Here is a 50,475-nt window from a genome sequence, read left to right as displayed (position 1 = left end):
TTCATTATTTTCTCCTTTATAACAAACCAAAGAATGAAGTGACCAAACTAACTAAGACAATCGTGCCGATAATGATACCGTAACGTGGACCTTTTTTTACCATGAAGAAATAAATAGCCAGGACTGCTGCTAAAGGAAGTAACCCTTTCATAATTTGATCTAGGATATCTTGTAAAACAATCGTGGCACCGCCAGTAACTTTAAACGTCATCGGGCTAGCAATTTTAACATAACTCGCACTTAAAGCGCCCATCATCATCATTCCTAAAACATTTGCTGAATAAATGACTTGCTTAATTTTGCCGTCTTTTAACAAACTTAAGATTGAATTACGCCCTAATGTATAGGACTTATTTACTAACGTCCAACTGATGTATAACGTAATGGCTGTGTACAGAACCAACGGACCGATACTTCCAATCACGTTACCTCCTTTAGCCATTGGAATAAAAATGGAAATGATTAACGGCATTAATGCTGCCCAAATAATCGAATCGCCAATCCCAGCCAGCGGACCCATCAGCCCAGTTTTAATCGATGTGATCGCCGTATCAGAGATCGCTGCGCCATTGGATTTTTCTTCCTCCATAGCAATTGCAATCCCTTGAATGGAAGCTCCTACTGTTCCTTCAGTATTAAAAAAATTCAAATGACGTTTCAGAGCTTCTCTTTGTTGTTCTTCATCGTCTGCGTAAAGTTTTTTAATTGTAGGAATCATCGATGCACAAAAAACTAAACTTTGAAGACGTTCATAAGAATTTGATAATTCACAGCCTAGTTGATAAATCCAAAAGGCTTTGGATAATTCTTTTTTAGTAATTTTTTTCTGTTCCAATTGTTGTTCATTTGCTTGTGTCATTTGTTCCATTATGCTGCCTCCTCACTCAATGCCTTGTTTCTAACTAAAAAGGCAATACAGATTCCTAAAATAGCGACGGCCATAACTTCTGCGCCAAAATATACTACTGCAACAAAACCGATTAAAAAATAAGGAATCAAATTTTTCTTGCCAATTACCATAATTGTTAAGGCGAAGCCTAACGCTGGTAAAATACCACCCATTACTTCAAAGCCGTGCATCAACCATGCTGGGATAACTTCTAAGACTTTATTCACCACAGATTGACCAAAAAAGTTCGCCGCAAAAACCAACGGAAAGCGAATTAAAAATCCCGCTAAAGCTGGATAAACAAACGCAGCTCGGTAAATCCCCCCATAATTTAACTCTTCTGCATATTTATCAGCCATATGCACCCACGTCGCATTGATGGTCCGCCGTAATTGATCCATAAAGACGCCTAACACACCAAAAGGAACAGCTAGTGCAACAGCCGCCTCGGCATTCATTCCCACACCTAAAGCAATTGGAATCGCAATTGCTGAAGCTAAAGCCGGATCACTAGGCACATTGCCACCCGGTGTGGAGGTGACTCCGAGATAAACAAGTTGAATCCCCGCCCCCACAACCATTGCTTCACTAAGTTTTCCTGTTGCTAAACCAGCCACCAACGCTGCACCTAATGGCTGAGACAGCATGCCTGAAAATGTATACCCAAAACGCAAACGTGCAAACCAATAATAAAGTCCCATAATAATTGAAACACCTAAAACGCCCATATGATTCTCTCCTTTTTCTCTGATTATAGTGATTGATATTTTTCAATTAATTTTTGAATTGGTAGGGGATTTTCTTCGGGAATCGCTTGGAAGAAAACATGAATGCCCTTCGTTAAAAGTTCAGTCAAAATTGCAACATCTTCTTCAGATAAATTGATATTTTTTAAAACATTTTTCCGATTTGGTCCGCCACCTAAGCCACCAACTTGAATCTCCTCTTTAATAATTTCTTGGTCCACCATCGCTTTTAAGGTCGTTAAATCTGGCACTAAAAATAACACCTTTTTCTCTTCCTTTTCTTGCGATTCCCAATATTCTTTGGCACTTTCAATCCCTTTAATTACTACAGAAACCCCTGGAGGCGCCGCCATTAAATAAATACTTTGTAAAAATTCATCTTGCTCTAGTTCATCACTCACTACCAAAATTTCATTTGCACCTGATTGTTGTAACCATTTAGTCACTACTTGTCCATGGATTAAACGACTATCGACTCTTGTTAATACGATTTTTGACATTCTGTTCACCTGTACTTTCTTATTTTGGAATTTCTAAAATTTGACAACTGTCTACTGCTGCTTGTTGAATCATCTCTGCATCTTGTAAACGAAATCCAGGACCACTTTGTTTCATGACGGATTCTAATAATAACGATGTGCATAATCCTGACACGATCAGGAGGTCATAATCTTTTGATAAACGCAATGCAACATTACTAGGTGTGCCCCCTTTAACATCTGTTAAAATTAGCAACTGGTTGTGCCACTTTAATTGGTCAATTTTTTCTGTGACTCGTTCTAAATAATCCCCCAGTGAATCCTCTGCTTGTAATGCTACTTCATGTACATTTGTGACTTCTCCAACGATCATCTGGACGCTTTTGACTAATTCCAAGCCCCAACCATTGTGTGTTAAAAGTAAAATTGGTTCATTTTCCATAAACAAACTCCTTTGCTAATTAATCATTTTATTAAAAGCAATAAGTGTGCCAACTTTCATTTCCGTTTGAATTAAGCCTTTTCAAAGAGCAATTCATAAATATAGCGCACTTCCAAAGGTGGAATCAACAGATTATAGGACACTTCAAGCGGTCGAAACGCCATTTTTATGACAGATACTGCTTCTGGCAACTCTCGATATGACACTTCATAAGCTGTCGGGTCATATTCTGGATTCAACAATTGCCGTTCTAACATACAGGCACAATGAATGATAAAACGAAGTAAAATCTTTTCGTCACTTTTTATTTTAGTTTGTAAGCAAATATCTGAATAAATCTTAGCTAATTCGATCGAAATGGTTGTAGGATTCAAAACCGTTAGTAAGTCTGTAATAGCTTCGATTGATAATCCTTGAATATATTTAGCTGAAACTTTTTTTAGTAACTCTTGGTTTTGTTTTTCTTCTAAATGATGGCCTAATAATTCGAAAACTAGCTGAATGCCCCGCTTCGATAGTAAATCTTGTAAAGAAATAAACGGAATATCTGGCACTTCTGTCTTTACGGTGCCAATGATGCCAACGATTTTCTCTTCTTTCCGAACAAAAGAATGCAAGCGATCAATGTCTTCCACTTCTCTTTTCTCTAAAGTAATGATGCGTACATTCGTTAGTAATTCATTGGGAAAAGTTTTTAGTAACAACTGTTCAATTTTAATAGCAGTCCCCATGCCAGTTAGACAGGAAATAATGAGAACTTTTGCCTCGTTGAAGCGACCTTTACTGCAAATCAAGGCGCGATGATTTTTTTCTTTTAAGACTGGTAATAGATACTCAAACGCCGTCGATTCATAAATGACTTCTCGGGCCACTTCTAGCAATGTTAAGAGATTGATATTGCTAATTAGCAGCACTTCCATTTGAAACGTTTGACTGATAGCATTACCAAAGTAAACCAAGGAACCGATGTCCACCATTAAAATAATTTTTTTATACTGATTTTGCTTCACAATTGTACGGACTTTTTCTAATGTTTCTTCCACTGATTGATTAATTGGCATATCAACTGCACGCATGACCGTTGTTGAGAACAGAAGGTTGGTGTACTCAACCATGCTGCTAGCCGTCGCGGCACCATGTGCAACGACGATAACGCCACAGTTTTCTTCAACTGAGTGCGCTCTTTTTTTAGCTGTGACTTTACGAATAAATAGATCAAAAAAGAGGATTTCCGTATCAGCAAAAGAAATCCCAAACAACGTTTGTAGAAAGTCCACCATGGTCTTAGCAGCTTGATACTGGGTTACTTTGCCAGAATAGATATTTTTGGTATCTGAATAAAATGTTTCATTCATTTGTGCAGAATAAAAAACAGCAGAATAAAGGTGGACAATTAAAATATTCTGGAAATCCTCTGTCAATTTTTCTTGGATTAATTGTTCAAAAAAGACAATGGCTTCTTGAATTTTTGGCTGCAATGTTTCGTCAATGGCCTCTATGGCTAGCGGTTCTTGAGCAAAAATATCCATATCATAAAGTTGCTCGACTTTGTTTTGCATGATTGCTAGCGCATCCTCTGTCGAAAGAGTTAATTTTTTCAAATCCGCATATTCTTTCAATAGAAAATTATAAAAACGATCATTTTTCAGACTTTCCGATTTGAGTAACTCTTGACTGCTTAAATAAAAATGGTTGTATTGAATCGTGAGGCCATCGTTAGGTATCCACTCATTAAAAGCCAGCAGACTTTCTACATCAGGTTGCTCTTTGACTGTTCCCTCGTTTGCTTCAATGCAAATAGTTTCCGTTAATTGATCGAACACTTCTAAATAGGCTTGTGCGCTCATAAATTGAATCGCCGCTTTCAATTCGCCAACGTTGGCTTCAAAATGAGTAAACGTTAATTGTTTCAACGCCTCATAACGAATATGGATATTCTTTTGAATCCGTTGACTTTCTTCTAAGAAAAAGGACAAAATCAATTGAATTTTTTCTTTCAAAGAGCGCTCGGCTAAAGCTGGAATGGCTAATGTCACAGGGATCCTTCTTAAAAACGTTTTCAAAAAATGTTGATTGACTGCTTCGGTTGTTGCAAAAATAAATTTTATCGATACATTTCTTTGTTTTTCGGCTTCGCCCATCCGTGTAAAATACCCTTTATCCAAAACTGTAAACAATTTTTCTTGGCCTTCGCTCGTTAATCGATGGACTTCATCTAAAAATAAAAAACCGCCATCTGCCAACTCCACTAAGCCTTTTTGGTCATTGACGGCACCAGTAAAACTGCCTTTTTTATAGCCAAACAGATGCGAAGTTAATAATTCTGGATTGTTGAAATATTCTGCACAATTAAAATAAATAAACGGAACTTCTTGGTTCATTTTAACTTGATAAAATTGGTGTAATTGTTCCGCAATTAAGGTTTTCCCCACCCCAGATTCTCCAGTAAGTAAAATATTCAAGCCATTAGGCGGATATAAAATAGCGGCTTTCAACTTCTTGATGGCGTCTGCTAAGCTCCCATCAAAACCAATTACGTTCGCAAATGGATTCATTTTCAGTAGCTGCTTTTTCTTATGTATCTGTTCTGTCTGTTGATAAATGTCCTCTTGCAGCGAAGCGAGGGAATCGTAGCACGTGCTACTTTTAAAAAAAGGAAACTGTTCCTCTAAGTAGTCTTTATCAAAAAATAACACTGGTCTAGATTTAACTTTAACGACTTGGTCTTTTCTCACTAATTCTGAAAGCTCTTCACTAACAGCGGTTCGGGTATAGCCAGAGGCCTGACTTAATTGCGAAGCCGTTGCGGGCAACAAGGTTGCTTTGCTACTTGGATTTTGTACGTGAAACTGTTTTAACGCTTGATGAATATTATCAATTCTCATAGTCTTTTCCCCATTTCTTTTTTGATCCAAAAGTTAATTTATTATACATTAAAACGGAAGCGGTTTCTTATTTACCATAAAAAAAATCAAGTCTTTAACCAAAAGATTAAAGACTTGATTTTTATTCTCCGTATTGTACAAGTTGTGTATTTTCACAATGAAAGTCCAAGAAATCTTGGATTTTTTTACCATTGAAGTAGTTATCAATGACTCGCATAACCGCATTGTGGCAAACAAATAAGTAAGTTTCCTCTGAAGCCAAGGCTTCCTCAATCAAGGGATAAATTCGACCCGCGACATCTAGGACTGATTCCCCTTCTGGAAACGGCAAGGAAATCTCAGAACGATTTTCTTGGAAAGCCGTTGTTTCAATCGGTTCACCATCATAAATGCCAAAATTCATCTCAATTAAACGAGGTTCTGTTTCAATCGTCAATTGATTTCGTTCCGCAATTTTACGTGCTGTTTCTTGCGCCCGTTTTAAAGGCGACGCCAGTAAACGGTCGATTTGAATTCCTTGTTTGGCAATTTTTTCAGCTACCAATTCCGCTTGTTGATAGCCTTTTTCGGTCAATTGCGCTTCCGCATGACCACAAATTCTACGGGCCACATTATAATCTGTTTCACCATGTCTCACTACGTACAGCATTTTTCCACCTCAGTTTTTTGTCTTGTGTCTATTTTATCTGAAATTTGGTCACAATAACACCCTATTTAGCGGTAACTTTCTGGTAATTTAAATTTTCCTTCTTGCTCAAACTGTTCGCCTACTTGGAATAAGAGATCTTCACGTCCACGAGCAGCCAGCAATTGAATACCTAAGGGTAACCCCGTTGCCGTAACATGTGTGGGCAAGCTGATGGCTGGTTGTCCTGTCAAGTTCGCTAGTTGAGTATATGGTGTTAGCTGTAAACTTTTATCAAAATAATCATAGATTAATTCAGCTAACTCTGCTTCTGTTAATTCTGCTGCTTGCGCCATTCGTTGACGAATGTGCTCACTTTGCAAATCTTCGTTAATTTTTGGTGCTGAAAAAGCCGTTGTTGGTGATAAAAACAGATCAAATTTTTGAAAAAGTTCTTCCATCGTTACTGCTGCTTGATCCCACAACTGTAATGAATGAACATAGGTGGCTGCTGGAATCTTTTGCCCAAATTGATGCATGGTCCATGAAAAAGGTTCGATTTCTTCTTTACGAATTGGGCGCCCGAGCCCCTGTTGAATGCTGTTCATCATCGCTGTAGTTTCTGCGCCGTTCATTTGATAATAGGAGCGAATCAGCGCTGCACCATCGACTGGATAAGAAATTTCAATGATTTCATGGCCAGCGGCTGCCAGAAAATCAGCCGCTTGTTTCGCCGCTTGTGTTGCTTCTGGCGAAATCATTGAGCCGATAGGCGAAGCGGTACACAGAGCAATTTTTAGCCGTTGTTTTTTAGTGTGTGTTTGCCATTCTGCCAAGGGCGCTTGGTATGGGGCGCCACTGTGGCTACCACGTAGGTCATAAAATAATGCTTTGGTGTCTCTCATAGAAATAGTCAACGCAAAGTCAATCGAGGCACCTTGCCAGCCTCGCCAGCCTTCTGGGCCGACAGGCATGGAGCCACGGCTAGGTTTTAAGCCAATTAAGCCACTAAAAGAGGCGGGAATTCGGATGGAGCCACCGCCATCGCTAGCGCCGGCGATAGGAACAATCCCGCTAGCGACAACTGCGGCAGCGCCGCCACTGGAACCGCCTGGCGAATGTTCCAGGTTCCAAGGATTGCGGGCTGGCCCGTAAAGCGCAGGATCCGTAATATTTTTAAAGCCAAACTCTGGGGCGTTGGTTTGTCCTAAGGGCATCAAACCAATCGTTTCTGCTTGTTTGACAAAGTTAGAGGTCGTTGTTGCAGTACTATTTTTAAAAAGTTGCGAGCCGGCCGTTGCCGACCACCCCGCTTTTTCTTGGCCTAACATTTTCAAAGGAAATGGCAAACCAGCAAATAGTGTGTCCTGCTGTTTATTTTTTTGGTAAGTTGCTTCTGCTTCTTGGCTGTCAAAGGTTACAAAGCCATTGATCTTTGGATTTAACTTTTGGACTTTTTTCTCAATATCCTTTAAGAGTTCTGTGTGACTTACTTTCTGTTCTTTTAATTGTTGTACCCAATATAGTCCGTCTTTCATACAGACCCACCTCCTATACTATTCAGTATTAGTATAGCATGGTTTTTAGGGGTCATCCTGTGATGGTGATTTTCATTCGTCAAGTGCTTCTCTATTTTAAGTAAATAATTCGCCAATGTAAGGAAGCAACTGCGGATGCAGTTTGTAGCCTTTATACCGTGTATTTTGGATACCTTGTTTTTTAAAGCCCCCTACTTGAATTTTTTTATTTAATTTTGTCAGCTGTTTGGTCATTTTTTTTCGATTATTGGCTGTTTCTTCTGTGTCATATATTAATTTACAAAGGCGTTCCATTGGTAAGTGTTCTTTTGGCGTACTATACAAGACAGCCAGTAGTGCACGTTCTGCGGCTGTTAGCTTTATCCCCTCTACATCTAACTTTTCATCTTCTCGTTGGATGGGTTTATTTAATTCTGCCAAAAGGAGATTTTCTCTTAATGTATCCAAAGTCGCATCCAATCGTAACCAATTGAGAATGCCATATTGATAGCTAATGCTCAATTCTTCCGAGGTAGGAATGTCTTCCGAGCGAAGAAACAACGGCGTTTTAACTCTGGCTAATTCCTTTAGATATAAATATTGTTCTTTGCGAGGAATCGTTTCGCTGAGAATGATGGCATCAAATTTTCGATAAAACAAATGACTTTCCTTAATTTCACCAATCAGACACGTCGTACAAAAAACTTGGTGATCTAAATGCTGTAAGCGGTTTTGAAAAGCAGTTTCTGATAAAATATTTTTTGTGATGACCATTATTTTCATTCTTGATTCCTCCTTAATTCTTTTTTGGTTCAAAATTTTCTCAATTCTCGTGTTTTGTTTTGATATATTTAGTATACTGGAATTTTTTCGAATTAAAATTTAGAAATTTACAATCAAATCAGTCATTAACAGTCATTCCTGTAATCCCCGATTTATAAAGGATTTCCAATAGTCTTATTTAAAAAATATTTGTTATTTAATCCTCAACATGCTATTTTTTTAATTTTTTCTTTTTTTATTTAGCTAACAAACATCAAAAGGTTGGTAGCTAATATCAACCTTTTGACGTTTGTTAGCTATTTTCTCTTGAAATCTTTGGATTTTTTTCTACTTTTACTAAAAAAAACAGCCAAAAGTGGCTGTTTCTTTGCTATTTATATTTATTTCATAATATCGATTAAGTCTTTTTTTGAAGCGGCCGAGGCAGGGAAATAGCTAAATACAACCCCGATAAAGACAGAAATCCCGATGGCTAATGTAACCGTCATTAAATCTGGACGAACAGAAAACGGTAGTGCCATTGAGGCTAAGTAGGCAATAATCATTCCTAAAAGATAACCAGTAATTCCGCCGATTAAGGTCAAGGCAATTCCTTCTGTTAAGAATTGCTTTTTAATATCACTGGCTGTCCCGCCCAATGCACGGCGGATACCAATTTCCTTAATCCGTTCTGAGACCGAAATGTACATCATATTCATAACGCCGACCCCAGCAATTACCAGTGAAATAGCCGCAATTGCGGAAATAAACAAGGTTAAATTATTTAATAAAGAGCCCATTTCTTTGATGGTATCTTTAACATTATATTCTTGATACGTCCCGCTGTTTTTCATGGTTCCTTGTTGAGAGAGAGTTTTTATTGTTTCTTTCAATACTTGATCTGGTTGGTAGCCAGGTGCTACTGTTAGCTTCAACGTAGATGTATCTTTTAGCTTGCCGAAATAATGTTCATAGGTCTTTTTGGGAAAATAAAGCAATGAGTCATCATTACCTGGACCAATGGCACCGCTGGTATTGGTTGTCACGCCAACAATGGTAAAAAGTTGATCTTTATATGGAAAAGTTCGATTAACTGCTGCAGTCGGGTCTTGGTAGAGTTCTTTGGCAACCAGTTCATCCACCACCACTGTTTTATCCAGTTTTGCATTGTCTCCATCATTCAGTTGGCGTCCCGCCAACAATTCTTTGGTGGTTTTGTCGGCAAGTTCATAGGTTACAGAAAGATTTTTCGGTCCTGCTTGAAAATTCAGTGTACCTTTTTGGGCGCCATCAACTTCTCTTTGATCAAAATCAATTTTTTCTACGCCAGGAACCATGCGCACGACCCCTAAATCATTGTCGGTAAACATCGCTTGGTCACTAAACATATCCGAAGTGTTGTAGGCCGAAAAAGAAATCTTTTTCACATTTTCTTTTTGTTTTTCAGCAGATAATTTATCGACCATGTCTTCTTTAAAGCCGTTACCGATAGCCACGATGGTAATCACCGAAGCGATCCCGATAACAATCCCTAGCATCGTTAACAAGCTGCGTCGCTTATTTTTCAAAATGGAACGGAAGGCGGTTTTCCAAATAATTGAACGTTTCATGTCAGCACCTCCTCTAAAATCTTTCCATCACGAACTTTAATCAAACGATTGCAGTATTCAATTGTTTCTTCATCATGTGTCACTAAAATAATGGTGACACCTTCATTGTTTAATTGCTGAAAGAGCGTTAAAATTTCTTCCGATGTTTTACTATCTAAAGCCCCAGTTGGTTCATCTGCAATAATAAAACTTGGCCGATTGACAATCGCACGCGCAATGGCCACACGTTGTTGTTGTCCGCCCGAAAGTTGTTTTGGATGCTTCTTGCCTTTATCTGGCAAGCCGACTTTTGTCAGAACTTCGTGGACACGATCTTTGGCTTCTTTTGGGGTTAACCCACTATATAAAAGAGGCAATTCAATGTTTTCTTCAACTGTTAGTGTTTCAATTAAACTAAAATTCTGAAAGACAAAGCCGACTGCTTCATTTCTAATTCGGGATAGTTCCTTATCAGAAAAGTCGCCAATTTCATGGTCTTCAAATAAATACGTTCCTTCAAACTTTTTATCAATAAAGCCTAGCAAATTAATCAAAGTCGATTTCCCAGAACCAGAAGGACCCATAATCGCTAAAAATTCTCCAGCGTCTACTTGGAGGTTAATATCATCTAACACATGCAGTGTTTCTTCTTCGGAATAATAATATTTATGAATATGGGCTAGCTTAATCATTGGCAGCTACCTGAACATCTTGATTATCTTTTAATTCTTTATTGGGATTGGCAATCACTTGGTCTTTCCAGTTCAAGCCACTTTTGACAACTTTACGACCTAAATTTGTTTCTGTTTCAATCGGTGTTTTTTTCGCTTTGCCCGCTTTGTAAACATAGACAAATTCTTTTTCGCCTTCTTTTTGGATTGCTGCTGTCGGTATAATCATTTGCTTTTGTGGCACAGCGATACTAGTAGACAAGCCTTCTGCCCAAGGAAAATCACCTTCTACTGTAAATTGATAACTCACTACTGGATTGCCTTCATTTTTAGCTATTGGGGTTTGCGCAATGGAAACAATTTTGCCTGGCGCTGATTTGCCTGAACCAACGGTCGTCACTGTTACTTCTTCCCCTGTCTGTAATTTATCGTAATCATATTCGGTTACTTTTCCTTGAATATTTTTCTTTTGTGTTGCAATTTTAATGACTGGTTTGTCGGTACTACTCATGGCACTAGCATCGACAGTGACTTGGCCATCAATTGGTGCTGTAACGACTGTGTTAACTTTGCCACGTGTTTGTTCAAGCGTGTTTGCTGCTCCGACGGCATCACTGTTGGCTAATTGAAGGGCTTGGTTAGCTTGGGCGACTTCACTATTCGCAGCACTAACGGCTTCATTCAATTGCTGAATTTCCGCATTTAGTGTTTCTTTCTCTTCAGCCTCTTTTGCGGTGTTTAATTTTTGCTTGGCTGCAGCAACTTTGTTTAAGGCTTCATTGTATTTTTGAGTGGCTAAGTTAACGTTCTCTTGTGCTTGTTGGACTTGAAGATTGTTCCGATTAACGGCATTCGCTTGTTCTGTTTCTGTGGCTTGGATGTCTGAGTTATTGTACGTTAACAATGGACTATCTTTCTTGACTTCTTTACCATTTTCAACATTTATTTCGGCAATTTTTCCTAAAGAAGGATCAAAGAAAATATCCCGAGTATCTAGAAAACTCACTTGACCATCTAATTTTAATGAGGCCATTTCTGTAATGGTATACGTTGTGTATTCAGGTTCAACTTCTTTTGAAGAAAAAACTGTTTTTGCTCCGATAAATCCGACGACGACCACTGCGGCACCAATACCGAACCACACTTTTTTATTTCGCTTCTTCTGGCCTGACTTTTTCATTTATTTGTTCCTCCTTGATTTCTGTTGACGAGTTTGTCATTTTATTTAGTATATAATGAATAAAAAAACTGGTCCCTTCATCTTCCTATCATTCCTCTTACAGTTTTGACACATCTTTATCTAACAAAAAAACGTTTATCCTGTGTAAAAGGATAAACGTTTTTTGTTATTTTATTGTTCTAATTGACCCAACCAGCCAGATGTACCGCCTAGAACATTGGTTACTTGATACCCTTGTTGACTGAGAAACGCACATGCTTGTGCGGAGCGCGACCCCATTTGACAAATCAGGTAATAGGGTTGTTTTTTATCTAATTGCTGATAATTTTCGGTTAAAGTACTTAAAGGTAAGTTGATGGCCTGGGGGACATGCCCCAGTTGGTATTCCATTTCTTCTCGTACATCAATAATCGGTAATTTTTTTCGTTTTGCTTCCTGATAAAACTCAGGCATGCCAATCGTGTTATACATTTTCTAGTTCCTCCGGTTTTACCATTCGATATAGCGCAAAAGCACCATCTAAATTTTTGGCTGAGATGCCTGCTTGTTTTAGCATCCGTTCTGCAATATAACTACGCAAACCGCTGTGACAACTAACAATGTACTCCGTTGACTTGTCTAATTCCTCCAAACGTTCTCTTAACTCATTTAAAGGAATAGACACAGCATTTTTAAATTGACCATTGGCTCGTTCGGCGGGATTACGGACATCTAATAAAACAGCCCCATTAGCTAATTCGTTGGATAACTCATGCCATTGAACGTTTTCACTCAATCCTTCTACAAGGTTCATCGCTGCATAGCCTAACATGTTCACAGGATCTTTCGCTGAACCAAACGGCGGCGCATAGGTAAACTCTAATTCAGGCAAATCAAAAATAGTTAACTGTCCTTTAATAGCGGTCGCAAGAATATCAATCCGCTTATCTACGCCCTTTGCCCCAATTCCTTGTGCGCCATAAATTTCCCCTGTCGTAGGATGGAAAACTAATTTTAACTGAAGATCTGTTGCGCCAGGATAATACCCCGCATGGTCTTTTCCACTGATATGCACAACATCTGTTGTTAGTCCAGCAGCTTTAGCAGCCCGTTCGCTTAAACCAGTTGAAGCAGCGGTTAAATCAAAGACTCGCACAATGGCGGTCCCAATGCTTCCTTGATTTTTTCTCTCTAACCCAGCAATCACATCCGCTACTTGACGTCCTTGGCGATTGGCAGGAGAAGCTAAAGAAATCAGCGCATCTTCTTGAGTGATTTGTTGTTTCACTACAATAGCATCCCCAACCGCATAAATATCGGGTTGATTCGTTTGATAGCGTTCATCAACAACAATACCGCCACGTAAACCAGTTGCTACACCTGCTTCAACTGCTAAGGTATTTTCTGGTTGGACACCCACCGACAAAATGGTTAAATCAGAAGCTAATGTTTGACCGTCTTCTAAGCGAATCACTTGCCCTTCTTCTTCAAAAGCAACCGCAGATTGTCCCGTAATTACTTGAACATTGTTTTTACTTAATTCAGCTTTGACAAAAGCGGCCATTTCTTCGTCTAATGGCGGTAAAACATGAGGCGCTTTTTCCACGAGAGTGACTTCTAATCCGCGTTTTTGTAAGTTTTCTGCCATTTCCAAGCCAATGAAGCCTGCGCCAATCACGACGGCTCGTTTTGTTTCTGGTGTCAAGGCTGTCATAATTTGATCTAAATCAGGAACATTTCTTAATGAAAAAACATTTTTGGCTTCTGCCAATCCTGTAATTGGTGGCACAAAAGGTTTCGCCCCTGGTGATAAAATTAATTTGTCATAGTGTTCTGTTAAAATTTCTGTTTCATGTTTCACTGTGATCACTTTTTCTATTGGATCAATCGCCACGACTTCATGGTGAGGACGAACATCTAAATTAAACCGTGCCTTTAACGCTTCGGGTGTTTGAACAAGCAGTTGCTCTCTTTCTGCGATTTCGCCAGAAACGTAGTAAGGCAAACCACAGTTTGCAAATGAAACAAAAGGGCCTTTTTCCATGACAACAATTTCAGCATCTTCCATTAAGCGACGTAAACGTGTCGCTGCTGACATACCACCAGCCACGCCTCCGATAATTACAATTTTCATTTATTTTCCTCCTTTAATTTGACCAGACCATTGGGACATCCCACCACGAACGTTAATCACGTGATAGTTTTTTCTCGCTAAAATTTTGGCCGCATTTTTGCTGCGCATGCCGGACTGGCAAATCACATAGACTTCGTTAGCGGATTTGTTGTAGGCGGGAATTTTGTTAAGTGGGACATTAATCGCTTGTGGAATATGCCCTGCGCGGTATTCGCTAGGTGTTCGGACATCTAATAACGTTATCTCTTTAGATAAACGTGACTGCAGTTCTTTTGTTGAAATACTTGGCGTTTTTTTAAACAATTGAAATAACATTTTTTTCTCCTTCTCTTATATACCTTATGGGGTATATTTAACATGAAAAAGTTAGACTTGTCAACTGAAGAGATTTCTGCCATTTTTAGATTCAAAGAAAAGATAGTTGACAAAAATACCTCGTGTAGGTATATTTTAAACCAATCACTACTCTTAAGGAGGGGCAAAATGACTGAAGAAAAAAAGAAAGTGCTGAATCGTTTACGCCGCACAGAAGGTCAAATTCGCGGGATTCAAAAAATGATTGATGAAGAAAAAGAATGTATCGATGTTATCACTCAGTTGAGTGCGGTCCGTTCTAGTATTGATCGCGTAATGGGGATGATTGTTGCGGAAAATTTAAAGCATTGCTTTGAAAATCCTGAAAAAGATCCTAAAGAACAAGAAGAGCGATTAGCACAAGCGATTAATATGATTGTCAAAAAGTAAAACAACGCAAACTTATTCAGCGAAAGATAAGTTTGCGTTGTTTTTTTATTTATTAGACGAATCTGCCCCGCGTTTTTTTAAATTGACAAGCATAAAAAGAATCGTGCCAATTAGTAAAATCACGACGGCGATATAAAAGCCCATGACTTTCGAACCCGTTGTGTCTGAAATTTTCCCAGTTAAAGCTGGGGCAATCACAGATGACATCATGCCGAAAAAGTTAAACACGCCCAAAGTAGTGCCAATTCCAATTTTTGGTGCATTTTCACCTAGCCAAGAAATAATAATCGGTTCTACAGCTAATTTTCCTAAGAACCCATACATAATTAAAGCAATTAATAACAACGTTGCATTACTTACTTGTACAGTTAACAAGAGCATAGCTGTTGCTAAAAATTCTAAAACAACGATGAATTGAACTTTTTTATGCATGTACTTATCCGCCAACCGACTAAAAAATAACGCTCCTGGAATAGAGGCAAATGCGACCAGCGAAGAGGATAATCCTATCGCCGCTCCTTGGAAGCCACGTTCGGTACTTAAAAAATTAGGTAACCAAGTCACAATCATATAATATGCATAACAAGTGCCAAAATATAAAATATACGCAAATAGCATATGTGGCGCAAACAGTTTTTTAAAGGGCACTTTTTCTTTTACCGCTCCGTTATCTTTTTCATCAACAACGGTTGGCTGAATCAAGGCCATGTCTTCTTTATGATTGCGAATAATCACTTGAAAAGCTACTAACATACAAATAATCATAAAGGCGGAAATGTACATCATCACTTGCCAAGGCAATCCTTTTTGGGCAACTAAATAACTAGATAAAATCATTCCTAAACCTGAACCAACTGCTGAACCACTGTTGACAATAGCTGTTGCAAAACTTTTTTTGGCTTGAGGAATGTTTTGCGACGTCAACGAGTAAGCCGAGCCATAGAAAGAACCACATCCTAAGCCTGCCAATAAGCTACCTAAGTAAATTGTTCCAATCGTTTGGGCTTGGGCAATCAGTAATGCTGCCAGCGCAAACAAGATAAAGCCTGGAATTAATACACGTTTTTTCCCAATTTTGTCTACCAAGAAGCCTGCAGGGATCTGCATGACTACGTAACCGAGAAAATAAAAGCTAGAAATGGACCCGAGGGCCGTATCGGAAGCGTTACCATTTAGAGACGCACGAATTTGTGGATAAACAGGAGAAAGCGCGGAACGATAAATCCAGATTGTTACCCAGCCCATACATAGTAAAATAACGATTTTTTTCCAATAAGCCAACGAACTTTTTGTCTTGTCTGTCATTTTCTTTTCCTCCACCAATCATTTTTTTGGTTAACGTTTCACAAGGAACAAAAGCACTACGCTTTTTTACGTAGTGACCTTTGTCCTACCTTCTTTTTTAGTTTAAATACTCAGCCAATGCATGAGTACTACCGCTACCGCCTTCAAATTGATAACCTTGGTGTTTCAATACAGTCTCAAAGGCACTTAAGAAATGCAACACATTGTCTTCCCGACTGCTGTAACCCATATTACCGACCCGCCAAATTTTTCCTTTTAAATCACCGAAGGAAGAGGCAATTTCAACTTTAAAATGATCCAGTAATAAGCTCCGCACTTTTTCACCATCAATTCCTTCTGGAATGACCACAGGAATGACTGTTGGTGTTTTTGTGTCTAACTTCCCGAAAATTTCTAAGCCCATTTTTTGCAGACTTTCAACTAAAATACGATCGTTTTTCCGATGGCGTGCATAGACATTTTCCATGCCTTCTTGAAGTAACAAGCGCAGCCCTTCATGTAGCCCATAAATCATTGTAGTCGCTTCTGTATGGTGATTTAAGCGCTCTGGTCCCCAATATTTTTCTAATTGCGATAAATCCAAGTAGTTACTTTGAATGAACCGTTCATTCCGCGCATCCGCACCAAGTCCTAACTCTTTTTGGTAACGGCCCGCCAGATAATCGGCCACACGTTGGTTGTAGGTAATCAAAGAAAGGCCTGAAGGTACGCTGACACATTTTTGAGTGCCTGCTACCGCAATATCAATCTTCCAATCATCGACCTTTGTTTCGACACCGCCGTAAGTCGCCACCATATCTACTACGAAGAAAATTTCATTTTCCCGACAAAAGGCGCCAATTTGATCCAGCGGTTGCATTTGTGCATTCGCCGTTTCGCCGTGGACCATCGCAACAATTTTTGGTTGATGTTCTTTAATCGCTTCAATCACCGTTGTTTGTTCAAACGGTGCGAGCCAGTCCTTTTCTAAATAAATGACTTCGGCCCGGGCGCGTTCGCAAATTTCACCTAATAAATAAGCAAACCGGCCATACGCAGGCACAAGCACTTTGTCACCTGGCTCAATCAATGCAAATAACCCCGCTTCTAAGCCTGAACGTGACGTGCCATCAATGGCAAAGGCTTGTTGATTCTTTGTGGCAAAAGGTACTTTAATCATTTCCCGAACTTCGTCCATAATCTGTAGAAATTCTGGATCAAATTGCCCTAAAATTGGTTGACCCATTTGACGAAGTACCGATGGATGGGCTTCGACTGGTCCCGGCGTCATGATTGTTCGCCGTACAAAATTTGGTTGTTGATACATAGTAATCCCTCACTTCATTTTTAATTCTTCTCTTTTATTATCTTTGGAAAAACCCAGAAATTCATTGTTCAATTTGCACTATTTTGACTTTGTTTTTTAGACATATTCAATAACTATCTTTTGTACTCCTTTTTATTCTTCGCTATACTATAAAAAAAGGAGGTTGTTGTGATGAAAATATTAGCTGAGGTCTTGGCTTTACCAAGATTTTCTGACTTACAATTATTATCGTCTCACTCAAACTTAACACAGCCCTTGGAAAGTGTAGAAATCACGGAAACACCTGATGTGGCTGATTTTATCCCTAAAAATGTCATGATTTTAACAACGGCAATGATTTATAAAGATGATCAAGAAAAATTGAAACCTTTTATTGACTCGCTAAAACAAGCAGAGTGTACGGCTTTAGGAATCAAAGTTGGGCGGTTCCTTGACGAAATTTCACCAGAAATTGTTGCCTATGCCAGTGCCGTTGATTTGCCCCTGATTAAAATTCCTAGCACACAGCCACTAGGCGGGTTGTTGCATGAAATTGTAGGCTATCTTCGTGATAGCAAAACCGAACAGATGTCTGTAGCATTTGACATCCAAAAGCGTTTTTCAACATTATTAATGCAAGATGTTGATGCTACGCGCTTCATCGCTGAATTTGCGAAAATTTTAAATGCGCCAATTATTTTATTAAGTCCTTGGCAACAGGTGATTGCCCACTCGAATTATTTTTATGGCAATCAAAAATCGGCGGAGTTTTTTATCAAACAATTATCAAAAGACCACTTTCAACAATTGGCACAAGAAAAGAAAATCTTTCGTTTACAGGATGAGCGACAAGAAAACATTCAAGTAGCTGGCTTTCCAATTCGTGTGAACGATTATTTTCCCTATTATTTATTGGTCTTATCTCCTGAACAGATTCCTTATCCTATTTCTGAATTTGCCATTGATCAGGCCATTTTAGTTTTGACTTTTATGTTATTTAAAAACCAGAAAATTGCTGAATCTTTTGAGCATCTCAAAACAGACTTTTTGGACCGCTTGCTTGATACACATCAAGAAGCGCTGAGTAAACATCAAAATTGGTTGGAACTTTGGAAAAATTATCGTTTAATCAACAGCGATTATTATCAATTAGCGATTGTCTACGGCGTGACTAAACCAGAAAATGAAACCCATATTCGTTATCAGCAAGCGGAAGGGCAACTAATTTTCCAATGGCTCAAAGAACAATTACCGGAAATCCTGCCAGATGTCGCCTTGTTTAAATTAAAAAATCAAAATAAAAGTATCTTGATTTTTCAATCTAAGAAAAATGACCATTTGATGATTTTGCAAAACCTCGCTGAACGTTTGCAACAGGCTTTGCCTATTACCATTCGCTTTGCTTTAGGCAATGCTTATGAAAACCTAGAAGATTTGCCTAACTCTTATATTGAAGCTTCCTCGACATTAGAGGCTTCTTTACACGCTCAAAAACCAGCGACTGTGCAATTGTTCCATCCCAAAGGCCTAGCTGGACTTTTTGAAAAGATTGGCACTGAAGATGTTGAATACTTTTGCCAGCAACAATTGAAAGAGTTGGCCTACCCGACGGAACCGACGTTACAAGAATTACGAAAAACCTTGAAAGTTTTTTTAGATTTCAATTGCGAAATTACTAAAACGGCCAACGCTCTTTACCTTCACAGAAACACCATTAAATATCGCATGAATCAATGTGAAAAATTATTAGACACCTCTATTCAAGAGCCTGAGACGAGTTTACTCTTACGGGTAGCGTTGGAACTTTCAGAAAAATAATTAACAGGAAAATAGCCGAATAAAAGTAACGTCTACCAAGAAAAAGGACTCTACCGTTCACCACTGCGTGTTCAAATCCTATTGTTCCGAGGTCATTACTTTACATTCGGCTTTTCGTTATAATTCTGGTTCACGATTGGCATCTTTGGAATAAACGTACATTAGCGGTTCTTCACGGCCAACCGCATAGGCTGCTTGTGGCACATAGGCACTCATGAAAATATAGTCCCCTTTTTCCACTGGATACCATTCATTGTCCAAATTGTACATCCCTTGGCCACTAATTAAATACGCGCCATGCTCTTGGACATGCGTTTCAATGTAGGCATGACTAGCACCTGGTTCAAAAGATAAGATATGCATATTCATATCAAAGTCAAACTCTTTCGGCAATAAACTCCAAAGCAAGACGTCTGTCATTCCTTCATATTCTTCGGGTTGTTGGTCATGAATTGACCCAACCACTTTATAAGGTTGATGGCCCGCCAACGGCTGATAGCGTTTTTTATATAAGAAAACTTCTGTGTCCGCTTCCTGTGCGTTCGCTAAATACATTTTCATTTCAGGCGTAAAGTAGGCGTAGCCCCCGGCTTCAAGTTCATGAGTTTCTTGACCATCTGAAACGCGCAAACGACCGTCAATGACATAAACCAACGTTTGAATCCCGTCGCCACCAAAACCAGTTGTTTGTTGACCATTTTTATGAAACGTAGCAATGTAATCCACAAATGTCGCACCTAATTTAGGCGATCCCAAAATGGAAATATCGACATTTTCAAAACCAGGTACTGCATTTTGCACCAAACCATCATGGGGAATAATGGCGTAATTGTCTTTTTTTATCACAGCTCTTGATGTTAACAATTCTTTTTGGTAACCAACTCGATTATTTTTATAACCCATCACAATTCTTCCTTTTCTATCTTATTTATACGCTAATTCATATAAGGTATCTGCTAAAAGCTTGACGCCTTCAACCAAATCTGGAAATGCCGTTGCTTCTGCTGGATTATGACTAATCCCACCAATACTTGGCACAAATATCATCGCTGTCGGGTAATGGGGCGCAATAATTTGCGAATCATGCCCAGCGCCACTATGCATCATACGATACTGATACTTGCCTTCTTTGGCTTTTTGTTCAATAACTTCTACAATTGCTTGATTCATCGGTACAGGGGCTTCATCCATCCAGCGGTCAATTGCAATCGTTAAGCCTAATTCTTGAGCAATTGTTTTCATCCGTTCTTCTAATTCACCGGTAAAATGTCGTAAAAAAGCAGCGTCGGTATGACGGCAGTCAATTGTAAATTCCACTTCTCCAGGCACCACGTTGACTGTATTGGGTTTCGGAATAACTTTGCCGAATGTTAAAACTAACGGATCCCCAATTTCGTTCGCACGATCAATGGCTTCTGCACAAATTTTAGCAAAGCCATATACCGCATCATGACGGTAACTCATTGGCGTAGTGCCTGCATGATTGGCTTGCCCTTTTAAGTTAACCGTGTAGCGACGTTGCCCTACAATACTATGAACAACACCGACTTGGAGCTTTTCGTTCTCTAAAATATTGCCTTGTTCAATATGAATTTCGACAAATGCTTCAATGTCCTCACGTCTAGTTTGCTCCTGCCGAAAATCAAAGCCTTGGCGATGCATCTCATCAACAAACTTTTTACCTTCGTTGTCAGAGATATCGACTACTTCTTCACGTTTGGCTTCACCAACGACATTTTTGCTTCCCCAGAAAACCGTTGGAAAACGACTCCCTTCTTCTTCAGCCATGGAAAGCACTTCTAAAGAACGCCGTGGTTTCCCATATTTGTCTAATAAATATTGAACAGCCGTCATGGAAGCAATAACACCATATTGACCATCTAAGGTCCCACCATTAACCACGGTGTCGATATGTGACCCAGTTAAAATCGTTTCCTGAGAAAATTCCGTTCCTGCCACTCGACAAAACAGATTCCCGACTTCGTCAAATTGCGTTTCCAGTCCAAACGCCTCAGTTTGGCTTTGCACATACTTTTGTGCTGCCAACCACGAATCTGTATAAAGTAAGCGTGTCATCCCTCCTGCAGGATCACTCCCAATTGCTGACAACTCTTCGATTCTTTGTTTTAAAACTTTTTCCAAGTCCATCACAAAACCTCCTGACTGATTACACTCTGATTGTAAACGTTTCCCTAGTTATCTTCATTGTACTTATCAAACAAAATTAAGCCTTTTTTTGTGCAAAACAACCAATAAACATCCTCTAACTCATGGACAGAGGCGCTAATTCAATCACACTTCTGTCCCTTTTCATTTCTAAAATAGGTGTTTAATTTTTGATAAATACGCCGTTAAACGCCTCGGTTACCCCAGTTTCTTGTGCGTAAATTGTTTCGCCTCTTAAAATTGTTTGAATCACTTGGGCCCCAATTTCACGACCAATGTAAGGACTAATTTTATTTCGATATTCTAAATCTTCTGCTTTTAAGATATACGGCGCATTAGGTTTAATTAGTACAAAATCGGCATCCTTACCAATACTGATGCGGCCCTTTTGTGCTAAGTGATAACGGTCAGCTGGGTTTGCTGCAATCATATCCGCGAATTGTTTCAAGGATAAACCACGTTTTTGGACGGCTTCATCAAATAACACATCGACGTTATTTTGAACACCAGAAATGCCGCCCCAAGCTTCAAAAGCATTGGTTGTATCTTTTAAGTCTGGCGTACAAGGAGAATGGTCAGAGGTTACAAACGCGATGCCGCCTGTTTGCACGTGGTTCCATAATGCGGCTTGTTGGTCCGCGTCACGAATCGGCGGTGAACATTTGACAACTGGACCAATGGCATCAAGTTCATCCGTGGTAAAATATAAATAATGCGTACATGTTTCACAAGTCACATCTACCCCTTCTGCTTGGGCTTTTAAAACTTCTTCCACGCCTTCTTGACAAGCCACATGACAAATATGAATCCGACAACCTGTTTCTTTGGCAAATAAAATGGCTTTTTGAATCGCTTCAACTTCGGTAAACACAGGACGTGTAGCTACATATGCCGCTAAAGTCGTTTCGCCATTTTGATAAGCTAACGCGCCTAATTTATCCGTAATTGGTGCATTTTCTGCATGGATTGCTAGCACTTTGCCAGTCTTGGCAACTTGTTTCATTCCTTCATATAGTGAATAATCGTCGACATTTTGAAAATCTCCTTCAATTGAACGATCGCCGCACGTTCCCAAAAAGCATTTATAGCCGGAAACGCCTCCTTCATCAAGTTCCTGAATCCCACCAGCCAAGTTGGTCGGGACCACGCCCCCAAATGACCCTACATCTACTTTTAGTTTATTTTCTCCTGCCTTGTATTTGATCTCAAGAGAGGTCTTATCCACAGTTGCTGGAATCTGATTTAAAGGCATTTCCATAAAGGTCGTCACGCCCCCTTTGGCACAAGCGGCCGTTCCTGTGACATACCCTTCCCATTCATCGCGGTAACCACCACCAGGATCGGTAATATGAACATGGGCATCCACCATCCCAGGACTAACGACTAAACCCGTCGCATCAATCACACGTTCTCCTGACAAGTCTTGCCCAATCGCTACGATTTTTCCTCCTTGAACGGCGACATCCGTAATGACTTCTCCAGTTTCTAAAATAACTAACCCGTTTTTAATCACTAACTCTGCTTGCATTTATTTTCCCTCCTGATAAGCTGTTTCTTTCACTTTTTTTGAATCCCAAGTCCATTTTTTTAACACTAAGTACAGCACAAAACCTGTGGCAAAGCCCACAAACCACGAAATATCAGCAATGATTTTAACCTGCGGAATAAATTGACCACTTAAGGAAAGAGCCAACGCTAGAATAGTAGCGACATATGCCGGCTTGTTTAATCCGTAAAAAGGATTGGCTTCCTCTTTTTTGTGTTTATCTACGTATAAAGCATTTAAATCAATTTGTTGCTTTTGAACAAAATAATAATTCGCAATCATCACACCAGCGACTGGTCCTAAAACAGCCCCAATTGCGTTCAGAAAAATAAAAATACTATCGGCGTTTTCCATCAGTTTCCAAGGCATAATAAGAAAGCTAATAACACTGGCAATCATGACGCCTTTTTTATACGTCATTTTTTTAGGAAATAGCGCCGCCAATTGATAACCTGCCGGAATGATGTTCCCTGTTGCATTCGTTGAAATAGTCGTTAATAAGAAAACCGACATGGCTAAGACCACCACCGCCACATTATCTAAACGATCAATAATGTTTAAAATATTCCATTCCTGAATCCCAAAATACAGCGAACCACCTAACAGAATAACCACACTGGAAAAAGCGAAAATCCCATAACCAACAACTAAACCTGCTGTTTGCCCCACAACCTGAGCACGTGTCGAGCGCGCATTCTTAGTAAAATCCGCCACACTCGCACCAGGCGCTGACCAAACGGCCACAACCGAGTTAAAAATAATCAGATACGCCACCAGTGGATTGACTGAACGAATCGCACCAGAAACTTGATAGGACAAAATTGGTGTTAAACCGCCCCCAGCTCGAATGGCCCAAATCGTTAATCCAATAATAACGACATAAATCAACGGACTTAAAATGGCGGTAAACCGGTTCAAAATTTTGCTACCACCGAAACCTATTGCCACATTTAAGAGCCAGAAAAGAGTAAACGCCATTAATTCAGGTAGCCTGAGACCAAAAAACTGGAATGATCCACCAATTTCTAAAAAGTTCGGCCAAAATTTCCCGAGAATAATTAATAAAGCCAGCGATCCTGTAAATGTTTGCAGACCAAACCAAGCAATCGCGGCCACACAACCTCTTAAGAACCCTGGCAGTTTTGCCCCGAGACTGCCGTAAGTAGACTGTAAGTGCATCGCAAAAGGAATGCCATATTTAGAGCCAGCCACGCCATTCAAATTCATGAAAGTTGCTACAATGAATGAGCTTAACACAACTGCCAACATAACTTGCAGCGGCGATAAACCTAAGAAAATAAAGCCGCCCACTGCTGCATAATTCGGGATATTATGAATCGAACCCATCCATAATGTAAAAAAATTGCGCGCGCCCATTGTCCGTTGTTTCGGGCTACTTGGCAACAAATCCTCATTGTAGCCACGTGCTTTCATCGCTGTTTCTTCTTGAGCTGTTACTTGAGACACATTTTTCTCCACGACAAACTCTCCTTTTTATTAAAAAATTTTTTCTATTAAAACACCCTGCCTTCTCTTTTTTGTCACTTTTGCACAAACATGCGTACTACTCTCATCACACGAATTGTAAGCGCTTTTTATAACAAGAATCATTAGTTACCCCAACTAAATAACAAACGATTCTTTGTTCACTTTGAACGAAAAAATAGCAACCTTTTTTATATCGTCCTCTCACTCTAGAAAGTAAGAAACAAATCTTTTTATTCACATATTATGTACAATTTCTCTTTTCCAATGCTAAAATACGCTTATTATTAAAAATGATATAAATAAATTATACAGTTAAATGAAACCAAACACAATATTTTTTAATCAAATACACACAAAACAGATAAACTGAAGTGGATTTTCAGGAAGAGACCCATCCTGAAAAAAGACACTGACAAAAGAGCTTTCTCACAAGATCGACAATTTTTCACAGATTCAAAATCTTCTTTTTCAATTTTTACGTTTTTAAAAATAACATTTCGAAAATAAAAAAATGCTTAATTTTAGTCAAAAAAATAAACAAAGATTTCTGATTTTATCAGAAATCTTTGTTTATAGGTTTCCTTGCTACAATTCCTTTAACAAAATAAAATCCGTCTGTTCATCGTCTCCCATAAAAAATGAATGTTGACTGTAATAGCGGTAGCCAATCGTTTTATAAAATGCCCGCGCCGCATCATTGTGTTCCCAGACACCTAGCCACAGTGCGTTTTTACCAAATTCACGAGCTTTTTCTTCCGCCAGTTCTAACAATTGTGTTCCCAGCTTCTTTCCTTTAAACGCAGGCAAAATATACAATCGCTCAACCTCGAGCTTTTCTGGCCCCATCGGTTCCGTTTGTGCCGTCTCACGATTTAATTTCATGTAGCCAGCTAATTGATTATCGACAAAGATAAAATAAAAGTCAGAGTGGGGATTAGCCAATTCCTTTTGTAATTTTTCTAAATTGTAGGCTTCTACTAAATAGGCTTGCATATTTTCTGGGGTATTATATGGTCCGAAAGTATCTGTATAAGTTTCAATGCTGATTTCTTGTAACGCTGGTGCATCTTCTATTGTTAATTGTTTTATTTCTCCCATCAATCAGTCGTCCTTTCCTTAATAATTTCGAGTGTTCCCTTTTTTGACAAATTCCCAATCTTCGCTGACATTTTTACGCATCCGGACTAAGTAATCTGCCAATTGTGAAATTTCCACTTCTGACATACCTTGCAAAGCTACTTGATTCGAGTGTTGATTTTCGCGCACAATGATTGGATAAACGTTTTTCCCTTTTTCTGTGGCATAAATCCGCTTAATTTTTTTGTTGCTTGCATCTTCTTTACGATAAATAAAGCCTTGTTCTTCCAAACGCTTAATCGCCCGCGCCGCTGTGGTTCGATCAACTTTAATCAGTTCGGCGATCTTTTCTTGGATAATCCCAGGATTTTCACAGATCCTGACCAAATAAAGATATTGTCCTCGTGTTAAAGATAATTCCTTAAATTCGATATTACTGATTGAATCTAAGGCCCGCGCAATCATGCCAATTTCTCTTAAAATATCTGTCACTAGGACACTTCCTTTCGCTAATATTTTATGATTGTCATTACTTTAACTTATTTTTGTTGCAAATGCAACAAAAATAAGTATAAAAACTACAGATTTAAACAATTTGAGCATTCGTGAAAATAAAATAATTATTCCTTTTGTTATATTAACAAGTAAGATAAAATTAGTTATAACGTCTATAGGAGGAATAGTATGAAAAAATTATTTTGTGTTATTTTAGTTATTTTTTTAACAGGTTGTAGTTCTCAAAAAGCGAATGAACCTAAAAAACAAGAAAATTCTACCAATCATACAACATCAATGAAAAGCAGTACTAATCATTACAGTTCTAGCACAGAAACAAGCTCTAATAATAAACTAAAAGAAACTTCAGAAAGTGTCAGTACCACTCAGGCTTCGGCAAAGTCTAAAAATGAAGTATCCACAAATGTCGAAGAAGCAAATTCTTTAGAAGCAACACCTTATGCTGTCGATCTTAGTAGCTTAAACAATCCACTAGTATTTAATTTTAAAGGAATGAATGTGCCAACTTCAATTACGTTAGAGAACTTAAATTCAACACCAACTGCTACCTTCCGAACTAAATTGTTTGGGGCTGAAAATGGTCAAGTGAAAGAAGCCATTAATAAATATGAGCTATCTATAAATACAATTCCTACAAAAGAGATTAGAATATTTTCAGCGGCCGATAACAGTATTCGCACCGTTAAAGTAAATACAGAATTAATTTTAGGAACTAATATTTCTTCAAACGATGAACAAAATAGATCGGGCACTTTATACTTATTCAACAATAAAAATGGTTCGATATCTTTAATCACTCCTAACTACGCAGGCAATGTTACGGATGATCAAAAAGACGTTATGCTAGAAGTAATTCAATAAATAACCAAAAAAAATAATAAAGAGAAAACTTCATACTGAGAAGTTTTCTCTTTATTATTTTTTAGGAACTCCTCTAGAAACTCGTTTTAGTCCCCACTTATTTTTCTTATTTCTTCACCCATTAAGCCCGCAATAGAAGATAGGACATTTTATTTGAAAATGAATTATTGTTCTGTAATATGCACCGTTTGTAAAAATTCTGCGACTGAGAAATGGTATTCTTTCTCTTGATTTCCTTGAATGGTTCGAATCATTTTTTCAACTTCTGGTTGCAGAGCGGCAAATTGAACTTGTTGTCCACGACCTTCTGCTGCAAGACAAAATTCTTCTAAAATATCTAACGCCGTACTATCAATGCTAGGAACTCCTCGCATTGAAAATACTACACCACTTTTTGTTTCCAATTGCAGTAACGTTTGTTTCAATCGTTCAGAAGACATGAAAAATAACGGGCCACTCAAATAAACCACCACCCAATTTTCCGTACAATCGGTCGGTACTAGCCCCATTCTTGACCAATCAACTTCCTCGACATTAATCGTAATCACGGCACTTTTCGCAATGAAAAACAGGCAACCCGCTAAGACCCCTAAAACAATCGCTAAACTCAAGTCAAAAATAACGGTCGCTACCATCGTTAAAAAGAATAAACATAAGGCTGTGTGGAAACGTTTCTGGAAGAATTCTTTAATCACCGACCATTCATTCATTCGCCACGCTGTCACCACTAAAACACCAGCTAACGCAGGCATGGGAATTTTAGACATGACTGGCGATAAAAGCAACATCGATAACAATAAAAAAACCGCATGAAAAATACCCGCTAAACGTGTTTGCGCACCAGATTTAATCACTACGCTCGTGCGGGCAATCGCTGCCGTTGCAGGTACGCCACCGAAAAATGGCAAAATTAAGTTGCCAATTCCTTGTGCCACTAGTTCCTGATTACTGTCTAATGGTTTCCCTGTCATGCGACCAGCCGAAGCGCCACAAAGCAAACTTTCAATCATACCTAACATAGCAATGCTAATCGAAGGCACCAAAATATCCTGAAACGCACTTAATTGAAGCGAACCAATTTCCAAACGTGTATCACTAAAAATACTTGTCGGAATTTTCCCTACAGTGGCCACTGGCAGTTGAAAAACCACTGTTGCTAACGTAGCTAAAATAATCATCACCAATGAAGCTGGTATCATCGCATTCCACTTTTTCGGAAAGAACACTAATCCAAGCACCACTAAAATCGACATCACTGTCGTTGGTATACTTAAATCAAAGCCCAATGAACGATAACTGCTGATTTTCTCAATTAAATTGTGGCCTTCTGAACGAACCCCAAAGAAATTATCAAGCTGCCCCAACGCAATAATAATAGCAATTCCTGAAGTAAACCCGGTAATGACCGGTGACGGAATAAAAGAAGTCAAGCTCCCTAAACGCAAAATCCCTGCCAAAAGCAAGAAAATTCCCGCCAAAAAGGTGGCCAACAAAATCCCTTGCATGCCATGCACTGCCGCAATTGACATTAAAATAGCTGCCATCGCACCTGTTGGTCCTGAAATTTGATAAAACCCACCCGAAAGGCTCCCAATCACAATTCCAGCGATAATCGCCGTGATCATGCCAGCTGCTGCAGTGGCGCCGCTAGAGACCCCAAACGCTAATGCTAACGGCAACGCGACGGCTGCGACAGTCAAACCTGCCAAGAAATCTTTTTTCAATTTTTTTTGATTATACCCTTTAAATTCATCCCTTATCATTTGTGTGTACTTTTTAAACATTCGCATCCTCTTTTCATGAAATTTCCATTCTAAAGATATCATATTTTCGGAAAGATAATAAGGTGTTTTGTGAAGGAAATCGCTAAAAAATTTTTTTCACCTCATTTAGACAAAATTGTCTAATATTTTAGGAATTTAGCCACCGCTGTTTCCTAGAGTATGATATGCTTAACTAGTAAACAGGCTTCACAAACTTACATTAATTGGGGGAAACTATTATGTGTACAGGCATCAAGATTATTTCCAAAACAAATGATATTTTTTATGGACGTACGATGGATTTTACGTTTGACTTTTTTGGCAACGAAGATCCAATTGCACCAAAAATCCCTACTCTAATTGCTCAATTTCCAAAAGGTACAGTTCTAAACAGCCAACTAAATCCTTGGACGGCAAAATATGCCTTTATGGGACTAGCAATGTCAGGTACAGATCAACCAGCGAACGATGGTAAAACCGTCAGCCTTGCTATCACAGATGGTATCAACGAAGCCGGCTTATCTGGTGATATTCAATATTTAATGGAATCTTCAACAGCACCTGCTGAAAGTTTAGCAGATCGTGGTTTAACACCTCATATTGCAGAAGAAGTTCTCGCTTATATTTTGAGTAATTTTGAAAGCGTTGACGAAGTAAAAGTAGCTTTTGAAAAAATCGGCCTGTTAGATCAAAAATTCCAACTTGATTCATTGGGGGAAGTTCATTTCACCTTACACTGGACCATTAATGATAAAAATAATAATAGTATCGTTTTGCAACCAACAGATAACGGAGCGTTCGTCATTTATGATTCGATTGGCGTAGTCACAAACAGCCCAGAATACAATTATCATTTAACCAATGCACGAAACTATATCGGAATGCGCAACTACGCTATTAAAGAACCTTACACTTTAAAATCAGGCGCAACACTTGACCCAATTGAAGGTGGGACTTCTTACGGACTATTAGGAATCCCAGGAGACTTCACTTCGCCGTCACGCTTCATTCGTGCGTTATACTATTCTGACAATCTCCAAGAATTTGATAGCTCTGAAGGGATTATGCAACTCTATCGCGCCTTCCAAACAGTGATGATTCCTCGGGGAATTGGCCATTTAGGTCAAAGTAATTCTCTGTCTGATTTCACACATTATTGGTCAGGATATGATGTGACTAATTTAACCATGTATGTCCAACCAGAAAGTACTACCTCATTTACAAAATACACTTTGGATCCAGCTTTAACAGAAGTTACTACTTTTGCTGTTTCTAACGAGCTACTACTAACAGATTTAAATCAATAAAAACACAAACAACGTCTCTGACCAGGTCCTTGGTCAGAGACGTTGTTTCGTTCATTTGTCAGATAATGCGTTATACAATGGCGCTAATTCTTGAAGCGCCTGACAACTTTTTTCTTCAATCGTTTCAAGCTTTTCCGTCGCAAACCACAACTTACCGATCTGAAATGAGCGATTGCCTATCCGCTCTTCTAGAATTTTCCGTTGTTTTTCATCTGCTAAATAATCTTTTAAAGGCAAATGGTCCACTAGTTCATGCTCCTCCTGCGGCCAAATATAATAGCCTTCGCAGTCGATTGTTTGACTCCAAGCTTCTAAACGATTAAGCAATTGATTGTAAGCGACGACTGAGCCTGCCCGCTCCTCACTTTTGTAATGTTGAAACATCAAATATACTTGAAATTGCTTTTTATTTAATAACAACGCCAGACAAGCATTTTCCGCTTGGCGTTGCTCACTGCGATATGCAGCCCAGAAATGACTGCGTAAATTCCAGCCGTTGGTCCAGCTTTCGATTTTCGGCTTAGTGATGCCGAGTTCAGCTGGTAAACCTTGGGTACTTGCTTCTCAGCTACTTTCCCTCTTTTTAACTATTTATGTTTTTGATTTTACACGCTTTTTTACAAAAGAAGTGTTGTGGTTACCAACGTTTATTGTGGTTGTCGGCACGCCGCCAGCTTTAACGCTCGTTTATGGTCCTGGCTGGAAAAAATTAGGAACGATTTCTCTGTTGAGTGCGCTTTTCACCTTTCCGTTTGCCAATTGGCTGAATGCGCAATTGATGCCCCTTTTAAATGTACCTGGGACAGTTTCCAACGTTACCACAATGGCTTTTGTTGGCTGGATTGTTTCAGCCATCTGTCATCAACTTCCTTGGATGGTTCCTTCTGTTGCACCAATCGCTCAGAAGCGGCAAAAACAACCTAAAATTGAAAATACGCAAACCTTTCAATGGTCAATACGACGCACTTTTGCTGACTTCTCCGAAGCTTGGTTTTATGGAAATGAGTTAGTTGGAGGTTTGGTAATTCTAGGCGTTTTAACAGATTGGTTTGTCAATATTAATCATATTACAAATGGTTCTGGCTTGGTTCCTGACATTTTAATGGGACAAATGATTGCTTCGGCTGTTGGTGTTTTTCTTTATCGAAAACATTTCGCTGAAGAAGGTTGGTATCCAACGTTTATGCCACTGGTCAGCATTGTTCCTGGTGTGATTTTAATGATGGGTGGTGGCTTTTGGCTTTCCCTGACCATCGCCGTTTTAGCAGGAATTAGTGCGGCCCCTGTCGGTAGCTATATTGCTAAACGATTACCTCCGTTTGTTCCTGGTGCTGTCGGCTTTGTATCAGGAATGGCTGTTGTAACCATTTTATTGTCAGCCGTTTTGCATACATTTGATATTTTTGTATAGTGAATAAAAAGAAGCGAATGACGATTCGCTTCTTTTTTTAATTGACCAATCCCCTTTTTATCCGTATTCTTAAGCAAAAGGAGGTTTTGCCATGTACTCCATGTTAAAACGTGTGATAACGGAAAAAGATTTGCTTCGGCAAATTCGTTTGTTGGAACAGTTGTTAAATGTTCCCCAGCTGACAGCCAAGCGTTTAGCCGCGCAAATCCAAACGACAGAGCGAACCGTTTTTTCGGATTTACAGTATATTCGCAGTCAATTACCCGCCGACTGGTCCATTGAAACCGATAGCAGTGGTATTCGGTTACGCAATCAGGGGAATGCGCAAACCAATGAGCTTTGGTCATTATTTTTACCTCAATCCATTAGTATTCAACTATTAAAAGAGCTACTATTTACGAAAGAGTTAGTGACAACTTCTTTTTTGAGCACTAGTGGTGTTTCTTATGAAACTTTGAAGCGACATATCAAAAAAATGAATCTGGCCTTACGTGATTTTCATTTAACGATTCAACTAACCACGACGACCATTCAGCTAATCGGGGCAGAAAGCAATATTCGGATTTTTTATCATCGTTTGTTGGTGCCTTTTACTCATAATAATTATTTTTTTGACGATTATTCGATTCATGAGGAGCATTATTTTCAATTTTTGAAACAAGTTTACAGTAGTGAGTTGACGGTGGAAACGGAAGAAATTTTTGGTGCTTGTTGGTTTTTCATTAACACGATTCGCAACAAAGCCAATTGCCGAGTGAGTCAATTTTCTTTTGACTCAAAAGATGTCTTGTTTCAACTTTATCAACCGTCCTTGGCAAAACTTTATGCTTCTGAAGGCATCTATTTGCAAGGAGAAGAAAGTTTTTTCGCCTTCTTTTGTTTCTTAGAAAGTTGGAATTACGATAATGTCTATGGCGAAACGTTGGCTTCTGCGCTCCACACTCATTACAGTCAGCTGCGAAAGTCGTTACAACAGTTTGTCACTAATTTGTCCACTGAAGAAGCCCGGCCTGATTTAATCCAAACAAATTTATTGGATAATCTGTTATTGTTATTCATTAAATATACCGAGTCCCCAACACTTTCTGAGCAATTTCAATTGGAATATCAAGAATTAATGACTGAACAAGCCGCGGAGGACCTTGCGTTATCAAAGAGCAACCAAGAACTTTTGGAGATTTTATCTCGCTACACCACGATTGAAGAACCGACTTATTTTCTTAGTTTGGCTTCTTTGTTAGAAAAACAAGCCAGTTATTCCATTCAGGCGCAAACGATGACTGCCTATTTCCTCTTTCAAGGGGAACCTGCTTGGAAAGCTTTTTTGCAACAAGAATTAGCTGCTTATTTAGGTACTCGTGTGAAATTACAAGCTATTGAATATGTGGAACTAAGCCAGTTGACGTTAAATGAAGCCGACATAATCATTTCCAATTTTCCCTTGGATCATCTTGATCTTCCTGTCTTTTATCTCTCTTTAATTCCAACAAAAAATGAACTCCGCCGACTAGCAGAGCTCACTCTTCATTCTTATTTTTAAAGGAACTAGCGAGGACATTCGCTAGTTTTTTGGCTTTCTTTCGTCATGAATCGTTTGGTTATATATTTTTCCCCTTCAACAAGGAAAAACAGACTCACAACATGGACGAAAATCATTGCTAATTGAAGGCCATTTAAAGAAGTTGTGCCAATTAATTGCTGGGCTACTGGCCAGTAAACTACTAGCGCTTGTAGTAAAAAGAGGATTCCTAATGAAGCAAACAACACTTTATTTTGGAAAAATCCTGTGCTTAACGACGGATCAACCAACTTACGACAGTTGATCATATACGCTGCTTGCGCTAAGACGATACTTTGTAAGAGGAACGTTTGCTGTAAGGCTTGGCCCTCAAATTGTAATGCCATAAGGTAACCTGGTATCATAATGAGTACCGACACATAGACGATTCTAAAAATACTGTACTTTGTTAAAATGCCTTCGTTGACATCTCTTGGTGGTCGTTTCATGGTATCAGCACTCGCTTTTTCAAAACCTAATGCATAAGACAAAGTAATCGTAGTTACCATGTTTACCCATAATATCTGGACAGGTGTCAACGGTAGAGGATGATTCATTAAAAGCGCCCAGACAACAATTAAGCCTTGTGCCAAAGAAGTTGGCAAGAAGAAGGTAATCGTCTTTTTCAAGTTATCAAAAATGCGGCGTCCTTCTTTCACGGCTTTAGCAATCGTATGGAAATTATCATCTGCCAAAACCATATCTGCGGCTTGTTTGGTTACTTCACTTCCTTTAATTCCCATGGCAATTCCGACATCGGCTTTCTTTAGTGCTGGCGCATCGTTCACACCATCGCCGGTCATGCCGACAATTTCGCCATTGTTTTGTAAAGCCGTGACAATTCGTAATTTATGTTCTGGCGTCGTTCGTGCAAATACATCGACTTTTTGAACGTGCTGAGCTAATTCTTCATCTGACATAGCATCAATTTCTAATCCTTCAAGGACTTTTTTCGTATGCTTTAAACCAACTTGCTCGCCAATGGCTTGCGCTGTATCTTTATGGTCTCCGGTAATCATTTTGACGGAAATACCTGCTTCTTGAGATTCTTTGACGGCTTGAATGGCACTTTCTTTTGGCGGATCGATGATGCCTGCCAGTCCAGCAAACGTCAATCCTGACAATGTTTCATGTGTCAGTTCCTGTTGTGACGTAACTGTCTTATAAGCGAAACCTAATACCCGTTGTCCTTTTTGCGCTAATTGCGCAGCTTGTGCTTGCCAAGCACCTTTTTGATTATCAGATAACGTAGAAAGTTGTAACAATACTTCTGGCGCACCTTTGACATAAATAATTGAACCTTCTGCTTGCGGATGGCGAGTGGCCATGTATTTGTAACTTGAACTAAACGGAATTTTCTTTTCTACAGGGCGTAAAGACAGTTGATCCTGATCAACATATTGTAGTAAAGCTAACTCGGTAGGATTCCCTTGCAAGTCGGCGATTTTTTGTTGGTCTTGTAATTTCAATTCTTGACAGTTGGCCATAATCTCTTTGACAATGGTCATTTCTTCAGTCACTACATCCATTACCGTCATTTCATTTTTAGTTAGTGTTCCTGTTTTGTCTGAACAGATAACTGTCATTGAACCTAATGTTTCAACGGAAGGCATGCCTTTAATAATCGCATTTTCTCTAGCCATCTCATGAACACCCATCGATAAAATCATCGTTAACACAGCAGGTAAGCCTTCTGGGATCATTGCTACAATTAATGCAATCATCGCAGAAAATAAGAGGCTCCATTCCATGCCATGACGAAAAGTGGTAAAGAAAATCAGAAACACGATCAAGACCATAATCCCTTGGAAAATTTGCTTGTTTAATTGGTGCATTTTCCGTACGAGCGGCGTTGTTTTTTGATCTACTGACTGCAACGCGTGATTAATTTTTCCAACTTCAGTGGAATCTCCTGTTTCTACTACAACACCTAAGGCCGAACCTGCTTGGACAAGTGTTCCTGAAAAAGCCAAATTCTTTTGATCGCCTGTTGGCAATTCTTCATTCAAGGAACTGGTAATTTTCTCCACGGCTTCTGATTCACCTGTCAAAATTGATTCTTCAATCATCAGATTATGAACATCAAATAAGCGCAAATCTGCTGGGACTACATCACCAGCTTGTAACGTGACTACATCTCCCAGAACCAATGTTTCAGAAGAAACGGTTGTTTTTTGTCCATCAATTAGAACGACTGCCTCTTGGCCCATCATCTGTTTAAGGCCGTCTAATGATTCTTCTGCTTTACGCTCTTGCCAATAACCGACAAAGCCATTGACAAGCACCACTAGAAAAATGATACTTCCTTCGACCACTTCGCCTGTGGCAAATTTTAGAATTGCGGCAGCGAGTAAGACCATCATTAGTAAATCTGTAAAATGTTTGGCTAGCTTTTGCCACGTTTTCAGTTGTTGTTTTTCTTCAATTTTATTTGGACCATTCGTTTGTAAACGTTGCTGACGTTCTTCGCTAGAAAGACCCGTTTGCTTCGTCTTAGTCTGCTCGATTACTTTTGTTGAGGAAAGTTGATACCATTTCATTTCGTGTACCTCCTATTTACTTGATACCTTTATTATAGAGAGGATTTTCTTCACAAAATGGTCGATAATTTCAGTGGCCCCTGAAAAAAATGGGGCCGAGATTATTAAAGAAAAGAACAACCAGCATTTTAGCGGGTTGTTCCTTTCTTTTAAATATTTTCTTGTTCGACCACCAATTGACTTTTGCCAATTAATGCTTTGACATCAATAATTTCACCATTTTTACGTCGGTCTGCTAACTCAACTGAGGTGGTAAACAACAAGTCACTAGAAGAGTTCAACGCTGTTTCAATGGAATCTTGGACTACGCCGACGATAAAGCCAACGCCGACGACTTGCATGGCAATATCATTGGAAATGCCAAACAAACTACATGCAAGCGGAATTAACAACAAGGAGCCGCCAGCAATTCCTGAAGCCCCACAAGCAGAAACAGCGGCGATGATGCTCAACAATAATGCTAAATAGATTGGTACGGACATGCCTAATGTGTGGACTGCCGCCAATGTCATAATGGTAATCGTAATGGCTGCGCCGCCCATATTAATCGTTGCGCCTAGCGGAATAGAGACCGCATAAGATTCTTCATTTAAATCCATTGCTTTCGCCAATTCCATATTAATGGGAATATTGGCCGCAGAACTGCGTGTAAAGAATGCGGGAATCGCACTTTCCTTTAATACAAAAAAGACTAACGGATACGGATTTTGCCGAATATTCCAAAAAACAATCGCTGGATAAACGACTAAAGCAACCACGGCCATCGTACCAATTAACAATAATAATAACTGGCCATACTTAGCTAACCCTGCAATGCCTGTGGTTGCCACCGAATGAAACACCAAACCTAGAATTCCAATTGGCGCAATGCCGATAATCATTTGAACGACCGTGGTAATCCCTGTTGAAAGATTGGCAATCACATCCTTGGTAGCGACCGAACTTTGACGTAGCCCAATACCGATTAATGAGGACCAAAATAAAACAGATAAATAATTGCCTTCAATCATCGCTTGAATCGGATTTTGGACAACGCTTGTTAACACATTGCTTAAAACATCACTAAGTTGCGTTGGGGCTGCTTGCGCTTCCTGCGCCGCCTCCAAGACAATCTTAACGGGAAACAGATAGCTTGCCGTCACGGCAACAACAGCTGCCAAAAATGTCGCTAAAAGATACACAACTAAAATTGATCCAACATATGTTTTCGCCCCAGCCTTTTGTTGGGCTAGCGACGCAATAATTAAGACAAAAACTAAAATCGGCGCAATTGCTTTTAAGGCGCCCACAAACAATTCACCAAGAACGCTGATGAAGGTCCATTCTGGCACCAAGAAACCCAAGGTGGTTCCAATCACAATCCCTATCATGATTTTTTGAATTAACGATAATTTCCGAATCGCTTTGACCATTCACTTCACGCTCCTTTAAAATAAAATACAGTTTGGGACATACTACCATAATTATTAAGATAAAAAAAGAGTGTTTCTCAAAAAACTTTCATTTTTCGAGAAACACTTGCTCAACTCATCAATTTCGTCTATTTTTCTGAAGACTTTTCCGCTGAATGTTCTTTGTTTTTATGGTGATGGTGGTGATGACTTTGTTTAGAATACAAGTAGGATTTTGCTACGACCGAAATAAACATAGCCATAATCCCCAAGCCTACTGTAGCATAAACCATGGTGAAAATTTTTCCCAAGTCAGTAACTGGATGCACATCTCCATAACCAATCGTGGTTAACGTCATGAAACTTAAATATAACGAATCTAATGGCGACAATTTTTCCACTGTTGAATAAAAAATGGTCCCACTCAACAACGTGGTTGCCAGTAAAAAGAACAAGGCACGAGTGTCTTCTTTTTTTAAGATACCTAAAAAAGATGAAAATAATTTTTTGACAGAAATAAGTAAAGATAGCAAAAAAATGACCTCTTTCTATTGTTAATCTCTTCTTAACGTTAGCACTTTTTAGATGAAGTTCAACTTTTTAATTGGTGTGGTTAAAGAAAATTTATTTTTTTGTTATTTATAATACACTTCATCTAAAAACAACCCTTGTGCAGGAGCCGTTTCACCTGCGCCTTCTCGGACTTTTGTTGCGAACAATTCATCAATTATCGCTAATTCTTTGGTGCCTGCACCAATTTCTAAAAGTGTCCCAACGAGGATGCGGACCATTTTATGCAAGAACCCATTGCCCACAAAAGTGAACTGTAACATTTCGCCGTTTCTTTCAATCGTAATCTTTTCAATCGTTCGAGTAGTCGATTTTTTGGTTTTTTTCAATGCTGAAAAACCAATAAAATCATGGGTCCCTATTAATTTTTGGCAAGCTTGTTCCATTTTTTCTTGATCCAACGCTTTGGGAAAGTGAAAACTATGATACCGTTCAAAGGCATTAGGAATTGGGCTATTCCAAACATAGTAGCTGTATTGTTTGCCTGTGGCGTTATACCGTGCATGAAAACGTTCAGGCATTTCTGTAACTTCTTTAACAACAATATCGCCAGGTAAATATCGATTTAAAAAGGATAACATTTCGGTTGTTGTTAGTGAACTAGTCGTTTTAAAATTCGCTACTTGACCACGTGCATGTGTGCCGGCATCCGTTCTGCCTGAGCCAATAATTTCAATCGGTTCACCCGTCATTTGTGTTAAAATACTTTCAATTTTCCCTTGAATCGTTTTCTCTGAATTGCCTAGTCGTTGCCAACCTGAGTATCTTTTACCATCATATTCAATGGTTAATTTTATGTTGCGCATGGGCGAAGCTCCTTCGTATTCTTTTTCTCTCTTATCATAGCAGAAATAAGTGGATTTTTCTTCTTTTCCAAGAATAAAACACCTCTTTTCTATAGAAAAGAGGTGTTTTATTTAGTTTAATCCTGCAATTTTCAATTCTTCAACATTCGCTGCTTTAGCATTTTCAGTCACTACGGCTTTAAATGTCACTTGGTCGCCCTCTTTTAAGAATAGCGCCAGCGGACTGTTATTAGTCGTTACGCTAAAAATGGTTTTTTCATCTTCTAGTAAAAATGAAACTACCGTTTGCGCTTCCCCAGCTACTACTGAGACACGAGCTACTTTACCTTGCATCGTTTTCAAGTTGGCTTTGTCTGTATTTTCATTGTTACTTCCTTTGGTTACTAACTCAATTCGATAAGCGTCTAGTGCGCCTTGTGCCGTGTCTGCATCAATTACAATATCATTATCTACAGCATTTATATAGACATATTTTTTGAAAATCCCTTTACTGTCCATTAACGAAACAATCCACGTTGGCACGCCATCAATGTTATAAAGGACTGGCATACTAGCTTTCCATTTCTTTTCTGGATAAATTTTTGAAGCGATAGAAATGGCGCCATCACTATCCATAATGCCGACTTTAGTATCACGATAATACGTAACTTGACCTGTTCGGGCATTGATTAAGGAGTAACCTAAAGCGGAATCTTGGTCTTTTTCACTACTTGTAAAGTCCGTAAAATAAAGCAACTGGTTCCCTTCCTTGTTCATCATCGGCGTAATTTGTCCTGATGCATAAATACCATTTTCAGTTGGAATTTTGACATCTTTTTTGGCACCAAACATTGTCTGGTTCCACCAGCCTTGACTGTAACGACCAAAGAATTCATTTAAGCTATTCGCCGCTGAGCTAGTAATCGGCGCATCAACGAAACTTGGGGCTTTTTGACTGTCATAAACGTTAACTTCTCCTGTTGTAGCATTTAATACTGCCGTTTTAAATTCATTATAGTGCATGCGACCAGAAACCCCATACTCTTTGTAAAGCGTTTGAATATAGTAAGGATTTCCTTGGTCGTCCAACTCTAAATTGATTGTGCCAGTTGCTGCATAACCTGGATAAGCGGAATAAATTTTTCGTGCGGCATCTTTGCCAAAGTAAGCTGAAGGAGTATAAACAATTGGTTTTTCTACAAATTCTGGCTGTGCGTTGATATCTGTCGCACTAATGATAAAATAGCCAGGTACCTCCCCCAGTTTTAGCCATTTAAAGAAGCCATTAAATTCGACTGTTGCTACATAAACATACTCGCCATTGACAACTTGTGCCGTTATACCATCCAAAGTAAACATATTGGAATTGGGAATGACAGAAAATTTCTGTAACATTTTTCGTTTCGCCGTTTGTGGTGCAATCGCAATGGGTGTTTCTTTCGCCGAAGTTAAAACTTCAGCTTTTTCTTCCGTTTTTAAAGGAATCGTTTGATAAATTTCATCAATAGAAGAGATTCTGGTAATACTACTGACAATAGTCAACAAAATCATTGCCAAAACGGCAACACCCAAAATTTTGCCAGACCAGTCTTTGTTAGCCGTTTTGTTGGTATTCTTCCCTACTTCTTTGCGGCCCTTTGGGATACCAGGAACTTCGACTTTACTAGCTAAGCGTGTACTTAATAACACCCCACTAGCAATCACTGCGCCAATCAGATTAATCCATAACACGATAGAATGGTCCCCTTACTCTTTTTCCCTTTATTCGCTACAATTTTGGCGCCATTCGCAACTAAGATCCCGATACCAAAAAATAACGTTAACCCAATAAAATTAAAAAACATTCACTTGCCCTCCTCATAGATAAGTAAAAAAAGTGCTCCCACGCATTGTAGAAGCACTTCCTGTGATCCATTCTATTATAACGTTTTCTATTTTTACTGACAATATCGTTGAAGCAAAATCAGTCGGAAGGCTTAGAGTTCTGAAGAACGTTTATTTCTCTGGCTGAATATAAGGAACGATAGGTGCGGTCACGCCAATTGAAGCCCCACGAACAAAAGGTTCATTTTGTAAGGCTTTGAAATTTTTAGTTTGTCCGGTAAGCATGACTCCCCAAATAGGTAATTTTTCGACTTTTTTATTTTTATTTTGTTGGATAAACTTTTGGCCTTCTTGGTTGTCAGCAAACAACGGGGATTTTTCTAAGGTTTCAAAAAAGTGTTGCTTGTCGTTTTCAGGATCAAATATTTCGTTGTGATCGTCCATGCTTAATTGAAAACCATAAGGCAGCGTACCAGAAGGACCTTCTGCTTCATTAACCGTTTCGGAGTAAACATAGAGCCAAACTAAGTTGATATTGCTCGGTAACATTTTGCGGACTTCTTCATATGGATAAGGTTTATCAAAAGAAATCGCCACTTCCGCTACTTGGTTTTCCATCTTATCTAATTCACTTAATTCGTTTTTGATACCACCATAGTAATTGGTAATCGCTGGGTTATAAAAAGATGCTACTTTCTGCTTGGTTTGTCGGTTGTATTCATAAAAATTCTTAGAAGAATAATAGCTACCAGGATAGACTTCATTCCAGTCAATCGAATTTCTGAAAAAGCTATATCTGCTACGTAAATTACTCCACTCCACCGTGTAACCATCAATATTTTTTGAACGATTAGTTACAACTTCGCCCCCAAAAGGCGAACTATTAGCAATTACTTGGGAATCTAATTGAGTGTTTGGTGAAGCAATCATTTCTTGATCATTAATTACTTCTAGTAGGGTATGATAGTTTTTCGTCGAAAGTTTATCCATTCCCACAAAAAAACCGACAAACAATACAGCAAAACTAACAACGGTTATGGCACCAATCACGATAAATTGTTTTCTTTTCGCTTTACGAATACTTTTTTTTAAATCCACTTCTATTCCTCCAGTTCTTTTTTTAATTTTTGACGTGTGCGATACAATTTTTTGCGAACATTTTCAACAGATAATTCTAAAATCAACGCAATCTCGGCATACGATAATTGATAATAATATTTCAAAAGCAATAGTTCTTGTTCCTCATCTTTTAAGGAATCGATCAATAATAATAACTCTTGCCCCTCCATTTTTTCTATTGATTGCACAGGATGACTGTTTGCCACAAAAGTGCGTTCTCGTTTCTTTTTTCGATACATCGTAATGTAGTAATTAAATGTTACTCGGAAAAACCACGGGCGTAGATTTTCTGATGTAATTTCAGGTAATATTGAAAAAATCGTTGTATATGTTTGCGACACTGCATCTTGTGCATCTTCAAGACTTGCTCCTCGGCGAATCAAGACTTGGATGACTTCTTGCCCCAAAGAAAATAGTACTTCGTCAAAATTTGCCTCCTTTTTCATCTGATTTCTCCTTTCACTTATACAACGTTTCAACTAGGGAAAAAGTGGACAGTCCTTCGTTCATTATTTTTATGTATTTTTTCTCTCAATAAAAAATACTCCTGCTTAGGCAGAAGCATTTTTTGTTTTTTCTTATTTATCATTTTCCAATGACTAATCTTCGTGTATAAACGGCTTGCCCAGAATGCATCACTGCATCATCAATCGCTGAAACTAAACGCACTTGTCTAGTCACCGGCGGGGTCCAATTTTTATCAATCACGTCTGACAATTGTTCTTCTTTGACTTGGTCTAAATAGCTTTTGGTAAGTGCCACACTGGCAGCCAAATAGTCACTAAGCAATTGCTTTTCTGCCACCACGACTTTCGCCGCTTCTTCTGGTGTGTGATGCCAGTCTTCTGTTTCATCTGGCAAATCCAAGGCAAATTTTTCTGTCCAGTGTTGGCTAAGCCATAACGGCTCACTATGATTAAGTGCGGAAATTTGTAGGTCTAATTCTCTGGCTGTGTGCCACATTAGCCAAGTAACAGACTTAATTAATGGTGCGGGCATCGTGTTTGCTTCGGCAACGGTCATTTGCGCAAGTGTTTCTTCAAAACGTTCGTGCGCTCGGTCAAGGGTTTCACTAGAAAGTTGAGTGACTTTCATAAAAATACCTCCTTTGTGTTGGTGCCTGTTCTTTCGTTTCTATTTTCTATTATACTGCAAAAGAATCCGTTGTAGTTCTTTTTTGGCTGCGGTATCTGCGGAAAGGGTAAAGATCACTTTCTTTCTTCAAAAATAACACCCCCCTAAGTAAAAAAGAATTGACAATTCTCGTAGTTTCCCTTAGTATGTGGAAAAGTACCTTTAAGATAGTCCGAGAGGCTAACAAGGCAAAGTTCTGTAAAATTCTGTATTTTTGTATAGTGAATGATACGAGATGTCTTGCCCTTTTTTTGTGTGCAAGGCTTTTTTTGCGCGGTGCTTAATCAATTTATTTGGGAGGCAACAAAGTGGAAAAGAAAAAACGTGAAGTGAAAGGTATCTCATTTACCAAAAAAATGGTGATTTCATTGGTGGGAGGGTTAATCGTTGGGCTCGGCTTTTTATTTTTAAGAGAGTACCTTATTCGCAGCAATCAAGGCGCTGTGTGGCAGACAATCAATCAGATTCTTTTCCAAGATATTTCAGATCCTGAAAAAGGACAATCTGCGATTGGGCTTTTCTATATTATTGGTCAACTATTTATCAACGGCCTACAATTAGTGATTGTGCCGATGGTCTTTACTTCAATTACTTTAGCCATTTGTCATATTACCGATACGCAAAAATTAGGACGAATTTCCTATAAAACGATTTTTGGCTTTTTATCGATGTCACTGATTGCTCTACTAACAGCAGGAATTGTGGGCTATAGCGTATATTTAACTGGCGCTTTTAATGTGTCGTTATCTGAAACGCTAGCTCCTGTCGAAGTAAGTACGAGCGGCAACCCATTAATGGTGATTGTCAATGCTGTCACGAAAAATATCGGTTCTGCATTTAGCGACAATGGTGCAATTTTAGCCGTTGTTGTGTTGGCAGTGATTACTGGTTTATGTATTAATGCATTAGGGGATAAAATTCGTGTTTTCAAAAAATTAATTGAAGAAGTCAATGCGATGGTCACGTTATTTTTAACCTTTGTAATTACTAAATTTGCTCCTATCGCCGTCTTTATGTTGTTAGTTCGGACGTTTGCTTCCTACGGGATTGATTATTTAAAACCAGCGTTAGTCTACGTCATAACAACGACAGCGACGCTCTTAGCCTTTTTGATGATCGGTTACCCATTATTTATCTTATTTGCGACAAAATTAAATCCTGTTCCTTTTATTAAAAAGATTATGAAAGTTGTGGTCTTTGGATTTTCTACTTCTTCTTCGGCAGCCACTTTACCGTTAAATACAAAAACAACGGTTGAAGAGTTAGGTGTCGACAGCGATGTTGCCGCCTTTGTCTTGCCGTTAGGAATGACTATTAATATGAACGGCACAGCGATTATGCAAGTAATTGCGGCTATTTTTGTGGCGGGCGTAGCTGGTTATGAAGTGACACCAGCTAATATTGCCTTGATTGCCATTTTAGCTTTAATGTCATCTATTGGTACACCGGCGGCACCTGGCGCTGGCGGAATTATCCTTTTCACTATTTTAACTGGTTTAAACTATAACAATGAGATTGCGATTGCGACGTATTCATTGATTTTAGCCATTAATCGTCCAATCGAAATGCTCGTTACTAGCCTAAACGTGGTTGGTGATAGCGCCACTGCGATTTATGTTGCACATTCGGAAGATTTGTTGGATGAGGCCACTTATCTGACTGATGTCGCTGACTTGCAAAATGCGGAAGCGGAGTAATTAATGAAAAAGCAGACTTCTTGTATGGAAGTCTGCTTTTTTATTATGTTTTTAGTGAATCCGTAATTTTTTACTTCTTCGATTTACTTTTACGAAAAACTAAAAGACACCCACTGGCGATAACTAGAAGGCCAATAATCACAAGCGCGATTGATTTCTTTTCTCCTGTGCTCGGTAAAAATTGGCTAGCTTTTCTGAAACCACCTTGGCTTGATGGCTTAACTTGTTTCGTACCAGTTTGATCAACTCCCGCACTAGTATTTAAGTGTCCATTATTCCCCCCATTTTTTTGTTCCTTTTTATTTTCCCCACTATTTTTCAATGTTAATCGCTTCACTGCCGAACGTAGTTTTGCTTCTGCTTGGTCTACTTCTGCTTGCGTTGCTGTTGTTTGATCTGCCACAGTTTGTGCTTGTTTCAATGCTTCACTGTAGACTTTCCAGCTACTTGCGGTGTAGTCTTTTTCTTGGTGTTTCTCTTTTTCTTTGATGATTTTCAACAAGTTGGTTTTATCTACTTCTTTGGTTGGTACTTTTACCAATTGCTTCACTGCCGAGCGTAGTTTTGCTTCTGCTTGGTCTACTTCTGCTTGCGTTGCTGTTGTTTGATCTGCCACAGTTTGTGCTTGTTTCAATGCTTCGCTGTAGACTTTCCAGCTGCTTGCGGTGTAGTCTTTTTCTTGGTGTTTCTCGTTTTCTTTGATGATTTTCAACAAGTTGGTTTTATCTACTTCTTTAGTTGGCACTTTTACCAATTGCTTCACTGCCGAGCGTAGTTTTGCTTCTGCTTGGTCTACTTCTGCTTGCGTTGCTGTTGCTTGATCTACCACAGTTTGTGCTTGTTTCAATGCTTCGCTGTAGGCTTTCCAGCTACTTGCGGTGTAGTCTTTTTCTTGGTGTTCTTTTTGTTCCTGAATTAATTTTTCTAACGCTTCTTTCGTTACTTCAGGAGTTGTTTTAACTGTGATTGAACGCGAGCTGCCATTTAACCCCGCACTATTTAAAGTGATAATATTTTGGTCAACAGAAATTTCTGGGTCCGCTGCGACTACTTCAAGAATGCCCTTATCAAATTCAATAGAAACGGATGCATTATTTTGTAAAGGATTCGCAAGAGTTAAGCGATAAACACCGTTATCAATTTTTTCTGAAATAATCGACATTGGATCATACGCATACAGTCCTGCAATTTCTTGGTCATTATTCCATGTATTCATCATGACATAATTACCTGCTTCAATGGCTTGTAAGCTTGCTGTATTTTCTAGAACAGTATAGCCTTTGTTTTTAGAAAGAGCTGCGATTTCTTCATTCGTTTTCCCAACCACTGTTAAATATTCGTAAGTACCATTTTCAACAGTCTTGCCATAATTTTTACTAATTTTAGCAAATGTATTTGTATAGGTTTTATCATTAACAAAGTATTCGTTAATATCTCCGTAGCGACCAGAGCGTTCTTCTATTTGAACATCAAGCGTATTCATTGAATTAGGAAAAACATAGCCAATGTTATTCAATGGATTCGCTGCGCTTAAACTAATCCAAGAATTATCTTTGTCTGAACCTTGGTCAAGCTTCACTTCCTGTGGATGAATCATCCGATTATCGAGGATTGTTTCAATCGAAGCATCTGTCGTACCAGTAATGCCACTTCCCAAATTAATGATTTGACCATCTAATAAGAACCAAGATTTTTTAGCAACTAAGTTCATTCCTTCATTACTTTTATCTAAAAACATTCCTATAGAGGCAACCTGTCCATTATTTGAGCCACCTACCCATGACTGGGGACTGCGTTTCCCTGTATAAGCACCATTTGCCAATTCTCTTGTGTCAACTGTCGTTCCTGGTAATCGATATGGATCGATCGTTGCCCAGTATCCTTCATCAAACTGAGCAAAGTCTTGATTGTATAAATAAAGCATGCCGTCTGCTGTATGCCAGCCTTTTTTATTTTCCGTATTCCCAAATTCATAGTTTCCGACACGTTGTGAATACATACTAATACCCACCGCATATTCGTTATTTTTCTGTAGGACTCGATCCATCGAACCATATACATTTAAAGATTGCATTGGTGTCGCTTGGGCAGGTGACGCACTATTCACCACATTTTTCAAGTCAATTAACGCTTCAAAATCTCTTGGTTTTTTAAAGAAATGATAGTATGACCCACTTTGTTGAAGCCACGTTTGGATAGATGTATAAATGTCATTTCTTAAATTTTCTGGGGCAAATTTTGCAATTAAGGTTAAATTAGCTATTGTTTCTTTACCCGATTCAAACTCTGTAGTAAAAGGATTCGTTTCTGGCGCTCTGGAAATACTTCTACCAGAAACCATCGATGGCATTTTTCCATTCACCATCAATTGTAAGTAACCTTTATCAACAACATTAAATAAATTACTAATGTTAGGGTCATTCATCTCCCAGTCGGAACCTTGTAAAATAGTCTGAATTCGTCCAAACCCCTTTAGCAACTCATTCCCGTAACTGCCGTTGTACGGAAAATAACCATGTTGAATCAAGGAACCATCAGGATATAAGCCATCACCAGAGGAAACACTTTTTAAAACGGACGGAACAGCTTCTTGTACTTGTACTAGGCGTTGATTATCTTCTAACAAAAGTCCAGTACCTAAAACGGTGATTGAAATATCTGTTAAGTTAGCCCCTGTTGCACGATAAATTGGCCATTGTATGTTTGGATCTTTTGCATATAGCATCAGCGGAGCAGTAAATTTATTTAATTTTTCTGCATCTGTATTCAATAGGTCATCATGTAATAAAATCAATGTATCTGTTAGCGGCTGCGCGGAACCAATTTGCCAATCCCACCAGTTACCTGTGTAATACGTTCCATTGTATTTTTTTGTATCAATCATAAATTCAATGCCTTTAACAATCGCATCATAAACTTCCGGTTTTTCAAAAAGCTCACTTGATGGTTCATAGTAGCCTAACGCTAGTTTTTTAATATTGGTAAATTGAGTCGTGTAATCAGCAGACACTGTATCCGATGGTTTTCGTTCCCACAGATACCCACGATCTGCTGCTTGATTAAGCGTTTGCCATAATGCTAAACTCTCCGTAGCAATCTGGGCACGATACTGTTGCACATCTGCATCGTTATCATACTGCGTTGTACCTAACAATCGCATTTTCCATTTTGCTCGCATTTCCGCATATTGTTTATTTTCTGCTACAACAGTCACAGGAATTGTATCACTAATTTCTGTTCCTTTAATTTTGACTGTTACCTTCGCTTCACCACTCTTAACTGCTGTTAAATTACCCGTTTGGTCAACCGTCACAATGGTAGGATCACTACTCGACCACTCAATCTGATCCTCTGTGATATCTACTCCAGCTGGTGACACTTCAAAGGCTAGCTGTTGCTTTCTTTTTTCACTAATAGTCAGGTTCTCTGTTAAAAGTTTAATCGCTTCTGGCAGTCGTTTTTTTTCATATGCTTCAAACGAAATAATACTTGAACTGTAAAATTGCTTATTTGTGTGTTGCCACATTTTCATCTGCTGATATTTTACAAAACGTGCTTGTACATTATTGCCATCAATATATTTTTTAGTAGGTTGGCCACCTTCCCCATTCTCTTCTTTAAAGATAGATTGATAGCTTTCACCATCTGTTGAAACTAAGATTTCATACACAGGACTTTCTGCATGCAACTGTAAAACGAGTTCGCCAATGTTTTTTACTTCACCCAAATCAACAATTAACCATTGTTCATCTTGCTTATCAGCGGACCAGCGTGTTGTTTCATCGCCATCAACAGCTTTTTCGCCAACAAATTGAGGGTATTTCCAATTCTCTCCAATTTTTCCTCCTTCTACACCAGAATATGTCACTTCTTTTTGTAAAAATAAATCAGTTATTTCTTCTGCAGATGCACTCATCGCAGTTAGCGAGAAGCCTGTAAGCATGAAAGCAACAACGACTATTATTTTTTTAATCATATTTTTCCCCATATCTTTCTATTTTTAAGCAACCAATCCGACTTTTCCAAACACTTTTTTCTGATAATTTAATCAACTTCCTCCTCTACTAAGTATTCTATATAAAAATTAGGCATGAAAAGACAACCTAAAGTAATTACTTCAGACAGACTTTTCATGCCTAGTTTTCCCTAGTCACATGAAATATTATACATGTTTACGCTTTCACTTTAAGGTAATTTTTAATTACTGTCAATAGCGTTTTCTTCATTGAAGAGCTTATTCAACTTTTCTCGTTAAAAATATTGATTTTTATGATAATCCCTTAATTTTTTCTCATTTTAAAATAATAATTATGGGTGCTGAACCTGTTTCTGAGGCACAACAATTGGACAATTTTTTTGAAAAAACGAGAGGAATGAGCATTGTTTTTTGCCATTCCTCTCATTTTTATTTATTGTTTGAACGGTAACGTTGCTCTCAAACCAGTTTGATTGAATTTTTTTATTTTCTATCAGACAAACAGACTAAAGATATTTTACTTCATATATTTTTCAAGCAATGACTTGATTCATAGAAATTACTGAGCAACCAGCCTACTTCTTATTTATGATACGGTTCCCCTTTCATAATCCGAAAACCGCGATAAATTTGTTCCACTAATACCAAACGCATTAACTGATGTGGATAAGTTAAGCGGCCAAAAGAAATTTGTTGGTTACTTCGCTGAAGGACTGAATCACTGAGACCTAAGGAGCCACCAATGACAAAGGTTAGATTACTTTTGCCACTAATCCCTAATTGTTCAATTTCTTTTGAAAATTCTTCACTAGATAATTGTTTGCCATTAATGGCTAAAACAAAGACGTATTCGTTGTCATTAATTTTCCCCAAAATACGTTGGCCTTCTTTTTCTTTGACCTGAAGCATTTCAGCGTCACTGAGTTTTTCTGGGGCTTTTTCATCTGGTACTTCAATGATTTCCATCTTGGCATAGCTATTTAAACGTTTCAGATATTCATTAATGCCTTGAATCAGGTATTTTTCTTTCAGTTTTCCGACTGTTACTAGTTTAATTTTCACCTATTCCACTACTTTCTCGTTTTCTCTTCGTTCTTATTTTAGCACGAAGTTTGGCTACTTTCCACAACGTTTCCACATACTTATACACATATACACAGAGTTATCCACAGAACAAACTAAAAAATTACTTTATTTAACAGCTTTTTCAATACAAACACATATTCGCTACTGATTTGTCCACATTATCCACATTCTGTGGATAACTTTTCTGAAAACTGTACACAGAGTTATTCCCGATTTGTTCACATTTTTCTGTGTATAACTTTTTCATTCGTATTTTTTCTGTAATTTTTCCCTAAGTTGTTCATAAAAAATTCAAAGCTATTCGATAGACTAAAGGAGTAGGAAACAGATATACTTAATATAGAAAATTCAGATGCACTTATTGGGAGGTTATTTTATGCAACGAAAAGATGTTACACCTAATTCAGATAAAAAAAGTTTATTGCAAAAATTTGGGATTGGTTTAGCTGGCGGCTTACTTGGTGGCGCCCTTATTCTAGGAGGCGCTTATTCTGGGATTATTCCCACACCCAACGGCGGAAATAATGCGGCGACGACGACGTCCACTAACCACGGCGACACAAAAGTCAGCAATGTGAGTTACAATGTTTCTAGCGATGTCACAAAAGCCGTGAAAAAAGTTCAAAATTCTGTGGTTTCTGTCATTAATATGCAAAGTGCTAGCAACAATTCTTCGGCAGATGATCCTTTTGGGGGATTGTTCGGTGGGAATGAAGGTACTCAAGACTCTTCCGGCAACAATGGTAACGATTTAGAAGCAGCCAGTGAAGGTAGTGGGGTTATTTATAAGAAAGATGGTAAAACGGCTTATGTCGTGACAAATAACCACGTCGTAGATAAAGCGCAAGGATTGGAAGTTGTTTTGTCTGATGGTACCAAAGTGAAAGGCGAATTAGTCGGAACCGATGCTTACACGGATTTAGCCGTGATTAAAATTTCTTCCGACAAAGTTGATCAAGTCGCTGAATTTGGGAATTCTAGTAAAATCACAGTCGGTGAGCCTGCTATTGCGATTGGTTCCCCGCTAGGTTCTGATTATGCTAACTCTGTCACACAAGGAATCATCTCTTCTGTGAATAGAAATATTACCAATAAAAACGAATCCGGTGAAACCATCAATATTAATGCCATTCAAACCGATGCTGCCATCAATCCAGGAAACTCCGGTGGTCCACTAATCAATATTGAAGGGCAAGTCATTGGCATTAACTCAGTAAAAATTGTGCAATCAACTAGTCAAGTGAGCGTTGAAGGGATGGGCTTTGCCATTCCAAGTAATGACGTAGTCAACATTATCAACCAATTAGAAAAAGATGGTAAAGTGACACGGCCAGCTCTCGGGATTACGATGTCTGATTTAACAGGTATCTCTTCACAACAACAAGAACAAATTTTAAAAATTCCAGCTTCTGTAAAAACTGGCGTAGTGGTTCGTGGTGTTGAAGCAGCGACCCCTGCTGAAAAGGCTGGATTGGAAAAATACGATGTTATCACGAAAGTTGACGGCCAAGACGTAAGCTCTACTACAGATTTACAAAGCGCGCTTTACAAGAAAAAAGTTGGCGACAAAATGGAAGTGACTTATTATCGTGGTTCTAAAGAAATGAAAG

Annotated in this window: 39 protein-coding genes and 3 pseudogenes (1 of these 42 cut by a window edge); 8 read left to right on the top strand and 34 right to left on the bottom strand. The window is 38.7% G+C overall.

What is annotated here, in order from left to right; translation table 11 throughout:
* Positions 1-16: 16 nt before the first annotated feature.
* The 14 genes from AB1I62_RS15640 to AB1I62_RS15575 form a co-directional block, all read right to left on the bottom strand.
* On the bottom strand, positions 17-868 hold the full coding sequence (locus tag AB1I62_RS15640) for a PTS system mannose/fructose/sorbose family transporter subunit IID (protein ID WP_048737575.1): 852 nt from the start codon (positions 866-868) through the stop codon (positions 17-19).
* Complete coding sequence (locus AB1I62_RS15635) at positions 868-1,617, bottom strand: PTS sugar transporter subunit IIC (RefSeq protein ID WP_002355079.1); 750 nt, start codon at positions 1,615-1,617, stop codon at positions 868-870. Before AB1I62_RS15635 ends, AB1I62_RS15640 begins: the two co-directional genes overlap by 1 nt.
* Positions 1,618-1,640: 23 nt before the next feature.
* The gene (locus AB1I62_RS15630) at positions 1,641-2,135 is read right to left on the bottom strand and encodes a PTS sugar transporter subunit IIB (protein WP_002355078.1); all 495 of its coding nucleotides are present in this window, start codon (positions 2,133-2,135) and stop codon (positions 1,641-1,643) included.
* 19 nt (positions 2,136-2,154) lie between these two features.
* Positions 2,155-2,556 (bottom strand): PTS sugar transporter subunit IIA, encoded by a 402-nt coding sequence (locus AB1I62_RS15625; protein WP_010827793.1) that lies wholly within the window; start codon positions 2,554-2,556, stop codon positions 2,155-2,157.
* A gap of 71 nt (positions 2,557-2,627) precedes the next feature.
* The gene (locus tag AB1I62_RS15620) at positions 2,628-5,441 is read right to left on the bottom strand and encodes a sigma 54-interacting transcriptional regulator (protein ID WP_033592976.1); all 2,814 of its coding nucleotides are present in this window, start codon (positions 5,439-5,441) and stop codon (positions 2,628-2,630) included.
* A 121-nt stretch (positions 5,442-5,562) separates the two neighbouring features.
* Positions 5,563-6,090: a histidine phosphatase family protein gene (locus AB1I62_RS15615; RefSeq protein WP_002359138.1), complete on the bottom strand. Its 528-nt coding sequence runs from the start codon at positions 6,088-6,090 to the stop codon at positions 5,563-5,565.
* A 65-nt stretch (positions 6,091-6,155) separates the two neighbouring features.
* Positions 6,156-7,604, bottom strand: a complete 1,449-nt coding sequence (locus AB1I62_RS15610) for an amidase (RefSeq protein WP_048737577.1) — start codon at positions 7,602-7,604, stop codon at positions 6,156-6,158.
* 96 nt (positions 7,605-7,700) lie between these two features.
* Positions 7,701-8,366 carry a helix-turn-helix domain-containing protein gene (locus tag AB1I62_RS15605; protein ID WP_002359135.1) on the bottom strand — a complete coding sequence of 222 codons (666 nt, stop codon included), beginning with the start codon at positions 8,364-8,366 and terminating at the stop codon, positions 7,701-7,703.
* Between the two features lie 380 nt (positions 8,367-8,746).
* Positions 8,747-9,955, bottom strand: coding sequence for an ABC transporter permease (locus tag AB1I62_RS15600; protein ID WP_010817655.1), 1,209 nt, complete (start codon positions 9,953-9,955; stop codon positions 8,747-8,749).
* The gene (locus tag AB1I62_RS15595; protein ID WP_048737579.1) at positions 9,952-10,626 is read right to left on the bottom strand and encodes an ABC transporter ATP-binding protein; all 675 of its coding nucleotides are present in this window, start codon (positions 10,624-10,626) and stop codon (positions 9,952-9,954) included. Before AB1I62_RS15595 ends, AB1I62_RS15600 begins: the two co-directional genes overlap by 4 nt.
* On the bottom strand, positions 10,619-11,785 hold the full coding sequence (locus tag AB1I62_RS15590; protein WP_002361088.1) for an HlyD family efflux transporter periplasmic adaptor subunit: 1,167 nt from the start codon (positions 11,783-11,785) through the stop codon (positions 10,619-10,621). The genes AB1I62_RS15595 and AB1I62_RS15590 overlap by 8 nt, the downstream gene beginning before the upstream one ends.
* Positions 11,786-11,956: 171 nt before the next feature.
* Positions 11,957-12,256 carry a rhodanese-like domain-containing protein gene (locus tag AB1I62_RS15585; RefSeq protein ID WP_010712853.1) on the bottom strand — a complete coding sequence of 100 codons (300 nt, stop codon included), beginning with the start codon at positions 12,254-12,256 and terminating at the stop codon, positions 11,957-11,959.
* A complete protein-coding gene (locus tag AB1I62_RS15580) occupies positions 12,249-13,898 on the bottom strand; it encodes an FAD-dependent oxidoreductase (protein WP_048737581.1) in 1,650 nt (549 codons plus the stop codon). The genes AB1I62_RS15585 and AB1I62_RS15580 overlap by 8 nt, the downstream gene beginning before the upstream one ends.
* Positions 13,899-14,213 carry a rhodanese-like domain-containing protein gene (locus AB1I62_RS15575; RefSeq protein WP_002365287.1) on the bottom strand — a complete coding sequence of 105 codons (315 nt, stop codon included), beginning with the start codon at positions 14,211-14,213 and terminating at the stop codon, positions 13,899-13,901.
* Between the two features lie 168 nt (positions 14,214-14,381).
* Between AB1I62_RS15575 and AB1I62_RS15570 the strand changes: the two genes are divergently transcribed.
* On the top strand, positions 14,382-14,642 hold the full coding sequence (locus AB1I62_RS15570) for a metal-sensitive transcriptional regulator (RefSeq protein WP_002355063.1): 261 nt from the start codon (positions 14,382-14,384) through the stop codon (positions 14,640-14,642).
* A 45-nt stretch (positions 14,643-14,687) separates the two neighbouring features.
* On the opposite strand, the gene AB1I62_RS15565 is transcribed toward AB1I62_RS15570, so the two are convergent.
* Entirely contained in the window at positions 14,688-15,947 is a 1,260-nt protein-coding gene (locus AB1I62_RS15565; protein WP_002368361.1) for an MFS transporter, read from the bottom strand.
* 97 nt (positions 15,948-16,044) lie between these two features.
* Positions 16,045-17,253 carry an alanine--glyoxylate aminotransferase family protein gene (locus tag AB1I62_RS15560; protein ID WP_002355061.1) on the bottom strand — a complete coding sequence of 403 codons (1,209 nt, stop codon included), beginning with the start codon at positions 17,251-17,253 and terminating at the stop codon, positions 16,045-16,047.
* 171 nt (positions 17,254-17,424) lie between these two features.
* Between AB1I62_RS15560 and AB1I62_RS15555 the strand changes: the two genes are divergently transcribed.
* Positions 17,425-19,050, top strand: coding sequence for a PucR family transcriptional regulator (locus AB1I62_RS15555; RefSeq protein ID WP_002393997.1), 1,626 nt, complete (start codon positions 17,425-17,427; stop codon positions 19,048-19,050).
* A gap of 117 nt (positions 19,051-19,167) precedes the next feature.
* Here AB1I62_RS15555 and allE read toward each other — a convergent pair whose 3' ends face one another.
* The 6 genes from allE to sylA all read right to left on the bottom strand — a co-directional run bounded on the left by allE (position 19,168) and on the right by sylA (position 25,819).
* Complete coding sequence (allE, locus tag AB1I62_RS15550) at positions 19,168-19,953, bottom strand: (S)-ureidoglycine aminohydrolase (RefSeq protein WP_002384779.1); 786 nt, start codon at positions 19,951-19,953, stop codon at positions 19,168-19,170.
* Between the two features lie 21 nt (positions 19,954-19,974).
* The gene (gene allC, locus AB1I62_RS15545) at positions 19,975-21,198 is read right to left on the bottom strand and encodes an allantoate deiminase (protein WP_010825522.1); all 1,224 of its coding nucleotides are present in this window, start codon (positions 21,196-21,198) and stop codon (positions 19,975-19,977) included.
* 181 nt (positions 21,199-21,379) lie between these two features.
* Positions 21,380-22,744 (bottom strand): allantoinase AllB, encoded by a 1,365-nt coding sequence (gene allB, locus AB1I62_RS15540; RefSeq protein WP_002367359.1) that lies wholly within the window; start codon positions 22,742-22,744, stop codon positions 21,380-21,382.
* Positions 22,745-24,241, bottom strand: coding sequence for a putative allantoin permease (locus AB1I62_RS15535; protein WP_002375657.1), 1,497 nt, complete (start codon positions 24,239-24,241; stop codon positions 22,745-22,747).
* 594 nt (positions 24,242-24,835) lie between these two features.
* Complete coding sequence (locus AB1I62_RS15530; RefSeq protein WP_002399070.1) at positions 24,836-25,348, bottom strand: GNAT family N-acetyltransferase; 513 nt, start codon at positions 25,346-25,348, stop codon at positions 24,836-24,838.
* 18 nt (positions 25,349-25,366) lie between these two features.
* The gene (gene sylA, locus AB1I62_RS15525) at positions 25,367-25,819 is read right to left on the bottom strand and encodes a transcriptional regulator SylA (protein ID WP_367019417.1); all 453 of its coding nucleotides are present in this window, start codon (positions 25,817-25,819) and stop codon (positions 25,367-25,369) included.
* A gap of 192 nt (positions 25,820-26,011) precedes the next feature.
* On the opposite strand from sylA, the gene AB1I62_RS15520 reads away from it, so the two are divergent.
* The gene (locus tag AB1I62_RS15520; RefSeq protein WP_367019415.1) at positions 26,012-26,704 is read left to right on the top strand and encodes a hypothetical protein; all 693 of its coding nucleotides are present in this window, start codon (positions 26,012-26,014) and stop codon (positions 26,702-26,704) included.
* A 164-nt stretch (positions 26,705-26,868) separates the two neighbouring features.
* Here AB1I62_RS15520 and AB1I62_RS15515 read toward each other — a convergent pair whose 3' ends face one another.
* Entirely contained in the window at positions 26,869-28,530 is a 1,662-nt protein-coding gene (locus tag AB1I62_RS15515) for a SulP family inorganic anion transporter (RefSeq protein ID WP_367019413.1), read from the bottom strand.
* 176 nt (positions 28,531-28,706) lie between these two features.
* Here AB1I62_RS15515 and AB1I62_RS15510 point away from each other — a divergent pair, with 176 nt between their 5' ends.
* Complete coding sequence (locus AB1I62_RS15510) at positions 28,707-29,774, top strand: choloylglycine hydrolase family protein (protein ID WP_002367364.1); 1,068 nt, start codon at positions 28,707-28,709, stop codon at positions 29,772-29,774.
* Between the two features lie 51 nt (positions 29,775-29,825).
* Here the strand turns inward: AB1I62_RS15510 and AB1I62_RS15505 are convergent.
* A pseudogene (locus AB1I62_RS15505) lies at positions 29,826-30,320 on the bottom strand (HI_0552 family protein); the annotation flags it as partial.
* Between the two features lies 1 nt (position 30,321).
* On the opposite strand from AB1I62_RS15505, the pseudogene AB1I62_RS15500 reads away from it, so the two are divergent.
* Together AB1I62_RS15500 and AB1I62_RS15495 are read left to right on the top strand one after the other, a co-directional pair.
* Positions 30,322-31,185 (top strand): annotated as a pseudogene (locus AB1I62_RS15500) (hypothetical protein); the annotation flags it as partial.
* Between the two features lie 100 nt (positions 31,186-31,285).
* Positions 31,286-32,725 carry a helix-turn-helix domain-containing protein gene (locus AB1I62_RS15495; protein WP_367019435.1) on the top strand — a complete coding sequence of 480 codons (1,440 nt, stop codon included), beginning with the start codon at positions 31,286-31,288 and terminating at the stop codon, positions 32,723-32,725.
* 5 nt (positions 32,726-32,730) lie between these two features.
* Here AB1I62_RS15495 and AB1I62_RS15490 read toward each other — a convergent pair whose 3' ends face one another.
* The 8 genes and pseudogenes from AB1I62_RS15490 to gst all read right to left on the bottom strand — a co-directional run bounded on the left by AB1I62_RS15490 (position 32,731) and on the right by gst (position 42,067).
* A complete protein-coding gene (locus tag AB1I62_RS15490; RefSeq protein WP_367019411.1) occupies positions 32,731-35,283 on the bottom strand; it encodes a cation-transporting P-type ATPase in 2,553 nt (850 codons plus the stop codon).
* Between the two features lie 149 nt (positions 35,284-35,432).
* Positions 35,433-36,695 (bottom strand): serine/threonine transporter SstT, encoded by a 1,263-nt coding sequence (gene sstT, locus AB1I62_RS15485; protein WP_002355037.1) that lies wholly within the window; start codon positions 36,693-36,695, stop codon positions 35,433-35,435.
* A 128-nt stretch (positions 36,696-36,823) separates the two neighbouring features.
* Complete coding sequence (locus tag AB1I62_RS15480) at positions 36,824-37,207, bottom strand: potassium channel family protein (protein WP_002355036.1); 384 nt, start codon at positions 37,205-37,207, stop codon at positions 36,824-36,826.
* Positions 37,208-37,309: 102 nt separating this feature from the next.
* Positions 37,310-38,050: a tRNA pseudouridine(38-40) synthase TruA gene (gene truA / locus AB1I62_RS15475; RefSeq protein ID WP_002355033.1), complete on the bottom strand. Its 741-nt coding sequence runs from the start codon at positions 38,048-38,050 to the stop codon at positions 37,310-37,312.
* Between the two features lie 111 nt (positions 38,051-38,161).
* A pseudogene (locus AB1I62_RS15470) lies at positions 38,162-39,873 on the bottom strand (DNA-binding protein).
* A gap of 151 nt (positions 39,874-40,024) precedes the next feature.
* Entirely contained in the window at positions 40,025-40,951 is a 927-nt protein-coding gene (locus AB1I62_RS15465; protein ID WP_002378932.1) for an anti-sigma factor, read from the bottom strand.
* Positions 40,952-40,953: 2 nt separating this feature from the next.
* Positions 40,954-41,418 carry a sigma-70 family RNA polymerase sigma factor gene (locus AB1I62_RS15460; RefSeq protein WP_002383292.1) on the bottom strand — a complete coding sequence of 155 codons (465 nt, stop codon included), beginning with the start codon at positions 41,416-41,418 and terminating at the stop codon, positions 40,954-40,956.
* A 139-nt stretch (positions 41,419-41,557) separates the two neighbouring features.
* Positions 41,558-42,067 (bottom strand): DinB family glutathione transferase, encoded by a 510-nt coding sequence (gene gst / locus AB1I62_RS15455; RefSeq protein ID WP_002409189.1) that lies wholly within the window; start codon positions 42,065-42,067, stop codon positions 41,558-41,560.
* Positions 42,068-42,399: 332 nt separating this feature from the next.
* On the opposite strand from gst, the gene AB1I62_RS15450 reads away from it, so the two are divergent.
* Positions 42,400-43,803, top strand: a complete 1,404-nt coding sequence (locus tag AB1I62_RS15450; RefSeq protein WP_025190632.1) for a dicarboxylate/amino acid:cation symporter — start codon at positions 42,400-42,402, stop codon at positions 43,801-43,803.
* Positions 43,804-43,873: 70 nt separating this feature from the next.
* On the opposite strand, the gene AB1I62_RS15445 is transcribed toward AB1I62_RS15450, so the two are convergent.
* Together AB1I62_RS15445 and rlmH are read right to left on the bottom strand one after the other, a co-directional pair.
* Positions 43,874-47,779, bottom strand: a complete 3,906-nt coding sequence (locus AB1I62_RS15445; protein WP_010777977.1) for a polysaccharide lyase family 8 super-sandwich domain-containing protein — start codon at positions 47,777-47,779, stop codon at positions 43,874-43,876.
* A gap of 582 nt (positions 47,780-48,361) precedes the next feature.
* Positions 48,362-48,841, bottom strand: a complete 480-nt coding sequence (rlmH, locus tag AB1I62_RS15440) for a 23S rRNA (pseudouridine(1915)-N(3))-methyltransferase RlmH (protein WP_002355021.1) — start codon at positions 48,839-48,841, stop codon at positions 48,362-48,364.
* Positions 48,842-49,241: 400 nt separating this feature from the next.
* Here rlmH and AB1I62_RS15435 point away from each other — a divergent pair, with 400 nt between their 5' ends.
* On the top strand, positions 49,242-50,475 hold the 5' portion of the coding sequence (locus AB1I62_RS15435) for a trypsin-like peptidase domain-containing protein (protein ID WP_002368406.1). Its footprint extends 65 nt past the window's final position; the window shows 1,234 of its 1,299 coding nt (coding positions 1-1,234); its start codon is at positions 49,242-49,244; its stop codon lies off the right edge, out of view.

It is taken from the genome of Enterococcus sp. AN402 (assembly GCF_040719405.1).
GTDB lineage: Bacteria > Bacillota > Bacilli > Lactobacillales > Enterococcaceae > Enterococcus > Enterococcus faecalis.
The sequence above is the reverse complement of the archived record's forward strand: the minus strand, read 5'-3'. Positions and strand labels throughout refer to the sequence as shown.

Coding starts and splice junctions, on each gene's coding strand:
- AB1I62_RS15610 (WP_048737577.1), bottom strand. CDS start 7,604: ATGAAAGACGGACTATATTGGGTACAACAATTAAAAGAACAGAAAGTA.
- AB1I62_RS15565 (WP_002368361.1), bottom strand. CDS start 15,947: ATGACAGACAAGACAAAAAGTTCGTTGGCTTATTGGAAAAAAATCGTT.
- AB1I62_RS15580 (WP_048737581.1), bottom strand. CDS start 13,898: ATGAAAATTGTAATTATCGGAGGCGTGGCTGGTGGTATGTCAGCAGCG.
- AB1I62_RS15560 (WP_002355061.1), bottom strand. CDS start 17,253: ATGTATCAACAACCAAATTTTGTACGGCGAACAATCATGACGCCGGGA.
- AB1I62_RS15605 (WP_002359135.1), bottom strand. CDS start 8,366: ATGAAAATAATGGTCATCACAAAAAATATTTTATCAGAAACTGCTTTT.
- sstT (WP_002355037.1), bottom strand. CDS start 36,695: ATGGTCAAAGCGATTCGGAAATTATCGTTAATTCAAAAAATCATGATA.
- AB1I62_RS15510 (WP_002367364.1), top strand. CDS start 28,707: ATGTGTACAGGCATCAAGATTATTTCCAAAACAAATGATATTTTTTAT.
- AB1I62_RS15615 (WP_002359138.1), bottom strand. CDS start 6,090: ATGCTGTACGTAGTGAGACATGGTGAAACAGATTATAATGTGGCCCGT.
- AB1I62_RS15495 (WP_367019435.1), top strand. CDS start 31,286: ATGTTAAAACGTGTGATAACGGAAAAAGATTTGCTTCGGCAAATTCGT.
- AB1I62_RS15590 (WP_002361088.1), bottom strand. CDS start 11,785: ATGAAAAAGTCAGGCCAGAAGAAGCGAAATAAAAAAGTGTGGTTCGGT.
- AB1I62_RS15490 (WP_367019411.1), bottom strand. CDS start 35,283: ATGAAATGGTATCAACTTTCCTCAACAAAAGTAATCGAGCAGACTAAG.
- AB1I62_RS15620 (WP_033592976.1), bottom strand. CDS start 5,441: ATGAGAATTGATAATATTCATCAAGCGTTAAAACAGTTTCACGTACAA.
- allC (WP_010825522.1), bottom strand. CDS start 21,198: ATGGACTTGGAAAAAGTTTTAAAACAAAGAATCGAAGAGTTGTCAGCA.
- AB1I62_RS15635 (WP_002355079.1), bottom strand. CDS start 1,617: ATGGGCGTTTTAGGTGTTTCAATTATTATGGGACTTTATTATTGGTTT.
- AB1I62_RS15555 (WP_002393997.1), top strand. CDS start 17,425: ATGAAAATATTAGCTGAGGTCTTGGCTTTACCAAGATTTTCTGACTTA.
- AB1I62_RS15595 (WP_048737579.1), bottom strand. CDS start 10,626: ATGATTAAGCTAGCCCATATTCATAAATATTATTATTCCGAAGAAGAA.
- AB1I62_RS15630 (WP_002355078.1), bottom strand. CDS start 2,135: ATGTCAAAAATCGTATTAACAAGAGTCGATAGTCGTTTAATCCATGGA.
- AB1I62_RS15460 (WP_002383292.1), bottom strand. CDS start 41,418: ATGAAAAAGGAGGCAAATTTTGACGAAGTACTATTTTCTTTGGGGCAA.
- AB1I62_RS15530 (WP_002399070.1), bottom strand. CDS start 25,348: ATGGGAGAAATAAAACAATTAACAATAGAAGATGCACCAGCGTTACAA.
- AB1I62_RS15625 (WP_010827793.1), bottom strand. CDS start 2,556: ATGGAAAATGAACCAATTTTACTTTTAACACACAATGGTTGGGGCTTG.
- AB1I62_RS15515 (WP_367019413.1), bottom strand. CDS start 28,530: ATGATATCTTTAGAATGGAAATTTCATGAAAAGAGGATGCGAATGTTT.
- truA (WP_002355033.1), bottom strand. CDS start 38,050: ATGCGCAACATAAAATTAACCATTGAATATGATGGTAAAAGATACTCA.
- allE (WP_002384779.1), bottom strand. CDS start 19,953: ATGGGTTATAAAAATAATCGAGTTGGTTACCAAAAAGAATTGTTAACA.
- AB1I62_RS15640 (WP_048737575.1), bottom strand. CDS start 868: ATGGAACAAATGACACAAGCAAATGAACAACAATTGGAACAGAAAAAA.
- AB1I62_RS15600 (WP_010817655.1), bottom strand. CDS start 9,955: ATGAAACGTTCAATTATTTGGAAAACCGCCTTCCGTTCCATTTTGAAA.
- gst (WP_002409189.1), bottom strand. CDS start 42,067: ATGAAAGTCACTCAACTTTCTAGTGAAACCCTTGACCGAGCGCACGAA.
- AB1I62_RS15570 (WP_002355063.1), top strand. CDS start 14,382: ATGACTGAAGAAAAAAAGAAAGTGCTGAATCGTTTACGCCGCACAGAA.
- AB1I62_RS15575 (WP_002365287.1), bottom strand. CDS start 14,213: ATGTTATTTCAATTGTTTAAAAAAACGCCAAGTATTTCAACAAAAGAA.
- allB (WP_002367359.1), bottom strand. CDS start 22,744: ATGCAAGCAGAGTTAGTGATTAAAAACGGGTTAGTTATTTTAGAAACT.
- AB1I62_RS15445 (WP_010777977.1), bottom strand. CDS start 47,779: ATGATTAAAAAAATAATAGTCGTTGTTGCTTTCATGCTTACAGGCTTC.
- AB1I62_RS15520 (WP_367019415.1), top strand. CDS start 26,012: ATGAAAAAATTATTTTGTGTTATTTTAGTTATTTTTTTAACAGGTTGT.
- AB1I62_RS15585 (WP_010712853.1), bottom strand. CDS start 12,256: ATGTATAACACGATTGGCATGCCTGAGTTTTATCAGGAAGCAAAACGA.